Annotated in this window: 10 protein-coding genes (1 of these 10 running past the window's edge); 8 read left to right on the top strand and 2 right to left on the bottom strand. The window is 72.2% G+C overall.

Features of this window, described 5'->3' with window-relative positions:
* The 7 genes from ACWGDX_RS14415 to ACWGDX_RS14385 form a co-directional block, all read left to right on the top strand.
* Positions 1-8,908: the 3' portion of a type I polyketide synthase gene (locus ACWGDX_RS14415; protein ID WP_453625481.1), read on the top strand. 1,271 nt of this gene lie to the left of the window's left edge; the window shows 8,908 of its 10,179 coding nt (coding positions 1,272-10,179); its start codon lies off the left edge, out of view; it ends in the stop codon at positions 8,906-8,908.
* 126 nt (positions 8,909-9,034) lie between these two features.
* Positions 9,035-42,973, top strand: coding sequence for an SDR family NAD(P)-dependent oxidoreductase (locus ACWGDX_RS14410; RefSeq protein ID WP_453625479.1), 33,939 nt, complete (start codon positions 9,035-9,037; stop codon positions 42,971-42,973).
* A gap of 281 nt (positions 42,974-43,254) precedes the next feature.
* Complete coding sequence (locus tag ACWGDX_RS14405) at positions 43,255-44,010, top strand: thioesterase II family protein (RefSeq protein ID WP_453625477.1); 756 nt, start codon at positions 43,255-43,257, stop codon at positions 44,008-44,010.
* A gap of 620 nt (positions 44,011-44,630) precedes the next feature.
* The gene (locus tag ACWGDX_RS14400) at positions 44,631-47,549 is read left to right on the top strand and encodes a helix-turn-helix transcriptional regulator (protein ID WP_453625475.1); all 2,919 of its coding nucleotides are present in this window, start codon (positions 44,631-44,633) and stop codon (positions 47,547-47,549) included.
* Between the two features lie 24 nt (positions 47,550-47,573).
* Positions 47,574-50,597 (top strand): AAA family ATPase, encoded by a 3,024-nt coding sequence (locus tag ACWGDX_RS14395; RefSeq protein ID WP_453625473.1) that lies wholly within the window; start codon positions 47,574-47,576, stop codon positions 50,595-50,597.
* Complete coding sequence (locus ACWGDX_RS14390) at positions 50,587-53,418, top strand: ATP-binding protein (RefSeq protein ID WP_453625471.1); 2,832 nt, start codon at positions 50,587-50,589, stop codon at positions 53,416-53,418. The genes ACWGDX_RS14395 and ACWGDX_RS14390 overlap by 11 nt, the downstream gene beginning before the upstream one ends.
* 399 nt (positions 53,419-53,817) lie before the next feature.
* Positions 53,818-54,501 carry a helix-turn-helix transcriptional regulator gene (locus ACWGDX_RS14385; protein ID WP_382858392.1) on the top strand — a complete coding sequence of 228 codons (684 nt, stop codon included), beginning with the start codon at positions 53,818-53,820 and terminating at the stop codon, positions 54,499-54,501.
* A 523-nt stretch (positions 54,502-55,024) separates the two neighbouring features.
* On the opposite strand, the gene ACWGDX_RS14380 is transcribed toward ACWGDX_RS14385, so the two are convergent.
* Positions 55,025-55,735 carry a hypothetical protein gene (locus ACWGDX_RS14380; RefSeq protein ID WP_453625469.1) on the bottom strand — a complete coding sequence of 237 codons (711 nt, stop codon included), beginning with the start codon at positions 55,733-55,735 and terminating at the stop codon, positions 55,025-55,027.
* Positions 55,736-56,038: 303 nt separating this feature from the next.
* The gene (locus ACWGDX_RS14375; RefSeq protein ID WP_453625467.1) at positions 56,039-56,614 is read right to left on the bottom strand and encodes a TetR/AcrR family transcriptional regulator; all 576 of its coding nucleotides are present in this window, start codon (positions 56,612-56,614) and stop codon (positions 56,039-56,041) included.
* A gap of 149 nt (positions 56,615-56,763) precedes the next feature.
* On the opposite strand from ACWGDX_RS14375, the gene ACWGDX_RS14370 reads away from it, so the two are divergent.
* Positions 56,764-57,630 (top strand): AraC family transcriptional regulator, encoded by an 867-nt coding sequence (locus tag ACWGDX_RS14370; protein WP_453625465.1) that lies wholly within the window; start codon positions 56,764-56,766, stop codon positions 57,628-57,630.
* Positions 57,631-57,671 lie beyond the last annotated feature (41 nt).

The following is a 57,671-nucleotide window of genomic DNA, read 5'->3' as shown; positions in this document are numbered from 1 at the left end:
GTCGGAGTCGGTGGAGTGGCCGGAGACGGGGCGTCCGCGGCGGTGCGCGGTGTCGTCGTTCGGTATCAGCGGTACCAACGCCCATGCGCTGCTGGAGCAGGCCCCGGCCGAGGAGCGCGCCGAGGAGGCGTCCCAGCGGGTCGGCGCGGATCCGGGTGCCGCTTCGGGCGTGAGTCCGGCCACGGCGCCTGCCGCGGTGCCGTGGGTGGTGTCCGGGCGGGGTGAACCGGCGGTACGGGAGCAGGCGCGGGCTCTTGTCACACGGCTGGAGGCGAGCACTCCCGTGCCACGGCCGGCCGATATCGGCTTCTCCCTCGTCACGACCCGGGCGCTCTTCGAGCACCGCGCCGTCATGGTCGGCGCGGACCATGAGCAACTCCGTGCGGCAGCGGGCGCGTTGGCCGCCGGACACTCCACGACCGAACTGGTCGAGGGTGTCGCGGATGTCGAGGGGAGGACGGTGTTCGTCTTTCCGGGGCAGGGGTCTCAGTGGGCCGGGATGGGTGCTCGACTCCTGGACGAGTCGTCGGTGTTCGCCGAGCGGATCACTGAGTGTGCCGCGGCTTTGAGTGAGTTCGTGGACTGGTCGTTGGTGGATGTGCTGCGGGGGGTGGAGGGCGCTCCGTCGTTGGAGCGGGTGGATGTGGTGCAGCCCGTTTCGTTCGCGGTGATGGTGTCGCTCGCGGAGCTGTGGCGTTCGTGCGGTGTGGAGCCCGATGCGGTGGTGGGTCATTCGCAGGGTGAGATCGCGGCTGCTGTGGTGTCGGGTGCGCTGTCTTTGGCGGATGGTGCGCGGGTGGTGGCGTTGCGGAGTCAGGCGATCGGGCGTCGGCTGGCGGGGCGCGGCGGGATGATGTCCGTCCCGCTGCCGGTGGCGGAGGTGGAGTCCAGGCTTGAGGCGTGGCCCGGCCGGGTGTCCGTCGCGGCCGTCAATGGTCCGCGTTCGGTGGTGGTCTCGGGTGAGCCGGGTGCGCTGGACGAGTTGTTCGCGGAGTTGTCGGGTGAGGGGGTGCGGGTCCGTCGTATCGCGGTGGATTACGCGTCTCATTCGGCGCAGGTGGAGGATCTGCGGGAGGAACTCCTCGATGTGCTGGGGCCGGTGTGTCCTCGTGTGTCGGAGGTGCCGTTCTTCTCCACGATGGCGGGTGGGTGGCTGGACACGGGGGAGATGGGGGCGGAGTACTGGTTCCGCAACCTCCGGCAGCGCGTACTCTTCGCCGACGCGATCCGCGATCTGCTGGGCGCCGGCCACCGGAAGTTCGTGGAGGTCAGCTCGCATCCCGTACTGGCCATGGCCATGCAGGACATGACCGAGGCGTACGGTGAACCCGCTGTCGTCACAGGCACTTTGAGGCGCGACCGGGGCGGTCTGTCGCGGTTCCTGCTCTCCGCCGCCGAGATCTTCGTACGGGGTGTGGAGGCCGACTGGACCCGTGTGTTCGCCGGCACCGGCGCCCGCCGGGTGGACCTGCCCACGTACGCCTTCCAGCACGACCGCTTCTGGCACATCCCCACCGCTCCCGACGGGACCGCCGCGCCCGATCCGCTGGACGCGGAGTTCTGGGCGGCTGTCGAGAAGGCGGATCTCCCCGCGCTGACCTCGGCCCTGGGCACGGACGAGGACTCGGTCGCCGCCGTGCTGCCCGCGCTGTCGTCCTGGCGCAGGTCGCGCCGGGACCGCTCCACCGTCGACTCCTGGCGCTACCGGGAGTCCTGGACACCGGTCGGCACGGTCCCCCCGGCACCGCTGTCCGGTGTCTGGCTGGTGGTCTCCACCGAGGGCATCGACGACAGCGAGACCGTCGGAGCCCTGAGCGCCCACGGCGCCGAGGTACGGCGGCTCGTACTGGACGAGCCCTGTGTGGACCGTGCGGTCCTCGCCGGGCGGCTGGCCGGTCCCGATGGGGTCGGTGATCTCGCCGGGATCGATGGGATCAGCGGGCTCGACGGGATTAACGGGCTCGACGGGCTCGACGGGATCGTGTCGGTCCTCGCCGAGGCTGAGGAGCCGGGCGAGCGCCATCCGGGGCTCGCGCTCGGACTGGCGCTGACCGTCTCGCTCGTCCAGGCGCTGGGCGACGCCGGGATCGACGCGCCGCTGTGGTTCCTCACCCGGGGCGCCGTCTCCACCGGGCGCTCCGACGCGCTCACCCGCCCCGCCCAGGCACAGGTGGCGGGCGTGGGCTGGACGACGGCCCTGGAACATCCCCGGCGCTGGGGCGGTGTCATCGATCTGCCCGCCACGCTCGACCGGCGGGCCGCCGGGCGGCTGGCATCGGTCCTGGCCGGCGCCGCCCGCGAGGAGGACCAGCTCGCCATCCGTGCCTCCGGTGTGTTCGTCCGCCGTATCGTCCGCGCAGGATCCGGTGGACAGGGAGCCGGGGGGCGGGGATTCGGCGGGCAGGGATTTGGCGGGCAGGGGTCCGGGGGGCGGGACCCGTCCCGTACCTGGACACCGCGCGGCACGACACTGATCACCGGCGGCTCGGGAACACTCGCCCCCGGTCTCGCGCGCTGGCTGGCGGACCAGGGCGCCGGGCATGTGGTGCTCGCCAGCCGCCGGGGCATGGCCGCCCCGGGCGCGCCCGAACTCGTCGCCGAACTCGCCGAGTCGGGCACCGAGGCCGTCGCGGTCGCCTGCGACATGACGGACCGGGACGCGGTGGCGTCGCTGCTGGCGGGGCTCAAGGCCGAAGGACGTACGGTACGCACCGTCATCCACACCGCCGCCGTCATCGAGCTGTACACCCTGGACGAGACGACGATGGAGTCCTTCTCCGACGTCGTGCACGCCAAGGTCGCCGGAGCCCGCCATCTCGACGAACTGCTCGACGACGGCGAACTGGACGACTTCATCCTCTACTCGTCCACCGCCGGGATGTGGGGCAGCGGTCATCACGCGGCCTATGTGGCGGGCAACGCGTATCTCGCCGCGCTCGCCGTCGACCGCCGGGCGCGCGGGCTGCGTACCACCTCGGTCCACTGGGGCAAGTGGCCCGACGACCTCGAACGCGAGCTGGCCGACCCGCACCACATCCGCCGCAGCGGTCTGCGGTATCTGGACCCGGAGGTCGCGCTGAGCGGACTGCGTACGGTCCTGGAGGACGACGAGACCGTCATCGGGCTCACGGACATCGACTGGGACACGTACCACCCCGTCTTCACGGCGGGCCGCCCCACGCGCCTCTTCGACAAGGTGCCGGAGGTCGCACGTCGGCTCGGCGGGGACGAGCCGGCGGCGGGGGCGCGGCCGGAGACGAGCGGCCTCACCGCGCGGCTGCGCGAGCTGACCGCCCCCGAGCGGGAACGTCTGGTGCTGACCCTGGTCCGGACGGAGGCGGCGGCCGTCCTCGGCCATGCCTCGGCCGAGGCGTTTCCCGAGCGGCGCGCCTTCCGCGACATCGGCTTCGACTCGGTCACCGCCGTGGACCTGCGTAACCGTATCGTGGCCGCCACCGGTCTCCCGCTGCCGTCGACCATGGTGTTCGACTACCCCAACGCCCTCGCGCTGGCCGGCTTCGTGAGGTCGGTGGCACTGGGCGGCGACGACCGGGCGTCGATGTCCCCCGGCCCCTCCGCGGCAGGTCCCGGCCCCTCCGTCTCAGGTGCCGGTGCCGGAGCCGGCGCCGGGACCGACGACGACCCGATCGCCATCATCGGGATGAGCTGCCGCTACCCCGGCGGCGCGGGCTCGCCCGAGGAGCTGATGCGGCTGGCCCTCGACGGCGCCGATGTGATCTCGGAGTTCCCCGCGGACCGGGGCTGGGACGCGGCGGGACTCTACGACCCGGACCCCGACCGGCAGGGCAGGACCTACTCCCTCCAGGGCGGATTCCTGCACGAGGCCGCGGAGTTCGACCCCGGCTTCTTCGGGATCTCCCCGCGCGAGGCGGTCGCCATGGATCCGCAGCAGCGGCTGCTGCTGGAGACCTCGTGGGAGGCGTTCGAGCGCGCCGGTATCGAACTGGACGCGCTGCGCGGCAGCGCGGCGGGCACCTTCTTCGGCGCCAGCTACCAGGACTACTCGTCGAGCGTGCGGAACGGTACCGAGGGCTCCGAGGTGCACATGGTCACCGGCACGGCGGCCAGTGTGCTGTCCGGGCGGGTGTCGTATCTCTTCGGCTTCGAGGGGCCCGCCGTCACCGTCGACACCGCGTGCTCGTCCTCGCTCGTCGCGATGCATCTCGCCTGCCAGTCGCTGCGCAGCGGCGAGAGTTCGCTCGCGCTGGCCGGCGGCGCGGCCGTGATGGCGACCCCGCACGCCTTCGTGGGCTTCAGCAGGCAGCGGGCTCTCGCGCTCGACGGCCGCTGCAAGCCGTTCTCCGAGGCCGCCGACGGTATGACCCTGGCCGAGGGCGTCGGTGTCGTCCTGCTGGAGCGGCTCTCGGACGCCCGGCGCAACGGACACCGTGTCCTCGCCGTCGTACGGGGCTCGGCGATCAACCAGGACGGCGCGTCCAACGGACTCACCGCCCCCAACGGCCCTTCCCAGCAACGGGTGATCCGCCAGGCCCTCGCCAACGCCGGTCTGTCGCCGTCGGAGGTGGACGCGGTGGAGGCGCACGGTACGGGGACGCGGCTGGGCGATCCGATCGAGGCGCAGGCGCTGCTGGCGACCTATGGGCAGGGCCGTGATCCGGAGCGTCCGCTGTGGCTCGGGTCGGTCAAGTCGAACATCGGGCACACGCAGGCCGCGGCGGGTGTGGCGGGTGTGATCAAGATGGTGATGGCCATGCGCGAGGGAGTACTCCCCGGAACGCTCCACACGGACATCCCCTCGTCCCATGTCGACTGGAGCGCGGGCGCGGTGGAGCTGCTGCGCGAGGGGACCGAGTGGCCGGCCGCGGACCGTCCCCGGCGCGCCGGGGTGTCGTCCTTCGGGATCAGCGGCACCAACGCGCATCTGATCCTGGAACAGGCCACGGAGACCGAGTCCGGGACCGAGTCCGGGACCGAGTCCGGGACCGTGACCGGGACCGACGGCGAGTCCGAGACCGAGTCCGGGACCGACGGCGAGTCCGGGACCGGCGGCGAGACCGGCCGGGACACCGGGACCGGGCGGGCGCCCGTGGTGCCCTGGCTGATCTCCGCGAAGTCCGAGGCGGCGCTGCGTGAGCAGGCGGCCCGGCTCCTCGCCCGCGTCGAGGCGGACCCCGCCCTGTCGCCCGCGCGCGTCGGCTGGTCCCTCGCGACCACCCGGACCGCCTTCGACCATCGCGCGGTGGTCCTCGGCGCGAGCCGGGCCGGTCTCCTGCGCTCCCTCGACGCCGTCGTCACGGACGCCGGCGCGCCCGGTGTGGTGCGCGGCACCGTCGGCGAGGGCTCGACGGGCCCCGTGTTCGTCTTCCCGGGCCAGGGCTCCCAGTGGTGGGGGATGGGCCGTGAACTGCTCGCGGGTTCCGAGGTGTTCCGCGAGACCGTGGACGCCTGCGCCGCCGCTCTCGCCCCGTACATCGACTGGTCGCTGCACGACGTGCTGGGCGGCGAGGGAGATCCCGCGCTGCTCGAACGGGTCGATGTGGTCCAGCCCGCGCTGTTCTCGATGATGGTCGCGCTGTCCGCGCTCTGGCGCTCGTACGGTGTCGAGCCCGCGGCGGTCGTCGGTCACTCGCAGGGCGAGATCGCCGCCGCCCATGTGGCGGGAGCCCTGACCCTGGAGGACGCCGCCGCCGTCGTCGCCCTGCGCAGCCAGGCCCTGCCCCGGCTGTCCGGCCTCGGCGGCATGATGTCGGTGGCCGCGCCCGTCGGCCGGGTGACCGGTCTGCTGGAGCCCTGGGGCGCACAGCTCTCCGTCGCCGCCGTCAACGGGCCGTCCTCCGTCATCGTCTCCGGAGACGCGGCGGCGCTCGACGAACTGCTCGCCCTCTGCGGGGAACAGAACGTACGGGCCCGTAAGGTCTCGGTCGACTACGCCTCGCACGGCGCGCACGTGGAGGCCGTACGTGACGAACTGGCCCAGGTGCTCGCTCCGGTCACGTCCGCGGTCCCGGGGGTGCCGTTCTACTCGACGGTGACCGGCCGCCGGGTGGAGGATGCCGTGTTCGACGGCGGCTACTGGTACACCAACCTCCGGCAGACCGTACGGATGGAGGAGGCGACCCGGGCGCTGCTGGCCGACGGACACCGTGTCTTCATCGAGGTCAGCCCGCACCCCGTGCTGGCCGCGGCCATCCAGGAGACCCAGGAGGCCTACGGAACCCACGGATCTCACGGGATTCACGGGGTTCACGGGACCGAGGTGGGCCGGCTGACCCAGGAGGGCCAGGAAGGCCAAGAGGCGGAGCAGTCGACCGTCGCGGGCTCCGCGGTGGTGCTCGGGTCGCTGCGCAGGGACGAGGGCGACACCCGGCGCTTCCTGACCTCCCTCGCCGAGGCCCATGTGCACGGCGCCCGGGTCGAGTGGCGCACGGCGTTTCCCGAGGGCGCGTTTCCCGAGGACGTCCGCGAACCGGTCGAGCTGCCCACGTACGCCTTCCAGCGCCGGCGGTACTGGCCCGCGACGCGGCCCGCGGGGATCCTCGGGTCCGCCGGGAGCGCCGGAAGCGCCGGGAGCGAGGCGGACGCCGCGTTCTGGCAGCTCGTCGAGAGCCAGGACCTGGAATCCCTCGCCGGTGAACTGGGCGTCGCCGCCAACGGTGAACTGTCCTCGCTGGGCGCGGTCCTGCCGACACTCTCCGCGTGGCGTGCCAAGTCGCGTGAGCGCTCCACCGTCAACGAATGGCGCTACCGCGTCGACTGGACCCGGCTGAGCGACCCCGGCGGTGCCGCCGTTCCCGGCTCCGCCACCCATCGGGACGGCCGCCCCGCCACCCGCCCCGTCGGCCGCTGGCTCGCGGTGGTCGCCGCGGGCAGGACCGACGACCCCTGGGTCTCCGGCGCGCTCGCCGCGCTGGGCCCGGACACGGTCCGCTTCGAGGCCGACGCGGGCGCGGACCGTACCGCCTGGGCCAAGCGGCTGGCCGAACTGACCGCCGACGGAACGGAGTTCGCCGGGGTACTGTCCCTGCTGGCCCCGGTCGAGGAACGGCACCCGGACTACGCCTCCGTGCCCGGCGGACTGGCGCTCACCCTCACCCTCGTCCAGGCGCTCGGCGACGCCGGGCTGCGCGCCCCGCTGTGGTGCGCCACCCGGGGCGCCGTCTCGGTGGGACGCGACGACCGGCTCGCCCATCCCGTGCAGGGCGCCCTGTGGGGTCTCGGGCGGGTCGTGGCGCTGGAGCACCCGGACCGTTGGGGCGGTCTGGTCGACCTCCCCGACACGCTCGACGCGCGGGCCGGCGCCCGGCTGACAGCCGTACTCACCGGGCTCTACGGACCGGACGGCGCGGGCGGCGCAGGCGGACCGGACGGCGCGGGCGGCGCAGGCGGACCGGGCGGCGTGGGTGGCGCAGGCGGTCCGGGCGGACCCGGCGGCGAGGACCAGATCGCCATCCGGCCCTCCGGTGTCTTCGGTCGCCGTATGGTGCACGCCGCGCCCACGACCGGTACCCCCGAGCGCCCCTGGCGGAGCCGGGGTACGGCACTGGTCACCGGGGGCACCGGCGGTATCGGCGGCCGGATCGCCCGGTGGCTGGTCGAACGCGGCGCCGCCCATGTGGTGCTGACCAGCCGGCGCGGCGAGGACGCGCCCGGCGCGCCCGGACTCCGCGCCGAACTGGAAGAGTTGGGCGCCCGGGTCACCGTCGCCGCCTGCGACGCCGCCGACCGTGACGCGCTCGCCGCCGTCCTCGCGGCCATTCCCGACGACGCGCCGCTGACCTCGGTGTTCCACGCCGCCGGGGTGGCGGACGGCGACGACCCGGTCGAGTCGCTGACACTGGCACGGCTCGACGCGCTGATGCGCGCCAAACTGACCGCCGCCCTCCATCTGCACGAACTGACCCGCGACAGCGAACTCGACGCCTTTGTGCTGTTCTCCTCGGGCGCGGCGGTCTGGGGCAGCGGCGGCCAGCCCGGTTACGCGGCGGCCAACGCGTTCCTCGACGCACTGGCCGGGCACCGCAGGGCCGAGGGGCTCACCGCCTCGTCGGTCGCCTGGGGCACCTGGGCCGAGGTCGGCATGGCCACCGTCGACAAGGTCCACGAACGGCTGCGGCGCCAGGGCGTCATGCCCATGGAACCGGCGACGGCGATCGCCGCGCTCCAGCGGATGCTGGAGGACGACGAGACGTCGCTCACCGTCACACGGATGGACTGGGAGCGGTTCACCCCCGGCTTCACCGCGGCCCGGCGCAGCCCGCTGCTCTCCGGGATCCCGGAGGCGGGCCGCGCGCTGGCCGCCGACAGCGCCGTACCCACCGGCGACGGGGCCACGGCCACCCCGGCCGCCCCGCCGCTCAGGCAGCGGCTCGACGCGCTGCCGACCGCGGAGCGCGCTCGCGCGCTGCTGCAAGCGGTACGGGCCGACGCGGCGTCCACGCTCGGCCATGACACGGCCGGGGCCATTCCCGCGACGCGGGCCTTCCGCGACGTCGGATTCGACTCCGTGACCGCCGTCGAACTGCGCAACCGGCTACGGACGGCTCTCGGCCTGCCCCTGCCCGCCGCCCTGGTCTTCGACCACCCCACCCCGGCGGCCCTCGCCCGGCACCTCGGCTCGCTGCTGTTCCCAGCCGCCCCCGAAGGGGACGGCACGAACGGCGGAAGCCGGGCGAACGGCGGGTACGTTACGGACGGCGCGGACGGAACGAACGGCGGGGACCGGCCGGACGATCCGGACGCGCGGATCCGCCACGCCCTCGCCTCCGTGCCCATCAGCCGGCTCCGTAAAGCGGGACTCCTGGACATGGTGCTCCGGCTCGCCACCGACGACGCCACCGAGGCCGCCGCCCCGGCCGTGTCCGGCACGGACGGCTCACTCGACGACATGGACGCCGAAAGCCTGCTGCGGCTCGCCACCGAGATCTAGTGCCTCTCCCGGCAGGAGTGCCTTCCCGGCGACGGGGTCCGGCGCCCTGCCGGGAAGGCACTCCGGCCGGCGACGAGATCCCGTGCCCTCCCGGCGACGCGAACCGAAAGAGATCTGGAGAGATCGATGAGCTCGTCCCCCAACAAGTACGTCGAGGCGCTGCGCTCGTCCCTGAAGGAGATCGAGCGGCTCCGCCGGCAGAACCAGCGGCTGGTGGAGGCCGCCGAGGAACCCATCGCCGTCGTCGGGATCGGCTGCCGCTACCCCGGCGGGGTCACCTCCCCCGAGGAGCTGTGGGAGCTGGTCACCGAGGGCCGCGACGTCATGGCGGGCTTCCCCGCCGACCGGGGCTGGGACCTGGAGCGCCTCGCCGGGGACGGCCCCGGCCGCAGCCTCGCCCAGGAGGGCGGATTCCTTTACGACATGGCGGACTTCGACCCCGGGTTCTTCGGTATCTCGCCCCGGGAGGCCGTCTCCATGGACCCCCAGCAGCGGCTGCTGCTGGAGGTGGCCTGGGAGGCGCTGGAGCGGGCCGGGATCGACCCGGCCACGCTGCGCGGCAGCCGGGCGGGCGTGTTCGTCGGTACGGCGGGACAGGACTACGGCACGGTCATCAAGGCGTCCGGCGAGGACACCGAGCTGTACGCGATGACCGGGCACGCCGCCAGTGTCATCTCGGGCCGGCTCTCCTACACGCTGGGCGCCGAGGGACCCGCCGTCACCGTCGACACGGCCTGCTCCTCCTCGCTGGTGGCACTGCACTGGGCGGCGCAGGCCCTGCGCAACGGCGAGTGCACCATGGCCCTGGCGGGCGGCGCGTCCGTGATGGCCACACCGGGCCCCTTCGTCTCCTTCACCGCCCAGGGCGGGATGGCCGCCGACGGCCGGTGCAAGTCCTTCTCGGGCGACGCCGACGGCACCGGCTGGGGCGAGGGCGCCGCGGTCCTCGTACTGGAGCGGCTCTCCGACGCCCGGCGGGCCGGCCACCCGGTCCTGGCCGTGCTGCGCGGCAGCGCGATCAACCAGGACGGCGCGTCCAACGGGCTGTCCGCGCCCCACGGCCCCTCCCAGCGGCGGGTCATCCGGGCCGCCCTGGAGAACGCCCGGCTGACGCCCGGCGATGTGGACATCGTCGAGGCGCACGGTACGGGTACGACGCTCGGTGACCCGATCGAGGCACAGGCGCTGCTGGCCACCTACGGTCAGGACCGCGACCCCGGGCGCCCGCTGCGGCTCGGCTCGGTCAAGTCCAACATCGGGCACACCCAGGCGGCCTCGGGCGCCGCCGGCGTGATCAAGATGATCATGGCGATGCGGCACGGGCTGATGCCGCGCACCCTGCACGCGGCCGAACCGTCCGGCGATGTGGACTGGACGGCGGGCTCGGTGGAACTGCTGAGCGAGCCCATCGCATGGCCCCGGACGGACCGGGCCCGGCGCGCCGCCGTCTCCTCCTTCGGTGTCAGCGGAACCAACGCGCATGTGATCCTGGAAGAGGCGCCGGAGGAGACGCCGGAGGAGACGCCGGTGGACGCGCCGGTGGAGACGCCGGTGGAGGCGCCCGTACCGGAGCGGCTGTCCGCCGGGGACGAAGCGGGGAGCGCCGTCGCGGAGGGCTCCGTGGCGCCGGGCGTCGTTCCCTGGGCCATCGCGGGCCGCACCGCCGCGGCCCTGGAGGCCCAGCGCGCACGGCTGTTGTCCTTCGTCGAGCGCTCTCCCGGGATACGGCCCGTGGACGTGGGCTACTCCCTGGCCGCCGGACGCACGGTGTTCGAGCACCGTGCGGTGCTGTTCGCGACCGGTACCGACGACGCGGGCTCCGGAAGCGCCCGCGCCATCGAGGTCACCGAGGCGGCCGGAGGCGTCGCCGACGAGGGCCCGCTCGCCGTGCTGTTCTCCGGCCAGGGCTCCCAGCGGCTCGGTATGGGCCGTGAACTGCACGCCCGTTTCCCGGTGTTCGCCGAGGCCTTCGACACCGTGGCCGCCGAACTCGACACCCACTTCGGCGCGGACCCCGACCGCCCCGCGCTGCGCGAGATCGTCTGGGGATCCGACGCCGGGCGGCTCGACGAGACCCGCTGGACCCAGCCCGCCCTCTTCGCGATCGAGGTGGCGCTGTTCCGCCTCGTCACCTCTCTCGGCATCACCCCGGACTATGTCGGCGGCCACTCCATCGGCGAGATCGCCGCCGCCCACGCGGCGGACGTCCTCACCCTGGAGGACGCCTGCCGACTGGTGGCCGCGCGCGCCTCACTGATGCGGGCCCTGCCGCCCGGCGGCGCCATGGTCGCCGTACGGGCCACCGAGGACGAGATCACCCCGCTGCTCACCGGCCAGGTGTCGATCGCGGCCGTCAACGGACCGCGGTCCGTGGTGATCGCGGGTGACGAAGACGCCGTACTGGAGATCGCCGCGCGTCTGGAGGCAGAGGGCCGCCGGACGAAGCGGCTGCGCGTCTCGCACGCCTTCCACTCACCGCTGATGCGGCCGATGCTGGCGGACTTCCGTGCCGTGGCGGAGAGTCTGACGTACCGGGAGCCCCGGATCCCGGTCGTCTCGAATCTGACCGGCGGGATCGCCGATGTGGCCGAGCTGTGCTCGGCCGACTACTGGGTCCGGCATGTCAGGGAGACCGTACGGTTCGCCGACGGCGTCCGCACCCTCACCGGACGGGGCGTCACCACCCTGCTGGAACTGGGGCCCGACGGTGTGCTCTCCGCCATGGCCCAGGACTCGCTGCCGGACGGGGCGGTGATCCTGCCGCTGCTGCGCGAGGACCGTCCCGAGGAAGTGGCCGTGGTCACCGCGCTCGCCCAGGCGCATGTCCGCGGTGCCACCGTACGGTGGGCCGGGCTGTACGACGGTTCCGGTGCCCGGCGCGTGGAGCTGCCGACCTATCCGTTCCAGAAGCAGCGCTACTGGCCCTCCGGCAGCCGTGACGGGGCGGGGGACATCCGCGCCGCCGGGCTCGGCCCGGCCGGACACCCGCTGCTGGGCGCGGCCGTCGAACTGGCCGACGGCGAAGGCGTCCTGTTCACCAGCAGGCTGTCGGTGCGGTCGCATCCCTGGCTCGCCGACCACGGGGTGCGGGGCCGCGTCCTGCTGCCCGGGACCGCCTTTGTCGAGCTGGCCGTCCGGGCCGGTGACGAGGTCGACTGCGACCGTGTCGAGGAACTCACCCTCGCCGCGCCGCTGGCACTGCCCGAGCAGGGCGCCGTACGGCTCCAGGTCCGGGTCGGCGCCGCCGACGCGGCGGGGCGCCGCCCGCTGGGCATCTACTCACGTGCCGAGGACGCGTCCGGCCTTCCCTGGTCACAGCATGCCACCGGTTTTGTCGCACCCGGCGACAGCGCCGGCGCCGGCGTCGGCGTCGGCGTCGGGGCGGGGGACACGGGCGCGGGCGCCGGGTCCGGGGCCGCGGGCGCCGGCTTCGACGCCACCGTATGGCCCCCGGCCGACGCCGAACCCGTCGATCTCGACGGCTGCTACGAGCGGCTCGCCGGGCTCGGCTTCGACTACGGTCCGGTGTTCCAGGGGCTGCGGGCCGTCTGGCGGCGCGGCGAGGAGGTGTACGCCGAGGTCGCCCTCCCGGACGGTTCCGGAACCGGCGCGGGCACCGGAACCGGCGCGGGCACTGGCACCGGAACCGGCGCGGGATCCGCCGACGGAACGGGCTCCGGAACCGGCTCCGGAACCGACGCGAGCGCCTTCGGTCTGCACCCGGCGCTGCTCGACGCCGCCCAGCACGCGGCGGCCTACACCGACCTCGGCGCCATCAGCCGGGGCGGACTGCCCTTCGCCTGGGAAGGCGTGTCGCTGACCGCCTCCGGCGCCTCGGCGGTCCGCGCCCGGATCGCTCCCGCCGGTGAGGACACGGTCTCCATCGCCGTGTACGACATGGCGGGCGGCCCGGTCCTCACCGTCGACTCGCTGGTCTCGCGCCCGGTGCCCGCCGAGCGGCCCGACGACAGCGGCTCCGTGCACCCGGACTCCCTGTTCCGTGTGGAGTGGACCGAGCTCAAGGGCGCGGCCGGGACCAAGGCCGGGACCAAGGCTCAAACCACGGCCGGGGCCCGCGCGGTGGCCGTGGCCGTGGTGGGGACGGACACCTTCGGAGTGACGGCCGCGCTGCGCGCCGCCGGTACCTCCGTCGCCGTCCACCCCGACCTGGTATCGCTCGCGGCGGCGGACGGCACCCCGGTGCCCGACGTGGTGCTGCTCGCCGTGGGCGGTGAGCGGGACGGCGCGGTCGTGGAGGCGACGCACACCCTCGGCGCCCAGGTCCTCGCACACGTACAGCGGTGGCTGGCGGAGGACCGGTTCGCCGACGCCCGTCTGGTGTTCGTGACGCGCGGCGCGCTGGACGGCGACGACCTCGCCGCCGCCTCGGCCCACGGCCTCGTACGGACGGCACGCACCGAGAACCCGGGACGCTTCGGCCTCCTGGACCTGGACCCCGGCACGGCCTCACTCCCCCCGGAGGCCGTGCCGGCCACCATCGACGAGCCGGACCTCGCGGTACGCGGCGGCCGACTGCTCGCCGCCCGGCTGACACGCGTGCCCGTGCCCGTACCCGTTCCTGGGCCCGCTTCCGTTCCCGTTCCTGTTCCCGTTCCCGTCGCCGGGACCGAGGAGCCGACCGCGTGGCACGCCGACGGTACGGTGCTGATCACCGGCGGCACGGGCGGGCTGGGCGGCGTACTCGCCCGGCACCTGGTGACCCGACGAGGCGTACGGTATCTGCTGTTGGCGAGTCGACGGGGTGCCGAGGCGCCCGGCGCGGCGGAGCTGGCCGGTGAACTCACCTCGCACGGCGCCGAGGTCACCGTCGCGGCCTGTGACATCGCCGACCGGTCCGCGCTGTCCGAGCTGTTGGCGTCGGTGCCGGCCGAGCACCCGCTGACCGCAGTCATCCACACCGCGGGCGTGGTCGACGACGGCGTGATCGGTTCGCTCACACCGGAGCGGCTGAGCGGGGTGCTCCGGCCCAAGGTCGACGCCGCCTGGCATCTGCACGAGCTGACCCGCGAGCTGGACCTCGCCGCCTTCGTGCTGTTCTCCTCCGTCGCCGCCACCCTCGGCAGCCCGGGACAGGCCAACTACGCGGCGGGCAACGCCTTCCTCGACGCACTGGCCGAGCACCGGCGGACAGCGGGTCTGCCCGGACTCGCCCTCGCCTGGGGCCCGTGGACGCGGAGCGTCGGTATGACCGGAGCGCTCACGGAGATCGACGTCGAGCGCATCGCGCGCTCCGGTATGCCTCCGCTCTCCGTCGGCCAGGGGACGGCGCTGTTCGACGCAGCCCTCGCCACCGGAGCGGCCACGGTGGCGCCCGTACGGCTCGATCTGCCGGTGCTGCGGTCCCAGGGCGGCATCCCGCCGCTGCTGCGCGGTCTGATCCGAGCACGAGCCCGGCGCGCCGCCGCCCAGGCCTCCGGCACCGCCGGGGGCCTCGCCCAGCGACTCGCAGGACTGAACGGCGCCGAGCGCCGCGAGATCCTGCTCGACCTCGTACGCGGCCAGGTCGCCCGGGTACTGGGCCACGCCGACGCGGCCGAGGTCGAGGCCGGCCGTCAGTTCCAGGACCTCGGCTTCGACTCGCTGACGGCGGTGGAACTGCGCAACGGCCTCAACACCGAGACCGGGCTGCGGCTCCCCGCCACCATGGTCTTCGACTATCCCACCCCGAACGCGCTCGCCGACCATATGCGCGACGAACTCCTCGGCGAGACGGCCGACTCCACGGCCGGCGCACCGGCGGTGCCGGACCGGGCCCTGCCCCCCGTGGCCGACGACCCCATCGCGATCGTCGGTATGGCCTGCCGCTACCCGGGCGGAGTGGCCTCGCCGGAGGATCTGTGGCGGCTCATCCTGGAGGGCGGGGACGCCATCTCCGGATTCCCCGTCAACCGGGGCTGGGACATCGACGGACTCTACGACGCGGATCCCGACCGCCCCGGCAGGACCCATGTCCGCGACGGCGGATTCCTGCACACGGCTGGGGAGTTCGACCCCGGCTTCTTCGGAATGTCACCGCGTGAGGCGATGGCGACGGACTCGCAGCAGCGGCTGCTGCTGGAGACCTCCTGGGAGGCGATCGAGCGCGCCGGGATCGATCCGCACTCACTGCGCGACAGCCGGACCGGTGTCTTCGCCGGTGTGATGTACAACGACTACGGTCCCATGCTCACGGGTGAGGAGTACGAGGCCTTCCGTGGCAACGGCAGCGCTCCGAGCGTGGCCTCCGGCCGGGTCTCCTACACCCTCGGTCTCGAAGGCCCGGCCGTCACGGTGGACACGGCCTGCTCCTCCTCCCTGGTCGGGATGCACCTCGCCGCGCAGGCGCTGCGCGGCGGTGAATGCTCGCTGGCGCTGGCCGGCGGTGTGACGGTCATGTCCACCCCCAGCACCTTTGTGGAGTTCTCCCGCCAACGAGGTCTCGCCCCCGACGGGCGGTCCAAGGCGTTCTCGGACTCGGCCGACGGTGTCGGCTGGTCGGAGGGCGTGGGTGTCCTCGTGCTGGAGCGGTTGTCGGACGCACGGCGCAACGGGCACCAGGTGCTCGCACTGCTGCGTGGGTCGGCGGTGAATCAGGATGGCGCGTCGAACGGTCTGACGGCGCCGAATGGTCCGTCGCAGCAGCGGGTGATCCGTCAGGCGTTGGCGAGTGGTGGGTTGTCGGCGGGTGATGTGGATGTGGTGGAGGCGCACGGTACGGGTACGACACTCGGCGATCCGATCGAGGCGCAGGCGTTGCTGGCGACGTATGGGCGTGAGCGTGATCCGGAGCGTCCGCTGCTGCTGGGTTCGGTGAAGTCCAACATCGGTCATACGCAGGCCGCTGCCGGTGTGGCGGGCGTCATCAAGATGGTGATGGCGATGCGGCACGGGGTTCTTCCTCGGACGTTGCATGTGACCGAACCGTCGTCCCACGTGGACTGGTCGGCGGGTGCGGTGGAGCTGCTCACCGAGCAGACCGCGTGGCCCGAGACAGGGCGTGTACGGCGCGCGGGCGTGTCGTCGTTCGGTATCAGCGGTACGAACGCGCACATCATCCTGGAACAGCCGCCCACGGTCATCCAGGGAACGGTGCTCGACAGCGCGGAGGCGGAAGGGCCGGGTGTGGTGCCGTGGGTGCTCTCCGGCAGGACGCCCGAGGCGTTGCGGGACCAGGCGGGCCGACTGCTGTCATCGATCGAGACCAGGCCCGAACTGCGGCCCGTGGATGTCGGGTTTTCGCTGGCCACGGGGCGTTCGGTGTTCGACCACCGCGCGGTGGTCCTGGCAGGCGAGTCCGCCGACCCCGTACGCGCGCTGGCCGCGCTGGCGGCCGGTGAACCGGACACTTCGGCGGTCTCGGGCCCGGCCGTCGGCGGAAAGCGCGCGTTCCTCTTCTCGGGGCAGGGTTCGCAGCGGTTGGGTATGGGGCGGGAGTTGTACGGGCGGTTCCCGGTGTTCGCGGAGGCGTTCGACTCCGTACTGGCTCTGCTGGATGCCGAGTTGCGTGGCGAGCTGGGCGGTCGTTCGCTGCGGGAGGTGATGTGGGGTGGGGATGCCGAGGCGCTGAATGCGACCGGCTGTGCGCAGCCGGCGTTGTTCGCGATCGAGGTGGCGTTGTTCCGGTTGGTGGAGTCGTGGGGTGTGCGGCCTGATTTTGTGGCGGGGCATTCGATCGGTGAGGTCGCGGCGGCTCATGTGGCGGGGGTGTTCTCGTTGGAGGATGCCTGTCGTCTGGTGGTGGCGCGTGGGTCGTTGATGCAGGCGCTGTCGGCGGGTGGTGCGATGGTCGCGGTGCGGGCGACGGAGGACGAGGTCGCTCCTTTCCTCTCGGGGGATGTCTCGGTCGCCGCCGTCAACGGTCCGTCCTCGGTGGTGATCTCCGGCGCGGAGGAAGCCGTGGCGGATGTCGTGGCCCGGCTGAAGGAGCGGGGTCGTAAGACGAGTCGGTTGCGGGTTTCGCATGCGTTCCATTCGCCGTTGATGGATCCGATGCTGGATGGGTTCCGTGCGGTGGTGGAGGGGTTGTCGTTCGCGGAGCCGTCGGTGCCGGTGGTGTCGAATCTGACCGGTGGTCTCGCGTCGGCGGATGAGTTGTGTTCGCCGGAGTACTGGGTGCGGCATGTGCGTGAGGCGGTTCGTTTCGCGGATGCTGTGCGGACGCTGGGTGAGCGGGGTGTGCGTACGTTCGTGGAGCTGGGTCCGGACGGTGTGCTGGCGGCGATGGCTCAGGAGTTGGTGCCGGAGGGTGCCGTGACCGTACCGGTCCTCCGCAAGGACCGGCCGGAAGAGATCTCGGCGGTCACGGCACTCGCTCATCTGCATGTGGGGGGCGCCCTCGTGGAGTGGCCGGCGTTCTTCGCCGGGGCCGATGCCCGGTCGGTGGATCTTCCGACGTACGCCTTCCAGCACGGATGGTTCTGGCCGGCGCCCTCGTCGGCCGGCCCACGTGATGTACAGGCCGCCGGTCTGGGCTCGGCGGGGCATCCTCTGCTGGGTGCGGCGGTCGAACTGGCCGAGGGCGAAGGGGTGTTGTTCACCGCCAGGCTTTCGGTGCAGTCGCATTCCTGGCTTGCCGATCATGTGGTGATGGGCCGGGTTCTGCTGCCGGGAACCGCCCTGTTGGAGCTGGCCTTCCGGGCGGGTGACGAGGTCGGCTGCGACCGGGTCGAGGAGTTGACGCTCGCGTCTGCGCTTGTGCTGCCCGAGCAGGGTGCGGTCCAGGTGCAGGTACGGGTCGGTGTCGCCGATGACAGCGGTCGTCGTCCGGTCGCCGTGCACTCCCGTCCTGACACGCGTCCTGACACGGCCGAGGAGCGGCCGTGGACACAGCACGCGACCGGTGTGCTGTCCGCTGGAGCTCAGCAGCCGGTCACCGGATTCGACGCCGCGCAGTGGCCCCCGGCGAACGCCGAGAAGCTGGATGCGGAGAGGTGCTACGAGCGGTTCGAGGAGCTCGGCTTCACATATGGCCCGGTGTTCCAGGGCCTTCGGGCCGCCTGGCGGCGTGACGGGGAGATCTTCGCCGAGGTGAGCCTGCCCGAGGGCACCGACGCGGATGCCTTCGGTCTGCACCCGGCGCTGCTCGACTCGGCTCTGCACGCCTCTCTTCTCGCCGGTGTCGGCGAGGACGGCTCCGGCGGCGGTCTGCCGTTCTCGTGGGAGGGTGTGTCGCTGCACGCCACGGGCGCCAGGGCACTGCGCGTACGGATCGCCCCGGTCGAGGGCAGGGACGCGGTGTCGATCGCGGTCGCCGACACTGCGGGCGCGCCCGTCGCCTCGGTCGACTCGCTGCTCGTACGGGCCGTGTCGAGCGAGCAGTTGGGCGGCGCCGACGGCGTCGCCGGAGTGGCTCGGGACGCGCTGTTCGCGCTGGAGTGGGTACCCGTACCTGCCGTCTCCGTCTCCGGTGTCTCCACGTCCGGGGCGGACAGGGTCGCGCTGGTCGGACCGGATGCCCTCGCGCTGGCCGAGGAGCTGGCCGGTACGGGTGTCGAGGTCGAGGCCCATGCCGATCTGGCGTCGCTGGCGACGGGGGAGGCCCCGGTACCGGACACCGTACTGGTCGGCGTCCATGACACGAATGGCGTCGGGGGCGGTGCTGGGGTCGGTGCCGGGACCAGGACCGGGGCCGCGACCGCGGAGTCGGCGCACGTGCTGACCGCCGCTGCCCTGGCCCTGGTGCAGGAGTGGCTGGCCGATGAGCGGTTCGCCGGCTCCCGGCTGGTGTTCGTGACACGCGGCGCGGTGGCGGCCGGGGACGAGGAGGTTACCGATGTGGCCGCCGCCTCGGTCTGGGGTCTGGTGCGCTCGGCCCAGACGGAGAATCCGGGCTGCTTCGGCCTGCTGGATCTCAGCTCCGGGAGCGACGGCCTCGCCCAGCTCACAGCCCAGTTCACGGCTTGGCTCACGGCCCGGCTCACGCGGTCCGCCGACGCGGATGAGCCGCAGCTCGCCGTCCGTGACGGAGCGCTTCTGGCCGGGCGGCTCGCGCGGCTGGAGCCGGACATGGCCTTTGTCGCACCCGGGGGTGTGCCCTGGCGGCTGGACAGCCGGGTGAAGGGAAGTCTGGACGGTCTGACGACGGCACCGTTTCCTGAGGCACTGGAGCCGCTGACGGGATGCGAGGTGCGGATCGAGGTCCGGGCGGCCGGGGTGAACTTCCGCGACGTCCTCAAGGCGCTGGACATGTATCCCGGCGACGCCGGGCGTATGGGCCGTGAGGCCTCGGGCGTGGTGGTCGAGGTCGGGCCGGAGGTGACCGGACTGTGGCCGGGCGACCGGGTCACGGGCCTGGTGTCCGGCGGTTTCGGCTCGCTGGTGGTGAGCGACGCGCGGCTGCTCACTCCACTGCCCGAGGAGTGGTCGTGGGAGACGGCGGCTTCGGTGCCGTTGGTGTTTCTGACGGCGTATCACGCGTTGGTGGAGTTGGCGGGTGTGGGTCGTGGTGAGCGGGTGCTGGTGCATGCGGGTGCGGGTGGTGTGGGTATGGCGGCGGTTCAGATCGCGCGTCATCTGGGTGCGGAGGTCTTCGCGACGGCGAGTGAGGGCAAGTGGGAGACCCTGCGTGCGTTGGGTGTGGCGGACGACCATATCGCTTCGTCGCGGACGACGGATTTCGAGGCGGCGTTCGCCCGGGTCACCGGTGGTGAGGGGGTTGATGTCGTACTGAACTCCCTGGCGGGTGAGTTCGTCGACGCGTCTTTGCGGTTGCTGGGTCCGGGTGGCCGGTTCCTGGAGATGGGCAAGACCGATGTCCGTGACACCGCCGGTCTCCCCGAGGGGGTGGACTATCAGGCGTTCGACCTCGGCTGGGTGGACCCGGAGGACATCCAGCGCATGCTGACTTCCCTCATGGAACTGTTCGGCCAAGGCGTGTTGGAGCCGTTGCCGGTTCGTTCGTGGGATGTGCGTCGGGCGCGGGACGCGTTTCGGTTTATGAGTCTGGCCCGGCATGTGGGCAAGATCGTGCTGACGATGCCGCGTGCGTGGGATCCCGAGGGCACGGTGCTGGTCACGGGTGGCACGGGTGGTTTGGGTGGTGTGCTGGCCCGTCATCTGGTCGGTGTGCGTGGTGTGCGGCATCTGCTGCTGACCAGTCGTCGCGGTCTGGAGGCTCCCGGCGCTGTCGAGCTGGCGGCCGAGCTGACGGTTCAGGGTGCGCATGTGTCGGTGGTCGCGTGTGATGTGGCGGACCGGGACGCGCTGGCTGGGCTGTTGGAGTCGGTGCCTGCCGAGCATCTGCTGACCGCCGTGGTGCATACGGCGGGTGTCCTGGACGACGGAGTCATCGGATCACTCACGCCCGAGCGACTCGACGCCGTACTGCGTCCCAAGATCGACGCGGCCTGGCATCTGCATGAGCTGACCCGCGATCTCGATCTCGCCGAATTCGTGGTGTTCTCCTCGGTGGCCGGTACGTTCGGTGGCCCGGGGCAGGCCAACTACGCGGCGGGCAACGCCTTCCTCGACGCCCTGACCGCCCATCGGCGGGCCCAGGACTTGCCGGGCCTGTCGCTCGCCTGGGGTCCCTGGGGCCAGGGCGCGGGCATGACCAGCGGGCTCGACGAGCGTGATGTCCGCAGGGCCGCCGAGTCGGGTATGCCGCTGATCTCGGTGGAGCAGGGCCTCGCCCTGTTCGACGCGGCGCTCGCGACCGGCGAAGCCGCCGTCGTACCCGTACGCCTCGATCTGCCCGTTCTGCGGGCCAGGGTTCCCGTCCCCGCGCTGCTGCGCGGACTGGTCCGTACGGCTTCCCGGCGGGCCCTGGCCGCCGGAGCCGGAACGGGCCCGGACACGGACGCCGGTCTGGCCGAGCGTCTGGTCCGGCTGGAGCGCGCGGAACGGTACGGGACACTGCTCCAACTGGTACGCGACCACGCGGCCATGGTGCTGGGCCACACGAGCGGCGACGGTGTCGATCCGGCGCGCGCCTTCCGCGATCTGGGTTTCGACTCCCTCACCGCTGTCGAGCTGCGCAACCGGCTGAACGCGGCGACCGGGCTGCGGCTGCCCGCCACCATGGTCTTCGACTATCCGACGGTCGAGGTACTGACCGGCCATCTGCTCGAAGAGCTGCTCGGCCCGGACACGGCTGCGGCCGGCGCCGGGCCGGAACTCTCCCTGGCCCCGCTCGATGACGACCCCATCGTGGTCGTGGGCATGAGCTGCCGCTTCCCCGGTGGCATCGGTTCGCCCGAGGACCTGTGGCGCGTGGTCTCCGAGGGCGCCGATGTCGTCTCGGACTTCCCCGTCAACCGGGGCTGGGACGTGGATTCCCTCTATCACCCGGACCCGGACCACACCGGCACGTCGTACACCCGCTCCGGCGGATTCCTGCACGACGCGGGCGAGTTCGACCCCGCGTTCTTCGGTATGTCACCCCGCGAGGCCATGGCCACGGACTCTCAGCAGCGGCTGCTGCTGGAGACCTCGTGGGAGGCCGTCGAGCGGGCCGGGATCGATCCGCACTTGCTGCGCGACAGCCGGACCGGTGTCTTCGCCGGGGTGATGTACAGCGGTTACAACACCACGCTGAACGGGGCGGAGTTCGAAGGCTTCCAGGGGCAGGGCAGCGCGCTGAGCGTCGCCTCGGGCCGGGTCTCGTACACCTTCGGCTTCGAGGGGCCCGCGATGACGGTGGACACGGCGTGCTCGTCGTCACTCGTCGCGATGCATCTCGCGGCCCAGGCGCTGCGGAGCGGTGAATGCTCGCTGGCGCTGGCCGGCGGTGTCACCGTGATGTCGGTCCCCGACACCTTCGTGGAATTCTCCCGGCAGCGGGGCCTCGCCCCCGACGGCCGCTCCAAGCCCTTCTCCGAGTCGGCCGACGGTGTCGGCTGGTCCGAGGGCATCGGCATGCTCCTGCTGGAACGCCTGTCGGACGCCCGCCGTCATGGCCATGAGATCCTCGCCGTCGTCCGGGGGTCCGCGGTCAACCAGGACGGTGCGTCGAACGGTCTGACCGCGCCGAATGGTCCGTCGCAGCAGCGGGTGATCCGTCAGGCGTTGGCGAGTGGTGGGTTGTCGCCCGCCGATGTGGACGCGGTGGAGGCGCATGGCACGGGTACGACGTTGGGTGATCCGATCGAGGCGCAGGCGCTGCTGGCGACGTATGGGCGTGAGCGCGATCCGGAGCGTCCGCTGCTGCTGGGGTCGGTGAAGTCCAACCTCGGGCACACCCAGGCGGCGGCCGGTGCGGCGGGCGTGATCAAGATGATCATGGCCATGCGCCATGGTGTGCTGCCGCCGACGCTCCATGTCACCGAGCCGTCCTCACATGTGGACTGGTCGGCGGGCGCGGTGGAACTGCTCACCGCCCCTGCCGAGTGGCCCGACACCGGTCGCGTACGGCGCGCGGGCGTGTCGTCCTTCGGTATCAGCGGAACGAACGCGCATGTGATTCTTGAGCAGCCGCCGACGGCGGTCCGGGCCACGGACTTCGACTCGTCCGAAGCCCCGTCCGCCGGGGCGGAGTCCACCAGGTCGGAAGAGCCCGGTGCGGTGCCCTGGGTGCTGTCCGGCAAGACGCCCGAGGCGCTGCGCGGCCAGGCGGCCCGGCTGCTCTCGTACATCCAGGCCAGGCCCGGACTGCGGCCGGTGGACATCGGTTTCTCACTCGCCACGGGCCGGTCGAGGTTCGAGCACGGCGCGGTGGTGACGGCCACCGAGCCCACCGGGACGGTGCGCGCGCTGGCAGCACTGGCCGTTGGCGAGCCGGACCCCCTGGCCCTCACGGGCACGGTCACCGGAGGCAGGACAGCGGTGCTGTTCTCCGGGCAGGGTTCGCAGCGGCTCGGTATGGGACGGGAGTTGTACGGGCGGTTCCCGGTGTTCGCGGAGGCGTTGGATTCCGTACTGGCTCTGCTGGACGCCGAGTTGGGCCACCCGCTCCGGGATGTGATCTGGGGTGAGGACGCCGACGCGCTGAATGAGACGGGCGTCACCCAGCCCGCGTTGTTCGCGATCGAGGTGGCTCTCTTCCGGCTGGTGGAGTCGTGGGGTGTCCGGCCTGATTTTGTGGCGGGGCATTCGATCGGTGAGGTCGCGGCGGCTCATGTGGCGGGGGTGTTCTCCCTCGCGGATGCCTGCCGTCTGGTGGTGGCGCGTGGGTCGCTGATGCAGGCGCTGCCGGCCGGTGGCGCGATGGTCGCCGTACAGGCCACCGAGGAAGAGATCGTCCCGCTGCTGTCCGAGCACGCGAGCCAGGTGTCCGTCGCCGCGGTCAACGGTCCCTCCTCGGTGGTGATTTCCGGTGCCGAAGACGTCGTACGGGAGATCGCGGCACGCCTGGAGCGGGAGGGCGGGAAGACGACCCGGCTACGGGTCTCGCACGCCTTCCACTCACCGCTGATGCGGCCGATGCTCGACGAGTTCCGTGCCGTGGCGGAGACGCTGACGTTCCGGGAACCCGGTATCCCCGTGGTCTCGAACCTGACGGGCGGACTCGCTTCCGCCGACGAGCTGTGCACGCCCGACTACTGGGTACGGCATGTCCGCGAGGCGGTCCGCTTCGCCGATGGCGTCCGTACCCTTGCCCAACAAGGCACCACCGTGCTGGTCGAGTTGGGACCCGACGGAGTGCTCTCCGCGCTGGCCGGGGAGTCGGTGCCCGAGGGGACCGTCACAGTGCCGGTGCTCCGTAAGGACCGTCCCGAGGAACTGTCCACCGTCACCGCGCTGGGGCAACTGCATGTGCACGGTGTGTCCGTGGACTGGGCCGGGTACTTCGCCGGGACCGGCGCGTCCCGTGTGGAGCTGCCCACCTACGCCTTCGAGCACCGGTCCTACTGGCCCGACGGCACCCGCGGCGCGGCCGACGCCGCCGCGGTCGGCCTGGTGTCCGCCGGACACCCGCTGCTCAACGGTGTGGTCGAACTCGCCGAGGGCGAGGGCGTGTTGCTCACCGGCCGTCTTTCGGTGCGGTCCCACCCCTGGCTGGCCGACCACGCGGTCATGGGCCGGATCCTGGTGCCGGGAACAGCTCTGCTGGAGTTGGCGATCCGGGCCGGTGACGAGGTCGGCGGCGAGCGCGTCGAAGAACTGACCCTCGCGGCCCCGCTGGTGCTGCCGGAGCGCGGCGCCACACAGACGCAGGTACGGGTCGGAACGGCTGACGAGAGCGGCCGGCGCACTGTCACGATCCACTCGCGGCCCGAGGACGACACCGAGGCGCCCTGGACCCAGCACGCCACGGGCGTACTCGCGGCGGGTCCTCGGACGGCGGCGGCCGTCCCCGGGCCCGACGCCACCGGCTTCGACGCCACGGTCTGGCCGCCGGTGGGAGCCGAACCGGTGGAGCTGGACGGTTTCTACGACGCCCGCGCCGAGGACGGATTCGTCTACGGGCCGGTCTTCCAGGGCCTGCGGGCCGCCTGGCGGCGCGACGGCGAGGTCTTCGCCGAGCTGAGCCTGCCGGACGGCCTCCAGGCGGACGCGGAGGCGTTCGGACTGCACCCCGCGCTGCTGGACGCCGGTCTCCACGCGGCCTGGTTCCTCGGCTCGCCCGCGGAGGCGGCCGGCCGGGCGGGCGGTGCCCCGCCCGGTGTCCCGTTCTCCTGGAGCGGTGTGTCGCTGGAGGCGTCCGGAGCCTCCGCCGTACGGGTCAGGCTGTCCCGTACGGCCGACGGAACGGTGTCGATCGCCGTCGCCGACACCACGGGCGCGGCCGTCGCCTCGGTGGAGTCGCTGGCGCTGCGCGCCCTGTCCGCCGAGAGCCTGAGCGATGCCGACGCCCTGACACGGGACGCCCTGTTCCGGCTCGACTGGGCGCCGGTGGCGATCCCGTCCGGCGCGGCTCCGGCGCGGCCGGAGCCGATGGAGGGGTCCGAGCGGGTGGAGGAGCCGGGGCGGACCGAGGGGCCCGAGCGGACGGTGGGGGTGCTCGGCCCGGACACACTGGGCCTGGCCGGGGCCCTGCGTGCCATCGGTGCCGAGGCCGACGTCCTCGACGAGCTGCCGAGCGGTGAGCCGGGGGCGGATGAGACGGCGACGGGTGAGGCGGCGCCCGCCGCGCCGACCCCCGCTGGGCCGACGCCAGGCGTGGTGCTGATCCCCGTGGTCGGCGAACAGGGCGCGGGTACCGCCGACTCCGTACACACGCTCACCCATCAGGCCCTGGCCCGGATCCAGGCACGACTGACCGAGGCGCGCTTCGCGGACTCCCGGTTCGTCTTTGTGACCCGGGGCGCCGTCGGCGGCCACGATGTGGCGGCTGCCTCGGTCCGGGGTCTCGTACGCTCCGCGCAGTCGGAGAACCCCGGCTGCTTCGGCCTGATCGACCTCGACCCCGACGAGGGGATGACGGCGCTTCCGCCGACGGCCCTGGACACCGACGAACCGCAGATCGTGGTCCGGAACGGCGAGGTACGGGCCGGACGCCTGGTGCGCCGGCCCGTGACCGGCGGCGACGCGCGCCCCTGCTGGGACACCGACGGCGGCAGTGTGCTGATCACCGGCGGTACCGGTGGGCTGGGCGCGGTGCTGGCCCGGCATCTGGTGACGGAACACGACGTACGCAGGCTGCTGCTGGTCAGCCGGCGGGGACTGGCCGCCGAGGGCGCGGAGGAACTCGTCGCGGAGCTGGAGACGCGCGGTGTCCAGGTCACGGCCGTGGCCTGCGATGTGGCGGACCGCGCGGCGCTCGCGGAACTGCTGGCCGAGCACCGGGTGTCGGCCGTGATCCACGCGGCGGGCGTCCTGGACGACGGTGTCGTCGGCACGCTCACCCCGGAACGGCTGGACCGTGTGCTGCGGCCGAAGGCGGACGCGGCCTGGCACCTGCACGAACTGACGCGTGATCTCGACCTGTCGGCGTTCGTGGTCTTCTCCTCGGCGGCTGCCACGTTCGGCAACGCGGGACAGGGCAACTACGCGGCGGGCAACGCCTTCCTGGACGCCCTCATGGAACGCAGGCATGCCGAGGGTCTGCCCGGAGTCTCCCTGGCATGGGGCCCCTGGGACCGGTCGGGCGGGATGACCGGCACACTGACGGAGGCCGACACCGACCGGATGGCACGCTCCGGAGTGCCGCCGCTCTCGGTGGAGCAGGGCCTCGCGCTGTTCGAAGCGGCGCTGGCCACCGGAGACGCCGTACTCGCGCCGGTACGACTGGAACTGCCGGTGCTCCGCGCACAGGGGGAAGTCCCGCCGCTGCTGCGGGCGTTGATCCGCACGCGTTCGCGCCGTGCCGTGGTCGCCGGCTCGGCGACCGCCAAGGGACTGGTGGAGCGCCTGGTGGTGCTCACCGCCGTCGAGCGGCTGGAAGTGCTGGTGGACCTCGTACGCGGGCAGGTCGCCCTCGTGCTGGGACACGCCGACGCCGGGGCCGTCCACCCGGGGCGTGCCTTCCGCGAGCTGGGCTTCGACTCGCTGACGGCGGTCGAGCTGCGGAACCGGCTCAACACCGCGACGGGTCTGCGGCTCCCCGCCACGATGGCCTTCGACTATCCGACGGTCCAGACGCTCGTCGACCACCTTCTCGACGAACTGCTCGGCGCGGACGTGGACGCGGACGCGACGGCGGCCGGGGCCGGGGCCGGGGTGGCCGAGGTGACCGCTTCCATGGCGAGGCGCGCGGCCGGGGTCGCCGACGATCCGATCGTCGTCGTGGGGATGAGCTGCCGGTATCCCGGCGGGGTGGCGTCGCCGGAGGATCTGTGGCGGCTCGTCATGGAGGGCGGGGACGCCATCTCCGGATTCCCCGTCAACCGGGGCTGGGACATCGACGGATTGTTCCATCCCGACCCCGATCACCTGGGCACGTCGTACACCCGCGAGGGTGGGTTCCTGCACACGGCGGGTGAGTTCGATCCGGCGTTCTTCGGTATGTCGCCGCGTGAGGCGTTGGCGACGGATTCGCAGCAGCGGCTGCTGCTGGAGGCGTCGTGGGAGGCGATCGAGCGGGCCGGGATCGACCCGGTGTCACTGCGGGGCAGCGCGACGGGCGTGTTCGCGGGGGTGATGTACAGCGACTACACCGCCGTGCTGGCGAGCCCCGAGTTCGAGGGCTTCCAGGGCGGCGGCAGCACCAGTCTGGCGTCGGGCCGGGTGTCGTACACGCTGGGCCTGGAAGGTCCCGCGGTGACGGTGGACACGGCGTGTTCGTCGTCGTTGGTGGCGATGCACTGGGCGATGCAGGCGCTGCGGAGCGGTGAGTGCTCGCTGGCGCTGGCGGGCGGTGTGACGGTGATGTCGACACCGACGGTGTTCGTCGACTTCTCGCGTCAGCGTGGGCTGTCACCGGACGGCCGGTGCAAGGCGTTCTCCGATTCGGCTGATGGTGTGGGCTGGGCGGAGGGTGTGGGGGTGCTGGTGCTGGAGCGTCTTTCGGATGCGCGGCGCAATGGGCATGAGGTGCTGGCCGTGGTCCGGGGCAGTGCGGTGAATCAGGATGGTGCGTCGAACGGTCTGACGGCGCCGAATGGTCCGTCGCAGCAGCGGGTGATTCGTCAGGCGTTGGCGAGTGGTGGGTTGTCGGCGGGTGATGTGGATGTGGTCGAGGCGCATGGGACCGGTACAACGCTGGGCGATCCGATCGAGGCGCAGGCGCTGCTGGCGACGTATGGGCGTGAGCGTGATCCGGAGCGTCCGCTGCTGCTGGGTTCGGTGAAGTCCAACATCGGTCATACGCAGGCGGCTGCGGGTGTGGCGGGTGTGATCAAGATGGTGATGGCGATGCGGCACGGGGTCCTTCCCCAGACGCTCCATGTCGACGCGCCGTCCTCGCACGTGGACTGGTCGGCGGGTGCGGTGGAACTACTCACCGAGCGGACCGCGTGGCCGGAGGAAGGCCGTGTGCGGCGGGCAGCAGTGTCGTCGTTCGGTATCAGCGGTACGAACGCGCACATCATCCTGGAGCAGCCGCCCACGGTGATCCGGGGAACCGTGCTCACCGGGGCCGAGGGCCCGGCCCCGGTGATCGAGCCCGGTGTGGTGCCGTGGGTGCTGTCGGGCAGGTCGCCCGAGGCTCTGCGGGGTCAGGCGGCGCGGTTGCTGTCGTTGGTCGAGTCGCGGCCTGAGGTGCGGCCGGTGGATGTCGGGTTCTCGTTGGCGACGGGGCGTTCGGTGTTCGATCACCGGGCGGTGGTGCTGGCATCGGCGGGTGATGCCGAGGAGACGGTACGGGCCTTGGCGGCTCTGGCGACGGGGGAGTCCGACCCGTTGGCGGTCTCAGGGTCGGTCATGGGTGGAAAGACGGCGTTGCTGTTCTCCGGGCAGGGTTCGCAGCGGTTGGGTATGGGGCGGGAGTTGTACGGGCGGTTCCCGGTGTTCGCCGAGGCGTTCGACTCCGTACTTGCGCTGCTGGAGGCGGAGTTGGGCCACTCACTCCGGGAGGTGATGTGGGGTGGGGATGCCGAGGCGTTGAACCGGACCGGTTGTGCGCAGCCGGCGTTGTTCGCGATCGAGGTGGCGTTGTTCCGGTTGGTGGAGTCGTGGGGTGTGCGGCCTGATTTTGTGGCGGGGCATTCGATCGGTGAGGTCGCGGCGGCTCATGTGGCGGGGGTGTTCTCGTTGGAGGATGCCTGTCGGTTGGTGGTGGCGCGTGGGTCGTTGATGCAGGCGCTGTCGGCGGGTGGTGCGATGGTCGCGGTGCGGGCGACGGAGGACGAGGTCGCTCCGTATCTCTCGGGGGATGTCTCGATCGCGGCCGTCAACGGGCCGTCCTCGGTGGTGATCTCCGGTGACGAGGGCGCGGTTCTGGAGGTGGCCGGCCAACTGGAGGCGCTGGGACGTAAGTCGAACCGCCTCCGGGTCTCGCACGCCTTCCACTCCCCGCTGATGGATCCGATGCTGGACGGGTTCCGGGCGGTCGTGGAGGGGCTGGTGCTCCAGGCACCTCGTATCCCGGTGGTGTCGAATCTGACCGGTGGTCTCGCGCCGGCCGAGGAACTGTGCTCGGCCGACTACTGGGTACGGCATGTCCGCGAAGCCGTCCGGTTCGCCGACGGCGTGCGCTGCCTGGAGGACGCGGGCGTAAGGAAGTTCGTGGAACTGGGCCCCGACGGTGTCCTCTCCGCACTGGCACGCGAGTGTGCCGGGGACGATGCCGTCATGGTGCCTGTTCTGCGCAAGGACAGGCCGGAGGAGTTGGCCGCCGTCACCGCGTGGGCACGACTCCATGTGCAGGGCGTGGCCTTGGACCGGGCCGCCGTGTTCGAGGGGACCGGTGCGTCACGGGTCGAGCTGCCCACGTACGCCTTCCAGCACCAGTGGTTCTGGCCGGTCGGTCCGCTCGGCGGCAGGGGCGATATGCGGGCGGCGGGACTCGGTTCGGCGGGGCATCCTCTGCTGGGTGCGGCGGTTGAACTGGCCGAGGGCGAAGGGGTGTTGTTCACCGCCAGGCTTTCGGTGCAGTCGCATTCCTGGCTTGCTGATCATGTGGTGATGGGCCGGGTTCTGCTGCCGGGGACGGCGTTGTTGGAGCTGGCGTTCCGTGCGGGTGATGAGGTCGGCTGCGACCGGGTGGAGGAGTTGACGCTCGCGTCTGCGCTTGTGCTGCCCGAGCAGGGCGCGGTGCAGGTGCAGGTGCGCGTCGGTGTCGCCGATGACAGCGGTCGTCGTCCGGTCGCCGTGCACTCCCGTCCCGATACGGCCGACGAGCGGTCGTGGACACAGCACGCGACAGGTGTGCTGGCCGTCGGCTCCCACTCCACGCCCGCCGACTTCGATGCCACGGTATGGCCGCCCCCGGGCGCCGAGGCATTGGATGTGGAGGGTTGCTATGAACGGCTCGCCGAGATCGGGTTCGCGTACGGCCCGGTGTTCCAGGGCCTTCGGGCGGCCTGGCGCCGTGACGGGGAGATCTTCGCCGAGGTGAGCCTGCCCGAGGGCACCGAGGCGGGAGCGTTCGGTCTGCACCCGGCCTTGCTCGACGCGGCCCTGCACGCCTCTCTTCTCGCCGGTGTCGGTGAGGACGACTTCGGCGGCTTGCCGTTCTCGTGGGAGGGCGTGTCACTGCACGCCACGGGCGCCACGGCACTGCGCGTACGGATCGCCCCGGTCGAGGGCAGGGACGCGGTGTCGATCGCGGTCGCCGACACTACGGGCGCGCCCGTCGCCTCGATCGACTCGCTGCTCGTACGGGCCGTGTCCGACGAGCAGTTGAGCGGCGCCGACAGCGTCGCCGGAGTGGCCCGCGACGCGCTGTTCGGAGTGGGATGGGTGCCGGTCGCGCTTCCGGCGGAGCCCGCGTTCCGCACGATCGCGCTGGTCGGCCCCGATGTGGTCGGACTCGCCGAGGTGCTGGAACGTACGGGTGTCGAGATCGGCGGGTACGAGGATCTGGCGTCGCTCGCGGCAGGGGAGGCCCCGGTGCCGGACGCGGTGCTGGTGGGTGTGGCCAGTGCGTACGGAGCCGAAGTCACGGACTCCGTCCGCGCGTTGACCTCCGACGCGCTGGCCCTGGTGCAGGAGTGGCTGGCCGAGGAGAGGTTCGCCGCCTCCCGGCTGGTGTTCGTCACCACGGGGGCCGTCGTGGGCGGCGGTGAGGAGGTCGCGGATCTGGCGGCGGCCTCGGTCCGGGGCCTGGTGCGCTCCGCGCAGACGGAGAACCCGGGCTGCTTCGGGCTGGTGGACCTGGACTCCGCCGAGTCCTCGGTGGCCCTGCTGCCGCGGGCACTTGGTGTCGACGAGCCGCAACTGCTCGTCCGCGACGGCGGAATCCGCGCCGGCCGCCTGACCCGGATGACCGAGCCCAGCTCCGAGCCCAGCTCCGAGGCCGGGTCCGGGTCCGACGCGGGCGGCTCCGAGGCCGGCTCCAGGTCCGACGCGGGCGGCTCCGCCTGGGACCCTGAGGGCACGGTGCTGATCACCGGCGGCACGGGTGGTCTGGGCGGTGTGCTGGCCCGTCATCTGGTCGGTGAGCGTGGTGTGCGGCAGCTGCTGCTGACCAGTCGGCGTGGGCCGGCGGCGGAGGGTGCCGAGGATCTGGCGGCGGAGCTCACCGCTCAAGGCGCGCATGTGTCGGTCGTCGCGTGTGATGTGGCGGACCGGGAGTCGCTGGCGGGGCTGCTGGAGTCGGTGCCCGCCGAGCATCCGCTGACCGCTGTGGTGCATACGGCGGGTGTCCTGGACGACGGGGTGATCGGTTCGCTCACGCCCGAGCGGCTGGACCGTGTGCTGCGGCCGAAGGTCGACGCGGCCTGGCATCTGCACGAGCTGACCCGCGAGCTGGATCTCGCCGCGTTCGTGGTGTTCTCCTCGGTGGCCGGTACGTTCGGCGGCGCCGGGCAGGCCAACTACGCGGCGGGCAACGTCTTCCTCGACGCCCTGGCCGCCCATCGGCGTGCCGAGGACTTGCCGGGCCTGTCGATCGCCTGGGGTCCTTGGGACCAGGGCGCGGGCATGACCAGCGGCCTCGACGAGCGCGATGTACGGCGGGCCGCCGACGCCGGTATGCCGCCGCTGTCGGTGGAGCAGGGCCTTGCGCTCTTCGACGCGGCGCTCGCGACCGGCGAGGCGGTCGTCGTACCCGTACGCCTCGATCTGCCGGTACTGCGCGCCCTGGGCACCGTACCGGCGCTGCTTCGCGGCCTGGTACGGACACCGTCGCGCCGGGCGGCGGCGGCGGCTTCGGGTGCGGACGGCGGTCTGGTCCGGCGGCTGGGCGCGCTGGAGTCAGCCGACCGCAAGGAAGTGGTGCTGGACGTCGTACGGGCCCAGGCGGCGCTGGTACTGGGCCACGCGAGCGGCGCCGACATCGACTCGGGGCGTGCGTTCCGTGACCTCGGCTTCGACTCGCTGACGGCGGTGGAGCTGCGGAACCGGCTCAACACCGCGACGGGTCTGCGGCTCCCCGCCACCATGGTCTTCGACTATCCGACCCTGTCGGCGCTGGCGGACCATCTGCTCGGCGAACTCCTCGGGGCGGAACCCGAGTTGACCATCCCGGTGTCGTCGCTGCCGCCGGTGGCCGACGATCCGATCGTGCTGGTCGGGATGGCCTGCCGATTCCCCGGCGGGGTGGCGTCGCCGGAGGATCTGTGGCGTGTGGTCACCGAGGGCACCGACGTGATCTCGGAATTCCCGGTCAACCGTGGCTGGGACGTGGACGCGCTGTTCGACCCGGACCCCGGCCATGCCGGGACCTCGTACACCCGCGAGGGTGGGTTCCTGCATACGGCGGGTGAGTTCGATCCGGCGTTCTTCGGTATGTCGCCGCGTGAGGCGTTGGCGACGGATTCGCAGCAGCGGTTGTTGCTGGAGGCGTCGTGGGAGGCGATCGAGCGGGCCGGGATCGACCCGGTGTCACTGCGCGACAGCCAGACCGGTGTCTTCGCCGGAGTGATGTACAACGACTACGGCACCACCCTCGACGGGGAGGAGTTCGAGGGCTTCCAGGGCCAGGGCAGCGCGGGCAGTGTGGCGTCGGGCCGGGTCTCGTACACCTTCGGCTTCGAGGGCCCCGCGGTGACGGTGGACACGGCGTGTTCGTCGTCGTTGGTGGCGATGCACTGGGCGATGCAGGCGCTGCGCGGTGGTGAGTGCTCGCTGGCGCTGGCCGGCGGTGTGACGGTGATGTCGACTCCGGGGACTTTTGTGGAGTTCTCGCGTCAGCGTGGGCTGTCGCCCGATGGGCGGTGCAAGGCGTTCTCCGAGTCGGCTGATGGTGTGGGCTGGTCGGAGGGTGTGGGTGTTCTTGTGCTGGAGCGTCTTTCGGATGCCCGGCGCAATGGGCATGAGGTGCTGGCCGTGGTCCGGGGCAGTGCGGTGAATCAGGATGGTGCGTCGAATGGTCTGACGGCGCCGAACGGTCCGTCGCAGCAGCGGGTGATTCGGCAGGCGCTGGCGAGTGGCGGGTTGTCGGCGGGTGATGTGGACGCGGTGGAGGCGCACGGTACGGGTACGACACTCGGCGATCCGATCGAGGCGCAGGCGCTGCTGGCGACGTATGGGCGTGAGCGTGATCCGGAGCGTCCGCTGCTGCTCGGCTCCGTGAAGTCCAACATCGGTCATACGCAGGCCGCTGCCGGTGTGGCGGGCGTCATCAAGATGGTGATGGCGATGCGGCACGGGGTTCTTCCTCGGACGTTGCATGTGACCGAACCGTCGTCCCACGTGGACTGGTCGGCGGGTGCGGTGGAGCTGCTCACCGAGCAGACCGCGTGGCCCGAGACAGGGCGTGTACGGCGTGCGGGCGTCTCGTCGTTCGGTATCAGCGGTACGAACGCCCATGTCATTCTGGAGCGGCCCTCGATTGTGGCTGACGCAGCCGAGCAGGCACCGGCCTCCCCGGAGGCACCCGCAGCTCCGGAGGCACCGGCCGAAGTGGTGACGGTCCCCTGGGTGCTGTCGGGCAGGTCGCCGGAGGCGTTGCGGGGTCAGGCGGCGCGGTTGCTGTCGTTGGTCGAGTCGCGGCCTGAGGTGCGGCCGGTGGATGTCGGGTTCTCGTTGGCGACGGGGCGTTCGGTGTTCGATCACCGGGCGGTGGTGCTGGCGTCGGCGGGTGATACCGAGGAGACGGTACGGGCCTTGGCGGCTCTGGCCGCTGGTGAACCCGACCCGTTGGCGGTCTCGGGCTCGGTCAGGGGCGGGAAGACGGCGTTGCTGTTCTCCGGGCAGGGTTCGCAGCGGTTGGGCATGGGGCGGGAGTTGTACGGGCGGTTCCCGGTGTTCGCGGAGGCGTTGGATTCCGTACTGGTGTTGCTGGAGGCGGGGTTGGGCTACTCGCTCCGGGAGGTGATCTGGGGTGAGGACGCCGATGCGCTGAACCGGACCGGCTGCGCGCAGCCGGCGTTGTTCGCGATCGAGGTGGCGCTGTTCCGGCTCGTGGAGTCGTGGGGTGTGCGGCCTGATTTTGTGGCGGGGCATTCGATCGGTGAGATCGCGGCGGCTCATGTGGCGGGTGTTTTCTCCCTCGCGGATGCCTGTCGTCTGGTGGTGGCGCGTGGGTCGTTGATGCAGGTGCTGCCGGCGGCCGGTGCGATGGTCGCCGTGCAGGCCGCCGAGGACGAGATCACCCCGTATCTCTCCGAACGGGTCTCGATCGCGGCCGTCAACGGTCCGTCCTCGGTGGTGGTCTCCGGTGATGAGGACGCTGTCCTGGAGCTTGCCGTCCGGCTGGCGGAGCAGGGCCGCAGGACCACCCGGCTCCGGGTCTCGCACGCCTTCCACTCCCCGCTGATGGACCCGATGCTGGACGAGTTCCGGGCCGTGGCCGAAGGACTGGCCTTCCAGGCGCCTCATATCCCGGTGGTGTCGAATCTGACGGGCACACTCGCTTCCGCCGACGAACTGTGCTCGCCCGACTACTGGGTACGGCATGTCCGCGAAGCCGTCCGGTTCGCCGATGGCATCGGAGCCCTCGCGGAACAAGGCGTGAAGGCCTTCATGGAGTTGGGCCCGGACGGTGTGCTCTCCGCCCTCGCACGCGAGTGCGCCGGGGACGACGCCGTCAGCGTGCCTGTTCTGCGCAAGGACAGGCCGGAGGAGTCGGCCGCCGTCGGCGCGCTGGCCCAGGTGTACGCGCGTGGTGTCACGGTCGACTGGGGCCGGTTCTTCGCCGGGACCGGCGCGCGGCGGGTCGAGTTGCCCACGTACGCCTTCCAGCACCAGTGGTTCTGGCCGACGGCCTCGTCGGCCGGCTCGCGTGATGTACGGTCCGCCGGTCTGGGCCCGGCCGGGCACCCCTTGCTGAGCGCCGCGGTCGAGCTGGCAGAGGGCGAGGGAATGCTCTTCACCGGCCGTCTCTCGGTGGGAACACATCCCTGGCTCGCCGATCATGTGGTGATGGGCCGGGTTCTGCTGCCCGGAACCGCCCTGCTGGAACTGGCCTTCCGGGCGGGTGACGAGGTCGGCTGCGACCGCGTCGAGGAGCTGACGCTCTCGGCGCCGCTCACCCTGCCGGCGCGCGGCGCGGTTCGGACGCAGGTTCGGGTCGGTGCCGCCGACGACAGCGGCCGGCGTACGGTCACGGTCCACTCCCGGCCCGAGGGCGCCGAGGATGTGCCGTGGACACAGCACGCGACGGGCACGCTGACGGTCGCCGCCCAGGACCCGCCCACCGGCTTCGACGCGACGGTGTGGCCGCCGAGGGGCGCCGAGGCACTGGAACTCGACGGCTGCTACGAGCGGTTGGCCGAGATCGGCTTCGTGTACGGCCCGGTGTTCCAAGGTCTTCGGGCGGCCTGGCGCCGTGACGGTGAGATCTTCGCCGAGGTGAGCCTGTCCGAGGGCGCCGGGACGGGAGCGTACGGTCTGCACCCCGCCCTGCTCGACTCCGCCCTGCACGCGTCGCTCCTGGCGGGTGACAGCGCGCGGGGGAGCGGAGGCCTGCCGTTCTCGTGGGAGGGCGTCTCCCTCTACGCGACCGGTGCTTCGGTGCTGCGCGTACGGATCGCCCCGGCCGGCGGCAAGGACGCCGTGTCGATCCAGCTCGCGGACACCTCCGGCACACCGGTCGCCTCGGTCGACTCGCTGCTCGTACGAGCCGTGCCGGGCGACGGGTCCGCTGACGTCGGGGCCATTGCCACGAACGCGCTGTTCCGGCTCGCCTGGGCTCCCGTGACCACCGCCCCGGACGTTCCGCCGTCGGTCGTCGTCCTCGGGGCCGACGTACTGGACCTCGTCGAACCGCTGGCCGGACCGGGTCTCCTCACCGGGACACACCCCGATCTCGCGTCGCTGGCGGCGGGGGAGGAGCCGGTCCCGGACACCGTGCTGGTGGGCGTCGTCGGCGGGTCCGACGGCCAGGTCGTGGAGTCCGTCCACACGGTGACGGCCGACGCGCTGGCCCTGGTGCGGGAGTGGCTGGCCGAGGAGCGGTTCGCGCGCTCCCGGCTGGTGTTCGTGACACGGGGCGCCGTCGGAGGGGCCGCCGGGGGCGGCGGTGAGGATCGTGCCGTCGATGTCGCGGCGGCCTCGGTCCGGGGGCTCGTACGTTCCGCGCAGACGGAGAACCCCGGCGCTTTCGGGCTGCTGGACCTGGACCCCGGCACGTCGTCGCTCGCCGCGCTGCCGGCCGCTCTCGGTGCGGACGAGCCCGCGCTGCTGATCCGTGCCGGTGAGATCTTCGCGGAACGTCTCGTCCGCACGGCGGCTCCCACCGACGCGGAGGCCGAGACGGGCCCGGCCTGGGACGCCGACGGTACGGTGCTGATCACGGGCGGCACAGGCGGTCTGGGCGGAGTGTTCGCCCGGCACCTGGTCACCGAGCGGGGCGTACGCCGTCTGCTGCTGGCGAGCCGGCGGGGAGCCGAGGCGCCCGGTGTGGCGGAGCTGGCCGCCGAACTCACCTTGTACGGTGCCGAGGTCACCGTGGCGGCCTGTGACATCGCCGACCGGTCCGCGGTGGGCGCGCTGCTGGCGTCGGTGCCGTCGGAGCACCCGCTGACCGCCGTGGTCCATACGGCGGGTGTGCTGGACGACGGTGTCGTCGGCTCGCTGACGCCCGGACGGCTGGACACCGTGCTGCGGCCGAAGGCGGACGCGGCCTGGCATCTGCACGAGCTGACCCGGGACCTCGATCTCGCCGCGTTCGTCGTCTTCTCCTCCGTGGCGGGACTCTTCGGTGGCGCCGGACAGGCCAACTACGCCGCCGCGAACGCCTTCCTCGACGCACTGGCCGAACACCGGCGGAGCGAGGGCCTGCCGGGGGTCTCGCTGGCCTGGGGCCCCTGGGACCGGATCGGTGGTACGACCGGTGACCTCACCGGCGGTGGCGTGCCGGGTGTCGGCGTGAGCGGCGATGGCATGACCGGTGGTGGCATGACCGGTGGTGGCATGACCGGCGCAATCACCGAGGAGGACATGCGGAGGATGGCCCGCTCGGGCATGCCGCCGCTCTCCGTCGAGCAGGGCGTGGCGCTCTTCGACGCCGCCCTGGCCACCGGCCGATCGGCTCTCGTACCCGTACGGCTCGATCTCCCGGCGCTCCGTGCGCGAGGTGAAGTCCCGGCCGTACTACGGACGTTGATCACCGCGATCCCCGGGCGCCCGCGTCGGAGCGCGGTGACGGGACCGTCCGCCGCGACCGGTCCGATCGGCCGGTTGGCCGGGCTCACCGCAGTGGAGCGACGAGAAGCCCTGCTGGATCTCGTACGGAGTCAGATCGCCCTGGTGCTCGGCCACGCCGGAGGAGGAGCCGTCGACACGGAATCCTCGTTCCGGGAGCTGGGCTTCGACTCGCTGACGGCGATCGAACTGCGCAACCGGCTCAGTACGGTGACCGGTCTGCGCCTGACCGCCACGCTCATCTTCGACTACCCGACCGCGACAGCCCTGGCGGACCATCTCCGCGACGAACTGTTCGGGAGCGGGAGCGAGGCCGAGTCCGAGGCTGAAAGGGCGGTCCCGCTCGGCTCGCTGCCGTCGGTGGCCGACGATCCGGTCGTGGTCGTGGGGATGAGCTGCCGGTTCCCGGGCGGGGTGGCGTCGCCGGAGGATCTGTGGCGGCTGGTCACCGAGGGCGGGGACGCGATCTCCGAGTTCCCGGCCAACCGTGGCTGGGACGTGGAATCGCTCTACCACCCGGACCCGGACCACACCGGCACGTCGTACACCCGCTCGGGCGGGTTCCTCCGGAACGCCGGCGATTTCGATCCCGCCTTCTTCGGTATGTCGCCGCGCGAGGCGTTGGCGACCGATTCGCAGCAGCGGCTGCTGCTGGAGGCGTCGTGGGAGGCGGTCGAGCGGGCCGGGATCGACCCGCTGTCACTGAGGGAGAGCCAGACCGGTGTGTTCGCCGGGGTGATGTACAGCGACTACGGAACGACACTGAACGGCAAGGAGTTCGAGGGCCATCAGGGCCAGGGCAGCGCGGGCAGTGTGGCGTCGGGCCGGGTCTCGTACACCTTCGGCTTCGAGGGCCCCGCGGTCACCGTCGACACGGCGTGCTCGTCGTCGCTGGTGGCGATGCATCTCGCGGCCCAGGCCCTGCGCGCCGGTGAGTGCTCGCTCGCGCTGGCCGGCGGTGTGACGGTGATGTCGACCCCGGGGACGTTCGTGGAGTTCTCGCGCCAGCGTGGGCTGTCGCCCGACGGGCGGTGCAAGGCCTTCTCCGATTCGGCTGATGGTGTGGGCTGGGCGGAGGGGGTGGGAATGGTGGTGCTGGAGCGTCTTTCGGACGCCCGGCGCAATGGACACCAGGTGCTCGCGCTGCTGCGTGGGTCGGCGGTGAATCAGGACGGCGCGTCGAACGGTCTGACCGCGCCGAACGGTCCCTCGCAGCAGCGGGTGATCCGGCGGGCGCTGGCCGGCGCGGGACTGTCGCCCGCCGATGTGGACGCGGTGGAGGCGCATGGCACGGGTACGACACTGGGTGATCCGATCGAGGCGCAGGCGCTGCTGGCGACGTACGGTCGTGACCGCGCCCCGGAGCGTCCGCTGCTGCTCGGCTCCGTGAAGTCCAACATCGGGCACACACAGGCGGCGGCCGGTGTCGCGGGCGTGATCAAGATGGTGATGGCGATGCGCCATGGGGTACTTCCTCGGACGCTCCATGTCGACGCGCCGTCGTCGCATGTGGACTGGTCGGCGGGTGCGGTGGAACTGCTCACCGAGCAGACCGCGTGGCCCGAGGCAGGACGTGTGCGGCGCGCGGGTGTGTCGTCGTTCGGTATCAGCGGTACGAACGCGCACATCATCCTGGAGCAGCCGTCGGCTGTCGCCGAGGCATCAGTGGCCGGGACATCAATGGCCGAGGCATCAGTGGCCGAAGCACCGATGACCGAAGCACCGGCACCGGTCTCCGCGGCGGAACGGGCCGAAGCACCGGCACCGGTCCCCTGGTTGCTCTCGGGCAAGTCGCCCCAGGCCCTGGCGGCCCAGGCGGCACGCCTGCTGACCCTGGTGGAGAGCGAGACCGGTGCGAGTGGCGGCACCCGGCCGGTGGACGTCGGCTTCTCGCTGGCCACGGGCCGTTCCGCGTTCGAGCACCGGGCGGTGGTGCTCGCGGGCGACCCCGCCGATTCGGCGCGCGCACTGGCGGCACTGGCCGCCGGCGCACCGGATCCCCTGGCGGTCTCGGGCTCCGTCCTCGGCGGAAGGTCCGCGGTGCTCTTCTCGGGTCAGGGGTCCCAACGGCTTGGTATGGGGCGGGAGTTGTACGAGTGCTTCCCTGTTTTCGCCGAGGCGTTCGACTCCGTACTCACCGTGCTGGAAGGCCGGTTGGACCGTTCACCGCGTGAGGTCATCTGGGGCGAGGACGCCGAGCAGCTGAACGAGACGGGCTTCACCCAGCCCGCGTTGTTCGCGATCGAGGTGGCGCTGTTCCGGCTGGTGGAGTCTTGGGGTGTCCGGCCCGATTTCGTGGCGGGGCACTCGATCGGTGAGATCGCGGCGGCCCATGTGGCGGGTGTCCTCTCGCTGGAGGACGCCTGCGCGCTCGTCGTGGCCCGTGCCTCGCTGATGCGGGCGCTGCCTGCCGGTGGCGCGATGGTCGCCGTACAGGCCACCGAGGACGAGGTGACCCCGTATCTCTCCGAACGGATCTCGATCGCCGCCGTCAACGGTCCGTCCTCCGTGGTGATCTCCGGCGACGAGGACGCCGTGCTGGAGGCGGCGGGCCGACTGGAGGCGCTGGGGCGGAAGTCGACCCGTCTCCGGGTCTCGCACGCGTTCCACTCCCCGCTGATGGACCCGATGCTGGAGGAGTTCCGGGCGGTGGCCGAAGGGCTGGCCTTCCGGGCGCCCGATATCCCGGTGGTGTCGAATCTGCCGGGCGGGCTCGCTTCCGCCGACGAGCTGTGCTCGCCCGACTACTGGGTACGGCATGTCCGCGAGGCCGTTCGCTTCGCCGATGGCGTCCGTACCCTCACCGAGCGGGGCGTGACCGTCTTCCTGGAACTGGGCCCCGACGGTGTCCTCTCCGCCATGGCCCGGGAATCGGTGCCCGAAGGGGCGGTGACCGTACCGATCCTCCGCAGGAACCGGGACGAGGGGCTGACCGCCGTCACCGCGCTGGCCCAGGTGTACGCGCACGGAGTCACCGTCGACTGGGGCCGGTTCTTCGCCGGGACCGGCGCGCGGAGGGTCGAGCTGCCCACGTACGCCTTCCAGCACCAGTGGTTCTGGCCGGCCGCCTCACCGTCCGGTGCTGGAGACGTCCGCGCGGCGGGGCTCGGTCCGGCCGGGCATCCGCTGCTGGGGGCAGCCGTCGAACTGGCCGCCGGTCAGGGCGTGTTGTTCACCGGCAGGCTCTCCGTGCAGTCGCACCCGTGGCTTGCCGACCACAGGGTGATGGACCGGGTCCTGCTGCCCGGAACCGCCCTGCTGGAGCTGGCCGTTCGCGCCGGTGACGAGGTCGGCGGCGACCGTGTCGAGGAGCTGACGCTCGCGGCGCCACTGGTCCTGCCCGAGCGCGGCGCCGTACAGATGCAGGTCGCCGTCGGCACTCCCGACGAGTCGGGCCGCCGCACGGTCGGCGTCTACTCGCGGCCCGAGGACGCCGATGACGCGCCCTGGACGCGGCATGCCACCGGCACGCTCACCACCGGCACGCGCACCGCCGACGCGGCCGACAGCGGCGCCGACAGGGGCGCCGAGGCGGTGGACACCGGCTTCGACGCCACCGGCTTCGACGCCACGGTGTGGCCGCCGAGGGGCGCCGAAGCGCTCGAACTCGACGGCTGCTACGAGCGGTTCGCGGAGACGGGCTTCGCGTACGGCCCGGTGTTCCAGGGGCTACGGGCCGCGTGGCGCCGCGATGGTGAGATCTTCGCGGAGGTGAGCCTGCCCGAGGGCGCCGAGGCGGGAGCGTACGGTCTGCACCCGGCTCTCCTCGACTCGGCACTGCACGCGTCCCTGCTGGCGGGCGACGGCGGGCAAGGGGGAGGGGGCCTTCCGTTCTCGTGGGAGGGCGTGTCGCTGTACGCGTCGGGCGCTTCCGCGCTACGGGTACGGATCGCGCCGTCCGGGGGCAAGGACGCGGTGTCGATCGCGGTCGCGGACACCTCCGGCGCGCCGGTCGCCTCCATCGACTCGCTGCTCGTACGGGCCGTATCCGGCGAGCAGTTGAACCGGTCCGCGGGCACCGGTGAGGACGCGCTGTTCACGGTGGAGTGGATCCCCGTACCGGCGGGCCCGGCCGTACCCGAGCCGGTCGCCCTTGTCGGACCGGACCCCCTCGGGCTCACCGGGGCCCTGGCCGCGTCGGGGTCACACGTCGAGGCGTACGACGATCTGGCGTCGCTCGCGGCGGCGGACCCGGACCGCCCGATGCCGGGCGTGGTGCTGATCCCGGTACGCGGTGGATCGGCCGGTACCGTACCCGACGGCGCTGCCGATGCCGTACCTGGATCCGTACGCGCGGTCCTGGCCAGGACGCTGGAGCAGGTGCGGCGGTGGGCGGCCGAGGACCGGTTCGCCGGGTCGCGTCTGACGTTCGTCACCCGGGGTGCGGTGGCGGTGGACGGCGGCGGAGTGCCCGATCTGGCGGCTGCCGCCGTCTGGGGCCTGGTGCGGTCCGCGCAGTCGGAGAATCCGGGGCGCTTCGCCCTGCTGGATCTCGATCCGACGCCCGGCTCCGAGGATCCGACGGTCCGCGCCGAGGAAACGACGGTCCGTGCTGAGGATCCGACGGCCGCCGCCCACGCTCTCGCCCGTCTCGGGGAGGCCCTCGGCTCGGACGAACCGCAACTGGTGCTCCGTGGCGACGGGATCAGGGCCGCGAGGCTGGAGCGCGCGCCCCGCCCGGAGCCGGCCCTGGACGCCGCTCCGGACGATACGAACAGCCCTGCCGCCCCTGCAAACCCTGCCGCCACCACCGCCGTCGGCCCTGCGGCTCCGGCCGGCCGGGACAGGTGGGAGCGAGGCGGCACCGTACTGATCACCGGCGGTACCGGCGGTCTGGGCGGGGTCATCGCCCGGCACCTGGTCGCGGAACGCGGCGTACGGCGGCTGCTGCTGCTCAGCCGCCGGGGTATCGGCACCGAGGGCGCCCGCCGGCTCGTCGACGAACTGACGGGTCTCGGGGCCGAGGTCACGGCCGTGGCCTGTGATGCCGCCGACCGCTCCGCGCTGGCCGGCGTACTGGCGGCGGTGCCCGCCGAGTATCCGGTGACGGCCGTGGTGCACGCGGCGGGTGTGCTGGATGACGGCACCATCGGCTCGCTGACACCGGAGCGGCTGGACACCGTCCTGCGTCCCAAGGCCGACGCCGCCTGGCATCTGCACGAACTGACCCGGGATCTCGATCTCGCCGCGTTCGTGGTGTTCTCGTCGGTGGCCGGCGTCTTCGGCGGCGCGGGCCAGGGCAACTACGCCGCCGCCAACACCTTCCTGGACGCGCTGATGGAGCGCCGTGCGGCCGAAGGGCTGCCCGGTGTATCCCTGGCGTGGGGTCCGTGGGAGCGGACGGGCGGGATGACCGGCACCCTGTCCGAGGCGGACATGCTGCGGCTGGCGCGCTCGGGCATGCCACCGCTCTCCGCCGACCGGGGCCTGGAGCTGTTCGACGCGGTGGCCACCGGCACCCGGGCGCTGATGGTCCCCGTACGGCTGGATCTGCCGGCGCTGCGCGACCGGGGCGAGATCCCGCCGCTGCTCCGGGGCCTCATCCGTACGACCTCCCGGCGGGCGGCCACGGCGACGGCGGCCCCCCAGTCGGCCGGCGCGCTCGCGCGACGGCTGACCGGGCTGAGCGACGAGGAGCGCCGTGACGTACTGCTCAAGCTCGTACGGGATCAGGCCGCCCTGGTACTCGGACATCCGGACGGGACGGCCATCGGGGCCACGCGCCAGTTCCAGGAGCTGGGCTTCGACTCGCTGACGGCCGTGGACTTCAGGAACCGGCTCAACGCCGCGACCGGACTGCGGCTGCCGGCCACGCTCCTCTTCGACCACCCCACATCGGCCGATGTCGTGGACCATCTCCACTCGCAGCTCGTCACGGAGGAGGTCACCGGGGCCGGCTCCGTCCTGGCCGTACTCGACCAGTTGGAGAAGACGATCGCCGAAATGAGCGTCGGCGCACAGGAGTTCAGGCATGTCGCCGGACGGATCGAGGTGCTGAGGACGAAGTGGGCGGCGCTGCGCCGGGAGCCGGCGGACGGCACCGGCGAGTTCGATCTCGACGCGGCGTCGGACGACGATGTGTTCGCCCTCCTCGACGACGAACTGGGCCTGTCCTGAAATCGACCCTGACAGCCCGGCGGGACCGCGATTCGGCCGGGCTGCCAGGGTCGCGGCCGGGCCGCCGGGGTGGGCTCCGTCACGGCGAGCGCGCAGAGACTAGGGAATTTCCCACTCTCCGCCCCAGTGGAATGGGATGGCCGGGAACCGGACCGTGACGGCAGTCGATCGGTGTGACAATGATCGGTGTGACAAAGCCCAACCGGGCCCGGACGCCCAGCGGTTCCGGATCGCCCGGTGGTCCGGACCGCTCGACCCAGCTCTGAGGAGGATGCGACACGATGACGACGTCCACCGAGGAGAGCCTCTGGGCACGGTGCTTCCACCAGGCACCGGACAGCCCGAGACAGCTCTTCTGTTTCCCCCACGCGGGTGGCTCGGCGTCTTTCTACTTCCCGGTGTCCGCGCAACTGTCCTCCGTGGCAGAGGTGTTCTCGGTGCAGTACCCGGGACGGCAGGACCGGCGCAGGGAGACCAGCCCCGATGACATCGGCACCATGGCCGACCAGGTCTACGCGGCGCTGCGCAGACAGCTCCACACCCGGCCGACCACCTTCTTCGGGCACAGCATGGGCGCGACGCTCGCCTTCGAGGTCGCGCGGCGGTTCGAGGCCGACGGCGGTGAGCTCTCCCGTCTCTTCGCCTCGGGGCGGCGCGCGCCGTCGCGGCACCGCGACGAGAATGTGCACCGCCTCGGTGACGAGGGGATCGTCGCGGAGCTGAAGCGGCTCTCCGGTACGAATTCGGAGCTGCTCGGCGACGAGGAGATCCTGCGCCTGATCCTGCCGGCGATCCGCAGCGACTACCGCGCCATCGAGACCTACCGGTGCGAGCCGGGCGCCGTCGTGCGCGCGCCGGTCTCCGTACTGACCGGCGACAGCGACCCGAAGACCACGCTGGACGAGGCCGAGGACTGGCGCGGACACACCACGGGAGCGTTCGAACTGAAGGTTTTCCCCGGTGGGCACTTCTTTCTCAGCGCCCAGGCGCCCGCCGTGATCGCGGTCCTGCGGAAACATCTGACGTCCGGCGGCTGACGGCCGCGGTCCGCCGACCGCGGTTTGCGGACCGCGGTTTGCGGACACGGTCCGCCGACACGGTTCGGCTGACCACGGTCCGGCTTTCGGACATCATCCGTCGCCGTCCCGCCCCCGCACGCCACCATCCCCCCACACACCACCATCCCCCTCCGCACACACCATCCCCACACTCCGTGCGGAGCACCAGCACCAGCACGAGTACCGGTGCCGGCATCTGCATCAGCACCGAGCACCATCGAATGGCGCGGAACACCGCAGAACACCGTCAACGCCGTACACCGGAAGGGAGTTGCCCTTCCGGGACGGTGTTCTGCCGGGAGACCGCCGGCGTCCCCCTATACCGTGTTCTCGCTCCCCAAGCGACTTCTGGCGTCTGTAAGACGGCGGTGAGTGATCCAGTCCGCGCGGGGTAGTCCCCAGGCATCGATTGGTCGATGACCCGCTCAGCGCGCCCGGAGCCACCGGTGCCGCCGGCTCCATGGGTGCGGGATCCAACGGGGATCCGTGATCACGTACCCGCGCGTCCGGTCGATTGTTGTTCCTTCAACTTTGTTGTGCGGGATGTCATCGACGAGTCAGCGCGTCTGTTGTGTCCCCCGAGATCCGAGGAGACCTTGATGCTGGATCAGGCCGATCTCATGGGTTTGTCCAGCGCTCTGGTCGGCCGTGCCCGTGAGCTGCGGGTGCTGACCCGCCACGCCGAGGCCGCGCGCGCCCGGCGCACGGGTCTGGTGCTTCTGTCGGGACCGGCCGGTATCGGGAAGACGAGCCTGCTCCGGGCCTTCCTGAGGAGCGAGGCCTGCCGGAACATGGCGGTGCTGTACGGCTCCTGCCGCCAGGTCGTGAGCGGCGCCGGATACGGCGGCGTGCGGGAGCTGTTCGGCTCCCTCGGTCTCAGCGGCGAGGACGCCAGGAACTCACCCCTGCTGCGCGGGCTCGCCCGGCGCGCGCTGCCCGCGCTCACCTCGGGACCCGCCGACGACGCGACGGCGGGCGCCGGTGCCTCCGGTGTCTATCCCGTGCTGCACGGGCTGTACTGGCTCGCGGCGAATCTGATGGCGGACCGCCCGCTCGTCCTGGTCCTGGACGATGTGCAGTGGTGCGACGAACGCTCCCTGCGCTGGGTCGACTTCCTGCTGCGGCGCGCCGACGGTCTGCCGCTGCTGGTCGTGCTCGCGCAGCGCGGCGAGGCCGAGCCCGTCGCGGCCGCCGCCCTGGCGGACATCGCCGCGCAGCACGGTCCCACGCCGCTCCGGCTCGCCCCGCTGACCATCGAGGACGTGGGGGAGATGGCACGTCAGATCTTCCCCGCCCCCGTCGGACCCGTCGGACCGGGCTTCGTCGAGCGCGCCGCCGCCGTCTCCGGCGGCAACCCCTTCACCCTCAGCCGGCTGCTGGGCGAGCTGCGCGCCGAAGGCGTCCGGCCCGACGAGAAGGGCGAGCGCAGACTCGCCGAGGTGGGCGGCCAGGTGATCACCCTCTCGGTCGGCACACTGCTGGAGCGGCAGCCGCGCTGGGTGCGCGAGGTGGCCAGGGCGATCGCGGTCCTCGGCGAGGAGTCCCCCGATCTCCTCTCCGCGCTGGCCGGTGTGCCCGCCTCACTCGTGGCCGACGCCATGCTCGTGCTGCGGCGTGCCGAACTGCTGGCGCCAGGACGGCCGGATCTGGTGCATGACGTGGTGCGTTCGGCCGTGCTCGAACCCATGGGCGCGCGGGCGCTGGCCGAGCTGCGGGCCACGGCGGCACTCCTGCTGAGCGACGCGGGCCGGCCAGCCGAGGATGTCGCGGGACTGCTGATGCTGCTGCCCGCCGTGACCCAGCCGTGGATGCCGGGAGTGCTCCGCGAAGCCGCGCTCCAGGCCGAGAGCAGGGGCGCGCCCGAGGCCGCGGTCCGGTATCTGCACCGGGTGCTGGAGGTGGAGCCGCACAGCGTGCGGGTCCGCGTCCGGATGGCCACATCGCTGGCGGAGATCAACCCGCCGGAGGCCATCCGGCTGCTGGAGGAGGCGCTCGCCAGGGCCGGTGACATCCGTACGAGGGCGATGGTCGCCGTGCGGTACGGCATGACGTGTCTGGCCGTACAGCAGGCGCCGACGGGGGTCGGGGTGCTGGAGGAGGTGCTGGCGGCCCTGGAGGCCGAGCTGCCGCCCGGACCCGATCCCGCCGACCGCGAGCTGCACACCCTGGTCGAATCGGTCCTGCTGATCATCGGCGCGGACGAGAAGGCGACGGTCTCCGCGACCAGGGACCGGGCGGCGCGGCTGGCCGTGCCGCCCGGCGACACCCGCGCCCAGCGGCAGAAGCTCGCGATGATGACGGTACTGACCGCGATGGACGGCCGCTCCGCCGAGCGGACGGCCGAACAGGCCCGCCGGGCCATGAGCTTCCCCGGAGCCGAGCTGGAGAGCTGGTCGCTGATCGCCTCGTCGTTCGCACTCGGCCTCGCCGATGAGGTGGGCGAGGCCCTGGACGCGCTGGACGGTCTGCTCCAGCGCAGCCAGGAGACGGCCGCCGTCTGGACCTATGTGCTCGGGCTCTCCGCCCGTGCCTTCGTCCTGCACAGCGTGGGCGCCGTCCCGGACGCGCTGGCCGACGCCCAGACGGCGATCGAGATCATCGGAGAGGAGCGGTGGGGCGACAGCGCCGCGATGCCGCAGATCGCGCTCGCGACCGTGCTGCTCGACCGCGACGAGCCCGAGCGCGCCGAGGAACTGCTCCTCGGGATCAAACGGCCACGTCTGGACCGCTTCGTCATCGAGTACCACTGGTATCTGATGGCCCGCGCCCGAGCCCGGTGGGCGCTCGGCGACCGCGAGGCGGCCCTCGCCCTCTTCCTCGACTGCGGCGACTCGCTGGAGGAGTCCCGGTTCACCAACCCGGCGTTCCTCCCGTGGTGGGCGGAGGCGGCCTCCCTACTCGCTTTCATGAACCGGGCCGACGAGGCCCGGGAGATCACCGAGTACGGCGGCGAACTGGCCGCCCGATGGGGCACACCGCGCGCGCTCGGTCTCGCGGCTCTCGCCCGGGGTGTGATCACTCCCGGCGCGGCCGGCATCGAGCTGCTCACCGAGTCGGTCCGGATGCTGGCGGGCTCACCGGCCAGGTCCACACACGCCCAGGCCGAATTCCTGCTCGGCCGCGCGCTGTTGAAGACGGGCGACCACCGGGGCGCCCGCGAGCATCTGCGTACCGCCACCGACCTCGCCCAGCGCTGCGGCGCGCTGGCCCTCGCGGGGACCTCCCGCAAACTGCTGGTCACCGCGGGCGGCAGGATGCGGAAGATGAGCGCCTCACCGCTGGACATGCTGACCGGAATGGAGCGCAGGGTGGCCGGTCTCGCCGCCTCGGGAGCGAGCAACCGCTCCATCGCGGAGTCCCTCTTCGTGACCGTACGCACCATCGAGACGCATTTGACCAGCGTCTACCGGAAGCTGGGGGTCGGCCGGCGGACCGAACTGGGCGCCATTCTGCACACTCCGGACATCCCTGATGGACAACCTCCCGGCTGGGTAATCGAGTCACGCTGGCGACGCTGAAGCGAACTGAGCGAGGCGGTGCGCGTGACTGGCCGGAACGACAAATGTCCGAGCGCGCGGTCCACGGAGTGGACGTACGGTCCGGACACCCACGGCGATGAGATTCCGCTGTTCGAGCGCAGGCCCGAGCAGACGGTGCTGCGTTCCGTGCTCGCCGAGCTGAGCGGCGGGCGCGCGGCGATCGTGACCCTCACCGGAAGACCGGGACACGCGCAGAACGCCCTGCTGGGCTGGGCCGCCAGGCTCGCCGGGGAGAACGGGTTACGGGTGCTGCGCGCACAAGCCGCCCCGGCCGAGCGCGAGCTGCGGTACGGCGTGGTCGTCCAGCTCATGACGGCGTTGTACGGACCCGCCCCGGCGAGCGCTCCGGACACGGTCCGGGCACCGGCGAACGGGCGGTGCCGGCCGGACGGGCCCGCGCCGATGACGGACGGTCCGCGGTGGACGGGCGGACCGGAGTGGACGGACGGTCCGGCGCTACGGGACGGTCAGGTCCCGCGCTCCCTGCGGGCCTTGACCGGATGCGCCGCACACGAGGACGCGCACGAGAACGCGCACGAGAACGCACACGGTCCGACCCCGGCACAGCCTCATCCGGTTCCGGGACTCCATGGACTTCTGCGTGCCGCGCGCACCGCGCCGACACTGCTGGTCATCGAGGACACCCAGTGGCTCGACCCCGCCTCCCGGCACTGGCTGGAGACACTGATCCGGCGGCTGACCCCGGACACACCGCTCACGGTCATGGCGAGCGGCAGCGCGCTGTCCGCCGGCGGCCCCGACTGGCTGAGCGCTCTCCCCCCGGCCCCGGTGACCGTGAAGCGGCTCGTGGTGCACGGCCTGAGCGAGGGCGGTGTCGCCGCGGCGGTACGGCTGGTCTGCGGCGCCCCCGGCGACCAGCGGTTCGTCCGGGCGGCCAGGACGGCCACCGGAGGCAACCCCACCGCGCTGCACGAAGTGCTGCGGCGCTTCAGCGGCCACGGCCATGAACCAGTCGCCGCCCGGCTGTCCGAACTGAAGGCGATCGCCGCGGCGGTCGCCAGCGACCTCGTCACCCACGCGCTGAGCGGTCTGCCCGCCGAAGTGACCACGCTCCTGCGGACGCTGGCGGTCTGCGGCGATCTGCTGCCCTTCTCGCTCGTGTGCGCCGTGGCCGGACTGCGGCCGGCCGTCGGCCGGGACCTGCGCGCGATGCTGGAGGCGGCCGGGCTCATCACCTCCGTGGGGATGAAGGCCCCGATCTGCCCCCTGGTGAAGGCCCGTCTGCTGGAGGACATGCCCGCCGGCGAACGGGCCGCCCTCCACTCCAGGGCCGCCGAACAGGCCCACCGGGCATCCGTGAACGACGAGGACCTCACCCATCTCCTGCTCCGCTCGCCACCGCTGGGCTCCTCCTGGGCCGTCCCCGTACTGCGCCGGAGCTTCGCCGCCGCCCTGCGCGCCGACAACCACGACAACGCCGTCGCGTGTCTGACCCGCGCGCTGCGCGAGCCGCTGGAGCCGGACGGGCGGGCCCGGCTGAGCCTGCGACTGGCCGCCGTCGAAGCGGTCCGCTCACCCGAGGCCGGTGACCGCAGGCTGGCCGAACTCGTACGCGCGGGCGGCGATGTCCCGGCCGGGCTGAGGGTCCGCGCCCTCGATCTGGCGCTGGCCCGGGGCAACAGCGACGCCGTACGCAGATCCGCCGCCGAAGCGCTGCACGACACCCGTGACGCCGAACGGGACGGACTGCTCGCGCTGTTCTGGCTGGCCGACGACGCCAAGGACGACCCCGAGCCGATGGTGCCCGAGGTTCCCGCGCTCCCCGACCGCCCCTCGGAGCCCGCCCAGGCGGGGGTACGGGCCTGGCAGCTCGCCGCGCGGGGCGAGGACCGGGAGACGGCCGGGGAGCTCGCCCGCGCCGCGCTGGCCGGGGGCGGCCCCGGCGCCGCGCTGTTCCTTCCCCGGCTGGCCGCCTGCAAGGCACTGATCCTGACCGACGACTGTGTGGCGGCGGCCACCGAGCTGACCGCCCTGCTCGCCGCCGCCCGCCGCGATCACCTCCCGGCCGCGGTCGCGCGGGTGCTGACCGTACGGGCCGAACTGCATCTGCGCACGGGCATGCTCGACGCCGCGGAACGGGACGCCGAGGCCGCCGAGCGCGCGCTGCCGCTGACGAGCCGTCATCCGCTCGTCGCCCCCGAGCTGATGGCCCTGCGGATCGCCACCGCCCTGGAAGCGGGACGCCACGAGCGGGCGAGATCGCTCGCCGCCGCGCCCGCGCCCGCCGGGGCGGAGGACGGTGTGGCCTGGTCCTCGCTGCTCCTCGCCAGGGCCCAGCTCGCCGCCGTCGACGAGCGGTGGACCGAGGCGCTGGAGCTGTCCAAGGAGAGCGGCCGGCTGCTGCTGCGCCGGGGGTGGGGCAATCCGGCGCTGCTGTGCTGGCGCCCGCTGGCCGCCACGGCGGGCAAGGCACTCGGCGACCGCGCCGAGGCGGCCCGGCTGAGCCTCTCGGAGCTGACGCTCGCCCGCCGCTGGGGTACGGCGAGCGCGCTCGGGCTCGCCGAGCTGTGGGCCGGACCGATGACCGGCACGGGTGGCAGGCCGGTGGTCAGGGCCCGCGGTGCGACGCGCGTCCTGCGCGACTCACCCGCCCGGCTGGCCCACGCGTGGGGGCTCGTCCAGCTCGCCGCCGCCGAACTGGAAGAGGGAGACCGGCGGGCCGCCGCGCGTACGGCCGACGAGCTGTCCGCGTTCGTCACCGCCTATCCGTCGAGCCGGATCGCCGTGAGTCTGCGCCGGTTCGCCGAGCGGCTGGAAGAACCGTCCAGACCGTCGCCGCCCGCGCCGCCGCGCGAGTGGACGACGCTGTCGACGGTCGAACAGCGCACCGCCACCTTCGCCGGGCGCGGCCACGGCAACAGGGAGATCGCGGAACTGCTGTCGGTGAGCAGACGCACGGTGGAGCTGAGACTGAGCAACACCTACCGCAAGCTGCGTATCACCGGGCGTGAGGAACTGCGCGAGTTGGTGAGGACCATGGAAGGACGGCCGACGGATGCTTCTTGAGCGGGAGACCGAACTGGCGCATGTGAGCGCCGCTTTGAGAGCCGCCGCGCAGGGCACGTCGTCGTCGGTACTGCTGTCCGGTCCGCTCGGCATCGGAAGATCCGCCCTGCTGCGGCGGCTGCCCGGCCTCTGCGCGGGCGAGGACGTACGCGTCCTGCGCGCGAACGCCGCCCCGGTGGAACAGGACTTCCCCTTCGGGGTGGTGCGCCAGCTCTTCGACAGCCTGGTGGCGGGCGCCCCGGAGGAGGACCGTACGCGCTGGGCCCGGGACGCCGGCGGCATCACCCGGATCTTCACCGCCGACACCGTGCCCGACGCCCGTGGATACGGCGACGGCGAGGACCACACCCGTGGTGCGTGCCAGGACGGCGGCGGGGCCGCCATGGTGTCCGAGGCGATCCTGTACGGCCTCCGGCCGCTGCCGACCGGCCTCGGCGAGAACGCCCGGCTGCTCATCCTCATCGACGACCTGCAATGGGCCGACGTCCCCTCGCTGCGCTGGCTCGCCCATCTCGCCGGACGGCCGCACGGACCGCGCGCCGTCCTCGTCTGCGCGCTCCGGGACGGGGAGCCGAGGGCCCGGCACCCCCTGGTCCGCGAAGTCGCGCGGGCCGCCGCGCGGGTGCTGCGGCCCGCCCCGCTGTCGCTCGACGCCACCCGGGCCATGATCCGCGAGCGGCGCGGCGGCCCGGGGCACGAGGAGTACGCGCGCGCCTGCCACGAAGTCTCCGGCGGCAACCCGCTGTTCCTGATGTCGGTACTGCTGGGCACGGCGGCACGCGGCTTCCCGCCGACCTCGGACCACATCGGGCAGGTGCGCGCGCTGCGGCCCGCCGAGCTACGGGACCGGCTGGCGAGCCATCTGCGTACCCAGACACCTGCCGTACGCGATCTGGCCGCGGCGATCGCCGCCTTCGGCGACCACGCGGAACCCGCGCTCGTCGCGCAACTGGCCGGACTCGACGAGATCGGCTTCGGCGCCGCGCGCCGCGCGCTGGACGAGACCGGGCTGCTGACCGGCTCCCGGGAGCCGCGCTTCACCCACCGTGTCGTACGGGACGCGATCGAGTCGTCGATGACCCCGGCCGAGCGCGAGCGGTCACACGCCGGCGCGGCGGACCTGCTGTACCGCAGCGGCTGTCCGGCCGAACAGGTCGCCGCCCACTTGATGGCCGTCACCGGTCCCGGCCGCTCCTGGTCCGTACCCGTGCTGCGGGCGGCGGCCGACACGGCGCTGCGCCGGGGCGCGCCGGAGACCGCGGCCCGCTATCTGCGCCGCGCGCTGCTCGCCCACCGCGCCCAGGACACGGACCGGGCCCGGCTGCTCGTCGATCTGGCCACCGCGGAGCGGGGGTTCGACCCGGAGGCGTGCGAGCGCCATATCGTCCAGGCGGTACCTCTGCTCACCACCCCCAGGGACCGGGCCGCGGCGGCGCTGCGCATCCCGCCGACCCTGCTGGGCACGCTACCCCCCGCGACGGCCGCCCTGCTGCGCGCCGCCGCCGCCGAACTCGGCGCGCCCGCCGCCCTGGACGCACCGGCGCGCGAGCTGGCGGTGCGCCTCGAAGCGCGGCTGCGCCACCACGGGCACGAGAATCCGGGGGAACTGGCCTCGGCGGCCGAACGCCTGCGTGAGCTGGGGGAGGACCCACCGGTCGGCTCGGCCGCCGAACGCGAGCTGGTGGCCGTGCTGCTCTGCGCGGGCACACTCACCGGCCGGCTCACCGCGGCCGGGGCGGCCCGCACGGCCAACCGCGTCCTGGAACGCGAACCGGCCAGCTCCGCGGGCGCGTACACCGGAGTGCCGCTGGTCGTGATCACGCTGCTCGCCGCCGAATCGATTCGGGACGTCGGCTCCTGGCTGTCGAGCGAGCAGCAGACCCGGCGGCAGAACACGACCGGCGCCGACGGTGTGCTCCTCTTCGCGGAACGGGCGTTGGTTCTCGCCATGCAGGGCAGGCCAGGCCAGGCGCGCGAGTACGCCGAACGCGCCATGGGGCTGGCCGACGCGGACTGGCGTGAGACCGCCGTACTCGTTCTCTGCGCCGTCGCGTTCGAGCTGCGCGACCCGGTGTTCAGCGAGCGGATCCTGCTCCGGGCCCAGGCCCGCAGGCCCACGGGCCTCGCCGTGACCGTGACCCTGCGGATCCTCCAGGCATCGGTGGACGCCCAGCGCGGCCACCGCGCCAGGGCCCTGGAGGGCCTGCTGGCCTGCGGCCGTCGACTGGAGGCCTCGGGCTGGCAGAACTCGGCGCTCTTCCCGTGGCGGCCGCACGCGATCGGCCTCCACCACCGGCTCGGTGACTCACACGCCGCACTGGCGCTGGCCGAGGAGGAGCACACCTGGGCCGCGGCCTGGGGCGCGCCGACCGGGCTCGGCCGCGCCCTGCGGCTCAAGGGCTGGCTCCGCGGCGGCCAGGGCGTGCCCCTGCTGCGCGAGGCCGTCGGCGTACTGCGCGGCTCCTCGCACAGCCTCGAACTCGCCAGAACCCTGGTGCTGTTGGGCCGGCGGCTCGGCGGTGTCCCGGAGGCGGAGTCCGCCCTGCGGGAGGCGGGCGCGATCGCCGCGGCCCATGGCGCGCCCTGGCTGGTCGAGCAGGCCGAGCACGGCCTCGGTACGCCCGCCCCGCCGCCGCGGACGGCCGTGCTCACCCGCAGTGAGCGCAGAGTTGTCTCTCTTGTCGGCCGTGGCCTCACCAATCAGGAAATTGCGGGTGAACTCGGTGTGAGTTCCCGGGCCGTCGAGAAACATCTTACGAATTCCTATCGGAAACTAGGCATCTCGGGCCGGCACGAGCTGGCGGACGCGCTCCCCGCGTAGATGCGAACACATATGTGTTAACTGCATGCTACGGGCGGTGTGACCCGTGCGACGACTGCGCCCCGTGGTTCGGTCCCGCCGTGCCGGACAAACCTCAGGAGAACCTCAAAGGCGGCTCATTCGCGGGATGGGTGCCCGGTCGGTCCCGCCCGGCATGCCGGGATTTTCCCATCCCGTGTCATCGCCATTGCGGACCGAACCTTCCCCGGGTTCGACCACAGCTTTAGCCCGATGAACAGGGGACCTTGTTGACGCGTGAGCGCGCGGTTACCTAGTCTCAATTCGGTAAATGGATAACCGATCAATCGGTACAGGCCGGACCGGATACCGCAGCTATTTGACGCATAGCGTCGTTGTCAATTCCCAGAGAACCGGGGGACCCGAAAGGATGGCGGTCTCGTGGCGATTGCCGCACTCGTAGACTCGGCGCAGCTCAAACCCACCGAACTCGTACCTGACCAGCACGGGCGCGGAGGTGCCCAGCAGTTCGACCAGGCGGGGCTCTGTATGGCCTCGCTCGACCCGGCCCTGACCGTCCAGCAGGCGAACCAGGAGTTCTTCCGCCGCTTCGGCGACTCCTCGGCCGATGTCTGCGGACGCAGCTTCCGTGAGCTGGTGCACCCCAGTGTCCAGCAACCGCTGATGCGGCAGTTCTCCCGGCTGGTCGAAGGCAAACGCCAGCGGTTCGCCTCGCATGTGGTGGCCCTGGGGCCGGAGGACTCCGCGTTCGCGGGCACCCTGACGGCCGCGGCCGTCAGCGGGGAGAGCCCCGACGTGGCCGCGATCCTGGTGCTCATGCGCTCGTCGGAGAGCGAGTCCGACGCGGGCGTGCTGACCAGTCAGAAGAAGATCCTGACCGAGATCGACGCGCGGATCCTCGAAGGCATAGCGGCGGGTCTGTCGACGATTCCGCTGGCCTCACGGCTCTATCTGAGCCGGCAGGGCGTGGAATACCACGTCACCGGTCTGCTGCGGAAGCTCCGGGTGCCCAACCGGGCCGCCCTGGTCTCCCGCGCCTACTCGATGGGTGTTCTCAACGTCGGTACATGGCCGCCCAAGGTGGTCGAGGACTTCATCAAGTGACACCGCCGGGCCGCCGGGAGCGGCCTGGCGGGCCGGTTTTCCGCCCGCGCGCTCCGTATGGTCCATACGGCCGGTACCCTCCGCGCAGCCCGCACAGAACTGTGGAACCCCGTCGAAGGGTTCCGTGGCCCTGTGCGGGCTTCCGTGTTTTCTCCGGGGCGGTACGCGTGACCGTGGTCCGCTTCCACTGTTCCGTTGTCTGTTTGAGTGAGCACGGAACCCACCGCAATTGCGTTCTGAAGACCGGTTTTCCTCGTCAAGAATTCGAACACATTGACCGCCGTGTGGTTTTGCTCACCCGGAGATGTGGTTTTGCTGCCCGAATCGGTAGACGACTTTTGATTTGGCTTGACGGTCCGTCCCGGGACACCCGAAGCGGCGATCCGGTGTGCGATGCGCGTAGACGTGTTTCCCCGGGGCGGGATACGACCGGCCTTTCCCGCACATTGCCCGCTATTCCCGGGAGTGGCGGCCGAATCCGGACCGACGGTAACCGGCGCACCGCCGGCCCGTGCGTCGCCGCTCAGCCCTGGACGGCCTGATAGAGGCCACGGCCCGCGCGATGGGCCCGCGAGGAACCGACAAGGCGGTCGAGCGTGCTGCGTACGGCGTTGATGCTGCCGGGCGATTCGTCGCGCCCCAGCGCCTGCGCCACATCGCGGGCCCGGACCGGGGCGTCGGCGGAGTTGGCCAGGACCGTGAGGATCTGCTCGGTCAGACCACCGGTGGGCTGCTCCTCGACGGCGGGGACCGCCTTCTTCGCCGTACGCCGCTTCCGCTCCTTGGGAGCCTCCGCCGGTGCCGTCCGGCTCGCACGCGCTCGGGGAACCTTGGCGGAGGCGGGCGCCGCCTTCGCGTCCTCCTCGGTGTCACCCTCCGCGCTCGCGCCGGCCGTGTCGTCGTCCGTGCCGGCCGCGTCCTCGGCCGTCGCGTCCTCGGCCGTCTCCTCGGCCGCCGTCGCGGCGGACTCCTCGGCCTGCTCCCCGGCCGGGGCGCCGTCCTCCGTCCCCGACTCGGCGCCGGCCTCCGGGGACACCGCCGGTTCCGGTACATGGGGAGCGGCCGACAGCGACTGGAGCGCGGTCAGGGCGGTACGTACCGAGCCCAACCGCTCGGTGACGGCCGCCAGCTCGTTCTGAAGTGCCTGCTGTTGTGCTTCGAGCTGCGGGAGTTCGCTCAGGAGGAGCGCTGTGGTCGCCTCGATGCTGCCCGGAGTGCCGGTTACGGATGTCATGGTGTCGCCCTTTCGTTCCGGGTCACCACTTGACCCCGTCGGTGACCGCTGTAGAGCAGAGTAGGGTGTGTTGCGTTGTGGCGGCCAACAGACGGCGCGCCGTCGTTGTCATCGTGTTACCGCCGACAGCGCTGTCACGTCCCGCCGCACAGGGCCGCAGGGGCCTGCCGGGCCGCTGTCCGCCCTTGTCGGGGCCGGTCCAAGTCCGGTCGGTCTTGGGCGAGTTGCCCGTGTGTCCGGTCGTACTGGTCGTACCGGTGTTGTGCGCACCGGACCGCCCGTGGCCGTCGGCGGACGGCATTCTCAGTGCTTGCGCAACCCGTCGGCCAGAACACGCAGATAGCGCTCCGCCGCCTCGTCGGGTGCGCTGCCGGAGATACGGGCCGCGTATCCGATCCCGCACAGCAGACTGCGTATGTCGGTGGCGTCGACGCCGTCCCTGACGGCTCCCGCCGACCGCGCGCGGCGCAGCAGACCGTCCGTGAGCGCGTCCAGTTCGGCCTTGAGCGCGGCCGTGTCCGGCTGTTCGTCGGCGGTCGCCGCGAGCACCTCGCGCACTCCGTTGTGCTCGGTCTCCAGCCGTACGTGCGCGTGCAGCAGCTGCTCCAGCGCCGCCCACGGGTCGGGCTCGTCCACGGCGGCGCGCGCGATGTCCAGCAGTTCGTGGAACGGCTCCAGGGCCAGGGTTTCCAGCAGCGACCGGCTGCTCGCGAAGTGGCGGTAGACCGTACCGACACCGACACCCGCCCTGCGGGCCAGTTCATTGAGCTGGAGCGGCAGTTCCCCGCGCTCCAGCAGCGCCCGCGCCTCGACCAGCAGCCGCGCTCTGATACGCAGCGAATCCGCCCTGCGCGGCGGTGGTGTCACGGTCCTGGCCACGCTCCCATTCTACCGAATCGGATGAGCCATCCCAAAGGATGGACAATCCGCTGACCGTGCGTCCCCGACCGATTCGGGCATGGAATGCCGGGTCGGGCAGGGTGGGCCGTCCCTAGCGTGACGAGTGGAAAAGGGAAGGAGGTCCGGGGGTGCTGGAGCGGCTCAACGAGGCCATGGAGTACATCGAGCGGAACCTCGACCAGCGGATCGAGATGACCGAACTCGCGCGGATCGCCGTCACATCGGAGTACCACTTCCGACGGATGTTCTCCGCGCTGGCGGGCATCCCGCTGTCCGAGTACATCCGCCGCAGACGGCTCACCGTCGCCGGCGCCGAGGTGCTCGGCAGAGGCAGCACGCTGCTCGACATCGCGACGCGGTACGGCTACGGCTCGGGCGAGTCGTTCGCACGGGCCTTCCGCGCCGTGCACGGCGTCGGACCGGGCGAGGCCAGACGGACCGGCGCCGCGCTGCGCTCCCAGCCCCGGATGTCCTTCCGTCTCATCGTCGAAGGGAGTAGCAGCATGCGGTACCGGGTCGTGGAGAAGCCGGCGTTCCGGGTGGTCGGCAGGAAGGCACGGGTCCCTCTGGTACACGAGGGCATGAACCCGGCGCTCGTCGCCTTCATCCGGAGCATCGGGCAGGAGACACTCCGGCGGCTGGAGGAGTTGTCGGACCAGGAACCTCGCGGGATCGTCGGGGTGAGCGACAAGATCGACGACAGCCGGGCGGAGGGCACCGAACTCGACTACTACCACGGGGTGGTGACGGCGGCGCCGGTCCCCGAGGACATGGAGAGCCGTACCGTCCCCGCGGGGACCTGGGCGGTGTTCGAGAGTTCGGGTGAGTTCCCGCGGGCGCTCCAGTATCTGTGGCGGGACGTCTACACGCAGTGGTTCCCGTCCAATCCGTACCGGAGTGTGCCGGGCCCCGAGATCCTGCGCACCCGGCTGTCGCCGGACGGGAAGACGGCCGACGCGGAGCTGTGGATTCCCGTGGAGCCGGCCTCACGTTGAGCGAGCGCGGGGCGGGGGCGCGGGGCGGGGGTCATCGGCCC

Source organism: Streptomyces sp. NPDC055025 (genome assembly GCF_053608565.1).
Note: the sequence above shows the minus strand (reverse complement) of the source record. Positions and strands in the feature narration are given on the sequence as shown.

Excerpts from the sequence above, each read along its gene's own strand:
- ACWGDX_RS14410 (WP_453625479.1), top strand. The coding sequence starts at position 9,035 with ATGAGCTCGTCCCCCAACAAGTACGTCGAGGCGCTGCGCTCGTCCCTG.
- ACWGDX_RS14405 (WP_453625477.1), top strand. The coding sequence starts at position 43,255 with ATGACGACGTCCACCGAGGAGAGCCTCTGGGCACGGTGCTTCCACCAG.
- ACWGDX_RS14400 (WP_453625475.1), top strand. The coding sequence starts at position 44,631 with ATGCTGGATCAGGCCGATCTCATGGGTTTGTCCAGCGCTCTGGTCGGC.
- ACWGDX_RS14390 (WP_453625471.1), top strand. The coding sequence starts at position 50,587 with ATGCTTCTTGAGCGGGAGACCGAACTGGCGCATGTGAGCGCCGCTTTG.
- ACWGDX_RS14380 (WP_453625469.1), bottom strand. The coding sequence starts at position 55,735 with ATGACATCCGTAACCGGCACTCCGGGCAGCATCGAGGCGACCACAGCG.